Origin of the sequence: Xanthomonas arboricola (genome assembly GCF_003353015.1) — a bacterium.
Lineage (GTDB): Bacteria > Pseudomonadota > Gammaproteobacteria > Xanthomonadales > Xanthomonadaceae > Xanthomonas > Xanthomonas arboricola_E.
Window position 1 is genome coordinate 1 of sequence record NZ_QREM01000004.1, and the last position, 55,370, is coordinate 55,370.

Here is a 55,370-nt window from a genome sequence, read left to right on the forward strand (position 1 = left end):
GTGCGCATCATTCCGGCGGATGCCATTCGTCGGCGGGCACCGGCCAGTGCGGGGAGGCACCCGCGCTGTAGCGCAGCACCACGCGTAGGGGCGCACCCGGGCGCGACGGGCGTTACCGGTGAAGCCTCGTCGCGCCCGGGTGCGCTCCTACGCTGTTGGGCGTTGGGGATTGATGGTGCGCATCATTCCGGCTGACGCCATCCTGGGGGTGCGGCCTCCGGTGCCGCCAGCGCCCGCAGGCGTTTGAACAGCACGGTGGTTTCGGCCACGTTCCAGACCCGTAGCGCGACCTCGAAGGTGTCCAGCGGCTTGGTCAGGAAATCCTTGGCACCCAGGCCCAGGGCGCGGTGGCGCGCGCTGCGACTGGGGTCGGCGGTGAGCACGATCACCGGCAGGAAGTGGCCGGGATCGGACAGCCGCGCCAGTTGCTCCAGCAGCGCATACCCGTCCAGCTCCGGCATCTTCAGGTCCAGCAGGATCAGGTCCGGCGCGAAGGCCGACACCAGCCCCATCACCCGCAGCGGGTCGGTGGTGGCGATCACCTGCTGGAAGCCTTCGCGCTGCAGCAGGTCTTCGAGCAGCCGCACATTGGCCGGCTCGTCGTCGACGATGAGGATGCGCGAGCCGAGGATTTCGTCGCGTGTCATGCCAGCAGCCCGTCGATCACAGTGAAGAATTCCGCCACGTCGAGCGGCTTGGTCAGATACGCGCGCACGCCCTGGTTGCCGACCCGCGCCAGGGTGGCGGTGGTGGCATCGGCACTGATCACCACCACCGGCACGCCGGCCGTGGCCGGCTGCGCCTGCAGCTCGCGCAGCAGGTCTTCGCCGCTGCCGTCGCTCAGGTGCAGGTCCAGCAGGATCAGGTCCGGGGCACCATGCTGCAGCAGTTCGCGCGCCTGCGCCAGGCTGGCCGCTTCCAGCAGCTGCCATTGCGGGCGACGTTCGCTGAGGGTGCGGATCAGGGCCTGGTTGGACGGGTTGTCCTCAATGCTCAGCAGCCGGCATACGCCGCTGCCGGTGCGACTCGGCGGCACGGTGGTGCGTGTCGGCTCGCTCTGCTGCGGTTCGCCCTGCGGCAGCGCGATCCAGAAGCGTGCGCCATCGCGGCCACTGTCCACGCCGATGCGCCCACCCATCGCCTCGATCAGCCGCTTGCTCAGCGCCAGGCCCAACCCGGTGCCTTCCACCGCCGAGCGCTCTGCACCCAGCCGCTCGAACGGCGTGAACAGGCGCTCGATCTGCGCCGGCGTCAGGCCCGCGCCCTGGTCTGCGACCGTGATGCGCACCTGCTCGCCATCCGGCTGCGCGCTCACCTGCACCTGGCCGCCGGTGCGGTTGAACTTGACCGCGTTCGACAGCAGGTTGAGCAGCACCTGGCGCAGCCGCTGCGCATCGGCGCGCACCGTCCACGGCCCGTCGATGGCCGCCGGTTGCAGCGCGATGCCGTGCTTGTCCGCGTCCGGCGCGATCAGGCCCAGGGCCTCGTGGACGGCCGCACGCACCGAGATCGGCTCCGGGCTCAGGTCCAGTTGATCGGCCTCGATGCGCGCGATGTCCAGCAGCTCGGTGATCAGCCCCAGCAGGTGCCGGCCGGCGCCGAGGATATGCTGCAGATGACGGCGATGTCCGGGTTCGGGCAGGTCCATTTCCAGCACCTGCGCATAGCCCAGGATCGCATTGAGCGGCGTGCGCAGTTCGTGGCTGCTGCGCGAGAGGAATTCGGTCTTTGCGCGGTTGGCGGTTTCCGCCTCGCGCCGCGCCAGTTGTGCTTCGGCCGCACGTGCGGCGAGCAGCTCGCTGGCCTGCGCCAGGCGCTGGCCGACCTGGCCCAGCTCATCGCCGGCACGTGGCTGTGGCGCCAGCGGCAGGCCTTCGCCCAGTCGGTCGGCATTGGCGGCCAGGGTGCGCAGGCGCCCGGAGAGCGCCGAGGCGAACCACGCCACCGCAAACACCGCGCCCAGGCCGCCGAGCATGGCCGCACTCAGGGTGATGATCAGGTTGCGCTGGCGCAGCCCCTGCGCCTTGGCGGTACGTACCTGCAGTTGCGCGGTTTCGTAGTTGCGCAGTTCGCGCAGTTCGGCACGCAGGATGTCGAGCTTGTACTTGCCGTCCCACAGCTGGCGGATCTCTTCCTCGCGGCTCAGATCCGGCGCCAGCAAGCGGCGCCAACCCTGCATCTTTTCCGCAAACAACGGCTTGATGCGCGCGAACCGCTGCGCCTGCCCCGGGTCGGTGATGCGTTGCGACAACCGCTCGGCCACCCGTTGCAGGCGCGGTTCGGCATCGCGGTACGGGGTGAGGAATTCATCGCGGCGCACCAGCCGATAGCCGCGCACGCCGGCCGCGGTTTCGGCCAATAGCGCATGCGCTTCGTACAGGTCACTCAGCACTTCCAGCGTCTGCCGCACATCGTTTTCGGCAGCGATGTTCTGCCGCTCCACGCTGTAGATCGCCATCAGGGCGACCGCCAGCAGCAGCAGCGGCAGGGTCACCACCGCCAGGCTCTTGCGGGTGATCGGCCAATCGTTCCAACGCACCGCCACTGCATTCATAGCGCGAGTCCGGCTTGGACCGCGTACACCGCGGCCTGGGTGCGATCTTTTACCTCAAGTTTCTGCAGGATTCGCTCCACATGCACTTTGACCGTGCCGGGAGAAATCCCCAGTTCAGCTGCCAGCGTCGCATTGGTGAGGCCGCGCGGCAGCAGGGACAACACCTGTTTCTCGCGTTTGCTGAGCGCGCCGAGGCGGTCGTCCTGCACCGGCTTGCGCCGACGCGTGGCGATCGGCCTGGCCGGTTCGGCCACCATTGCCGGCAGCAGCAGTGCGAAGGCCTGCAATGCCTGCACATCGTCGTTGCCGGGGGCGGGGCGGTTGTCGTTCCAGGCCACGCACAGCATGCCCAGGGTGCTGCCCAGCGCATGGATCGGCACCTTGGCCTCGCGGAAATCGGCCGGGCGCGGTGGCATCAGCCAGGCCGCTTCATGGCTGTCGCCGGCGGCGCTGGCGCCGGGCGGCAACGCGCGGCCACGGCTGGCCAGCACCTGCGCGCGCGGCCCGCGCTGTGCCAGCACCGCGCCATGTTCCAGGCCCAGCAACAGCAGCACCCGGCCCAGCACCGCGTCGCAGGCCTGCTCCGGCGTCTGCGCCTGGCGCAGCATCACCGCGGTCTCCCAGAGCGCCTGCCAGCGTGCGCTGTCGGACGCCTCGCGTCGCAATGTCAGACGCCAATCGCCAGCACTGGTAGGGGTTTCCATGAATACGCTCTAGGCCGATCAGCATATTTGAGTATATGCCATTCGGCAGAATTGTTGGGGTCGCTTGATTTCGATACTGAGCTCGCCCGATGAGGCACCCCCATCCACTACACGGAGATTTCCCATGCGTCGCACTCTGTTCTCTCTGGTTCTGGCTCTGGCTGCCACCCCGGCGCTGGCTGGCGGCGTGATGCATTACACCGACAAGGCCACGCTGCCGGCAGGCGGCGAAGAGCGCGAAGTCGCTGCACTGTTCGACACCTGGAACGCGGCCCTGGCCACCGGCAATCCGGACAAGGTGGCCGACCTGTACGCCCCGGACGGTGTGCTGTTGCCGACCGTGTCCAACGAGGTGCGCGCCTCGCGCGCGCAGATCGAACAGTACTTCGAGATGTTCCTGGCCAAGAAGCCGCGGGGCGTCGTCAACTACCGCACCGTCCGCGTGCTCGACGACGACAGCGCGGTGGATGCCGGCGTCTACACCTTCACGTTGACCGACAAGGACGGCAAGAAGAGCGACGTGCAGGCGCGCTACACCTTCGTGTACGAAAAGCGCGACGGCAAGTGGCTGATCATCAATCACCACAGCTCGGCGATGCCGGAAGTGAACACCGCCACCGCCTCGTTGGGCAGGAAGTAATGCCGCAGTGGCCGTAGTGGCTTGAAAGCCGCTACGGCCGGCGCCATCCAGCAGGCAATCCTCACGATTGCGGAGTTGCACCATGCTGGGAATCGGCGCTTTCAAACAACGCATGCCACGTCCGGGCGAGGCGTTGCCCGGACGCGAGCAGGCACTACCGCTCCACAACAGCCACCTGATCAACGGCCATCCGTTGCGCGGGGAGTTCACCGGCCTGGCCCAGGTGCAGTTCGGGCTAGGCTGCTTCTGGGGCGCAGAACGCAAGTTCTGGAACCTGCCAGGGGTGTACACCACGGCGGTGGGTTATGCCGGCGGCGAAACACCCAACGCCACCTACGGCGAAGTGTGCTCCGGGCAGACCGGCCACACCGAGGCGGTGCTGGTGGTCTATGACGCCGAGAAGGTGTCGTTCGCGCAATTGCTGCGCACGTTCTGGGAAAGCCACGACCCCACCCAGGGCATGCAGCAGGGCAACGATGTCGGCACGCAGTACCGCTCGGCGATCTATTGCACGACACAGGCGCAATACGACGCCGCGCTAGCCAGCCGCGATGCGTACCAGCAGCAGCTGGACGCAGCCGGGTATGGCGCGATCACCACGGAGATCCGTTTCCCGGCGCCCACGTTCTACTACGCCGAAGACGATCACCAGCAGTATCTCGCCAAACACCCCAATGGTTATTGCGGGCTTGGCGGAACGGGAGTGAGCTGCCCGATCGGGCTGGATGCCTGACGGAAAGGCGGGCCGGATTGAAGCGCTGTCATCCACGTGACCGTGGCGGCGTGCCGATGGCCAACAGTGACCGGCAGCGTTCTCACGATCAGGCAGCGCATGGGAGTGCATGCCAGGCAACTTGAATGGCTACGTCGGAGACGACGTGGCCATCTTTTTCTGCGGTGCGCGCACCACGTGCCGGCACCGCCGCGGGTGGCTGAGGGGCGAACCGGCCGGCGCATCAGTGCGGTCGATCGCCATGGTCGATCGCGGCGATGAATCGGCGGCGACTCACCGCATCCGGTCAGTGCAGCCAGTACGCCAGGGGTGACTGAATCTGCCGGGTCACACGAACTCGCCGGCAAACATGCCGCGCAGCTGGGCCAGCATGTCGGTGCGTTCCGGATGCAGCAGTCGCATGCAGGCAAGCGCGAAGCCGACCGGGCTGGTGCCGGGTGCGGTGATCACGCCGTCGGCGGTCACCACCTTTTCGTGGCGGTATTGCGCAGCACCGGCGTATGGCACCACATGGTCCTGCAGGAAGGCCAGCGCGTTGCTGGTATGCGCGCGTTCGTCGAGCAGGCCGGCATAGGCCAGGGCGATGGTGGCGCCGCAGATCGCGGCGACCGGGCGCTGATGCTGCACGCGCTCGACCAACAAGCCGCTCAGGCCGGGGATTTCGCCGGCTTGCCAACGCTCGCTGCCGGGCAGGATCCAGAGATCGGCATCCAGCGGCGCCAGATCGGAGAGGGCGAAGTCCGGGGTGATGCGCAGCCCGCCGATCGACTGCACCGGCTGGCCATCGATGCTGGCGATGACGACCTGGTCGCCGAACCATTCGCGCGCCGCCGGCAGCACGACGCCAATTTCCCAGTCGGCCACGCCGTCGACCATCACCACTGCAATGTTTGCCATTGTCCGCTACGCCAGTTGAGGAACCCGGATTCTAGGCAGTGCGGGTTGCGCAGGTGTAAGCGACGTGTGGAGAGCGACGTCGATGCGCGCACCGATCAACCAGAACAAACGCGTGGCAGCCCGGCGGCGGCGGCGCAGGCATCACCGTACCCACATGCTCACCGGTGCCCGGCAAGGCCAGCCTTGGCCAGCCGCAGTTCCCGCGCCGGCCTCGCACGCCGAGCTGGGCGAAAATGGCCGCGGTGGAGCGGGTTCGAGAAAGCCATCGATCGGCCGGCATCGCCACGCGTCGTGGCGGCAGCATGTCACGCAGCCAGGCGATGCAAACCAAAACGCCCGCAGCCAGGAAGCTGCAGGCATCGTTGGCGCGAACCGTGGCGCTGCAATCAGCCGGCGAGCTTGTCGGTGATGGTCTTGCGCAGTGCCTGCAGATCCTTGGCGAAGGCATCGATGCCGCTGGCCAGCTTTTCGGTGGCCATCGGATCGGCCGCCAGGTCGGTGGCGAAGCGGTCGCTGTCGATCGGGGTGACCTGCGCGTTGTCGGCCTGCGCGGGCGAGAGCTTGCGCGGCAGCTGGCCGTGCTCGGCGTCGAGCTTTTCCAGCAGCTCCGGCGAGATGGTCAGGCGATCGCAACCGGCCAGCGCTTCGATCTGCGCGGTGGAGCGGAACGAGGCGCCCATCACCACGGTGGACGAGCCACGCTGCTTGAATTCGTTGTAGACCGTGCGCACGAACACCACGCCCGGGTCTTCGTCGATGCTGGCCGGGGTCTGCCCCTGGGCGACGTAGTAATCCAGGATCCGGCCCACGAACGGCGAGATCAGGAACACGCCGGCCTCTGCGCACGCCAGCGCCTGCGAGCGGTTGAAGATCAGCGTCAGGTTGCAGTCGATGCCCTCGCGCTGCAGCTGGCGGGCCGCCTCGATGCCTTCCCAGGTGGCCGCGATCTTGATCAGGATCTTGTCCTTGGACACGCCACGCTCGGCATACATCGCGATGAACTTGCGCGCCTTGGCGATGGTGGCCTCGGTGTCGTGTGCCAGGTCGGCATCGACCTCGGTGGAGACGCGGCCAGGCACCAGTTCGGCCAGCTTGACGCCGACGCCGATGGTGAGGCGATCGGCCACTTCGTTGACGGTGACGGTGCGGTCTTCGCCGCCGTGTTCGCGGCCCCAGGCCAGTTCGCGTTCGATCAGATCGGCATAGACCGGCAGGTCCAGGGCCTTTTTGACCAGGGTGGGATTGGTGGTGCAGTCGACCGGCTTCAGACGCTTGATGGCGTCGTAGTCGCCGGTATCGGCAACCACGACGGACAGGTCACGCAGCTGGGCGAGCTTGGAGGGAGATGCAGTCATGCGGGTTCTCTCGAATCGTGGAACGGGTCGTGGATAGGACGCAGCGCGCTACGGTAGCGCGCCTGGCGTGGGAAGTCAGGCGCCGGCCAGCGCATGTTGATCGTGCACGGCGCTCACGCGCAGACGCAGGTCGCGCCCGTCGGGCGTGCGCCAGTCGATGCTCTGCCCGACCGACAGGCCGAGCAACGCGCTGCCCACCGGTGCCAGCACCGAGATGCGGCCGTGCTGCACATCGGCCTCGTGCGGGTACACGAGGGTGAGCGTATGCCGTTCGCCATGCAGCTCATCTTCGCAATCGATGCGGGAGTGCATGGTGACGACATCGCCGGGAATCTGGTCGGGCGGCACGACGCGTGCACGGCCCAGTTCGTCACTCAGCGCGGTGGCGGCCGGGTGCTTGTTGAACGCGGGGGAATCGAGCAGGGCCTCAAGCCGGGCGAGGTCATGGCTGGAAACCAGGATGGACGGCGGCAAGCCGCTGTGGTGCTGCGAGGTCATGGCAATCTCCTTGACGACGACCGCTCGCCGACATGGCAAGCGTCACTGACCAGATGAGGGCGCCGTTGCCCGATCGCAATGCGGGGCGAGATGAGGCAGCGTATGGCAGGGGTCGGCACCGGCGCGGCACTTTGCGCTGAGGCCTGGCCAGCAGTCAGGCGAGCGCGGCAATGCACCGGCACAGTGCCGCGCCCATCAGCGCCCAGTCACAAGCGACGGGGGTGGAATCCGCCGTGCGCATGACGCCGCAGCCGCCAAGGATTCCCTGAAACGCGGCGTCGTCACCCGCAACCCAACAAAAAACGACGCTTGCGCGTCGCTTATGTCCGAGAGCAAATGGGAAAAACGGTACGCCAAGCAACCGCAGCCGTGACACGCTTTCCCGATTCCCGATTCCCGATTCCCGATTCCCGATTCCCGATTCCCGATTCCTAGGCCGCAACCGCCTTGGGACCCGTCGCCGGCTGGTCCAGCGTGAACAGGCTCTCCGGCAGCTCCCTGAACAACTGCGCCAGCTGCTCCAGAAATGCGGTCATGGCCGAACTGCGGCGCCAGGCCATGGCGATGCGCCGGCTGGGCTGCTTGTCCTCGCGGAAGCGGATCAGGCGGATGTTCTCCGAGCGTGCGACCGGTGGCTTGACCGCCAGCAGCGGCAGCAAGGTCACACCGACGTTGGCGGCCACCATCTGGCGCAGCGTCTCCAGGCTGGTGGCCTGGAACTCGGATTTTTCCAGGGCGCCGGCAAGATGGCAGACATCCAGCGCCTGCTCGCGCAGGCAGTGGCCATCTTCCAGCAGCAACAGCCGCTGCTCGGACAGGTCGTCCAGCGTCATGCTGTCATGGCGCGACAGCGGATGGCCTTCCGGCACTGCCAGCACGAAGGGTTCCTCGAACAGGAATTCGGCATGCAGCTGCTCGTCCTGCAACGGCAGTGCAAGCAGCGCCGCATCCAGGCGGCCTTCGCGCAGCTGGTGCACCAGCTGGTCGCTCTTTTCCTCGATCAGCAGCAGTTCCAGGCGCGGGAAGCGCTCGCGGATCCGCGGCACCACATGCGGCAGCAGGTACGGCGCCAGGGTGGGAAAGATGCCCAGCCGCACCGTGCCCGCTTCCGGATCCTGGCTGCGCCGCGCGGCTTCCTTCATCTGCTCCACTTCGGCCACGATGCCGCGTGCGCGCATCGCTGCCTCGCGGCCGGCGGGGGTCAGCATCACCTTGCGCGGCGCACGTTCCACCAGCGGCACGCCGAGCTCGTCCTCGAGTTTCTTGATCTGTGTGGACAGCGTCGGTTGACTGACGAAGCAGGCGGTCGCAGCACGGCCGAAATGCTTGTGGTCGGCCAGGGCGACCAGGTATTTCAGGTCACGCAGATTCATGTGCAGCAGCCCTCATTGCGGTAACGGGGTACGCCTGGAGCTTAGCGCCCGGCCTGGCCGGGCGCTGGCTTGAGTGCGCTTATGCAGCCTGGGCAACGCTATCGACGCCGGCCGGTGCGCTGGACCGGATCAGGTGATCGAAGGCGCTCAACGCAGCCTTGGAACCTTCGCCCATCGCGATCACGATCTGCTTGTACGGCACCGTGGTGGCGTCGCCGGCAGCGAACACACCGGGAACATTGGTCTGGCCGCGGTCGTCGACGATGATCTCGCCGCGCGGCGACAGGGCGACGGTGCCCTTGAGGAATTCGGTGTTGGGCAGCAGGCCGATCTGCACGAACACGCCCTCCAGATCGACGTGCTGGATGTCGCCGCCGGTGCGGTCCTTGTAGACCAGGCCGGTGACCTTCTGCCCATCACCGAGCACCTCGGTGGTCTGCGCGCTGGTGATGATGCGCACGTTGTGCAGGCTGCGCAGCTTGCGCTGCAGCACTTCGTCGGCGCGCAGCTTGTCGTCGAATTCCACCAGCGTGACATGCGCCACGATACCGGCCAGATCGATCGCGGCCTCGACGCCGGAATTGCCGCCGCCGATCACCGCCACGCGCTTGCCCTTGAACAGCGGGCCATCGCAGTGCGGGCAATAGGCCACGCCCTTGTTCTTGTACTGGTTTTCGCCCGGCACGTTCATCTGCCTCCAGCGGGCGCCGGTGGACAGGATCACGGTCTTGCTCCTGAGCGAGGCGCCGTTGGCCAGCTTGACCTCGATCAGGCCATCGGCACCGGCCGGGATCAGCTGCTCGGCGCGCTGCAGGTTCATGATGTCCACGTCGTACTGGCGCACATGCTGCTCGAGCGCGGCAGCCATCTTCGGGCCTTCGGTTTCCGGCACCGAGATGAAGTTTTCGATCGACATGGTGTCCAGCACCTGGCCACCGAAACGCTCGGCGGCCACGCCGGTGCGGATGCCCTTGCGTGCGGCATAGACGGCCGCTGCCGAGCCGGCCGGGCCACCGCCAACCACCAGCACGTCGAAGGCGTCCTTGGCGGCGATCCTGGCGGCATCGCGCTTGGCGGCATTGGTGTCGAGCTTGGCGACGATCTGCTCCAGCGTCATGCGGCCCTGGTCGAACAGCTCGCCGTTCAGGTACACGGTGGGCACCGACATGATCTGGCGGGCTTCCACTTCGTCCTGGAACCAGGCGCCGTCGATGGCCACGTGCTTGATGCGCGGGTTGAGCACGGCGGCAAGATTCAGCGCCTGCACCACGTCCGGGCAGTTCTGGCACGACAGCGAGAAATAGGTTTCGAACTGGTAGTCGCCATCCAGGTGCTGCACCTGCTCGATCACCTCGGCGGCAGCCTTGGACGGGTGCCCGCCCACCTGCAGCAGCGCCAGCACCAGCGAGGTGAACTCGTGGCCCATCGGCAGGCCGGCAAAGCGCAGCGAGATGTCCTGGCCGGGCGTGGTCAGCGCGAACGAAGGCTTGCGCTGGTTGTCGTCGCGGTGGATGTCCAGGCTGATCTTGTCCGACAGCAGCACCAGGTCCTCGAGCAGGTCGAGCATTTCGCGCGAGCCGGCGCTGTCGTCGATCGAGGCATTGATCTGGATCGGCCGCGTGACCCGTTCCAGGTAGGCGGTCAGCTGGGTCTTGAGGTTGGCATCCAACATGGAGAACTCCTGGGAATGGGCAAGGGGAGGGCGTGGCGTCGCTGCGGTGAGGCAGGTCGCCGGGGAGGAGGGGATGAACCGCAGCCGGCGCGATGTCGGGAATGCGTGCTGGCGATGGCTGGCGGGCAGCCCGGCACCGGCTCCGGTTCACCCCCGGCCCAGTGCTGGGCCGGAGATGGCCTTGCGGCCTGGGGACAGGCCGCAAGGGAGGGTCGATTTAGATCTTGCCGACCAGGTCCAGCGACGGAGCCAGGGTCTTTGCGCCTTCCTTCCACTTGGCCGGGCAGACCTGGCCAGGGTTGTTGGCGACGAACTGGGCAGCGGTCAGCTTGCGCAGCGTCTCGGTGACGTCGCGGGCGATGGAGTTGTCGTGGATTTCCAGGGTCTTGATGACGCCTTCCGGGTTGATGATGAAGGTGCCGCGCAGGGCCAGGCCTTCTTCTTCAATGTGCACGCCGAACGCACGGGTCAGCTTGTGGGTCGGGTCGCCGATCAGCGGGAACTGCGCCTTGCCCACGGCCGGCGAAGTTTCGTGCCACACCTTGTGCGAGAAGTGCGTGTCGGTGGTGACGATGTAGACCTCGGCGCCTGCCTTCTGGAACGCGGCATAGTTGTCGGCGGCGTCTTCCACTTCGGTCGGGCAGTTGAAGGTGAAGGCGGCCGGCATGAAGATCAGCACCGACCACTTGCCCTTCAGGCTGGCCTCGGTGACTTCGATGAAGTTGCCGTTGTGGTACGCATTCGCCTTGAACGGCTGGACCTGGGTGTTGATGAGAGACATTGAGTTTCCTCGTGCGGTGAAGGGGACGGGGGATGGAACAGTCGCCATGGTAGGCAGGATCGATAGATTTCTCAAATCGATTGATGGAATTGTATAGATAGTCTTTGGCTATCGATTCGGCAGACAGGATCTGCCGATGCGGCAGGCGGTTCCATCTTCGATAATGGTCAGCCGATGTTGCGCACGAGTGAACGATCCGTATGAGCGATGAGTCCGCCGCTTCCGCCGAACACCTGCTGCGGCAGGCGTGCCAGCGGATAGACCGCCGCGACGCCGAACCCTTGCTGCTGCATGCGCTGGGCCGCGACCGCGCCTGGTTGTTCGCGCATGGCCGCGATCGCGTGGACGCGGCTGTCGCGCAGGCGTTCGAGGAGCTGGTGCTGCGGCGCCAGGCCGGCGAGCCGGTTGCGTACCTGACCGGCACGCGTGGGTTCTGGACGCTGGAGCTGGCGGTCTCCACCGCCACCCTGATCCCGCGCGCCGACACCGAGCGGCTGGTCGAACTGGCACTCGAACGCCTGGATGCCCTGCCTGGCCGCCGCGTCGCCGATCTGGGCACCGGCAGCGGCGCGATCGCGCTGGCGATCGCCAGCGAGCGGCCGCAGGCACAGGTGATCGCCACCGACGCCAGCGCAGCGGCGCTGGCGGTTGCCCAGCGCAATGCCGACAGCCATCGGTTGGGCAATGTGGACTGCCGGCAGGGCAGCTGGTTCGCGCCACTGGCTGGCGAACGCGTCGACCTGATCGTCAGCAACCCGCCGTATATCGCCGCGCAGGATCCGCATCTGCGCCAGGGCGACCTGCGCTACGAGCCGGCCAGCGCGCTGGCGTCCGGCCCCGACGGCCTGGACGACATCCGCCTGATCGCCGCCGAGGCGCCGGCGCATCTGCTGCCGGGCGGCTGGCTGCTGCTCGAACACGGCTGGGACCAGGGCGCGGCGGTGGCCGCGCTGCTGCAGGCGCGCGGCTTCGATGCGGTGGCGACCCATCAGGATCTGGAACAGCGCGACCGGGTGACGTCGGGGCGCTGGTCGCGCACTGCGGACTAGGTGCGGCCGGCGACGCCCGGAAAGCAGGCGGCGGGTGGATGCGGACGGTGCGCCCTGCCTAGTCCACGTGCGTGGGACAGTCCGGTTCCGGGCCGCCGCGGCGCCTGCCTGGCGGCGCAGGCGGGCGTCTTGAATCAGCTGCACCAGGCCGTCGTGTACCGCAGTGCGCCTGGCCCTGGCCAATCGTGTGGGTGCGCGCCGCGTCGATGCGCCGGCTGCCGATACACTAGCGGTTTCCCGCAGGACCGACGCATGCGCACGCTCTATCCCGAGATCACGCCGTACGACCACGGCACCCTCCAGGTCGACGACCGCCACACCCTGTATTTCGAGCAGTGCGGCAATCCGCAGGGCAAGCCGGTGGTGATGCTGCACGGCGGCCCCGGTGGCGGTTGCAACGACAAGATGCGGCGCTTCCACGATCCGGCCAAGTACCGCATCGTGCTGTTCGATCAGCGTGGCGCAGGCCGCTCCACCCCGCATGCCGATCTGGTGAACAACACCACCTGGGACCTGGTCGCCGATATCGAACGCTTGCGCGAGCACCTGGGCATCGGGCGCTGGCAGGTGTTCGGCGGCAGCTGGGGCTCGACGCTGGCGCTGGCCTATGCGCAGACCCATCCGCAGCAGGTCACCGAGCTGGTGTTGCGCGGCATCTTCCTGCTGCGCCGCTTCGAGCTGGAATGGTTCTACCAGCAGGGCGCCAGCCGGCTGTTCCCGGATGCCTGGGAGCATTACCTCAACGCGATTCCGCTGGTGGAACGCGCCGATCTGATCTCCGCCTTCCACCGCCGCCTCACCAGCGATGACGAAGCCACGCGGCTGGCCGCGGCCAAGGCGTGGAGCGTGTGGGAAGGTGCCACCAGCTTCCTGCATGTGGACGATGATTTCGTCACCGGGCATGAGGACGCACACTTCGCACTGGCGTTCGCGCGCATCGAGAACCACTACTTCGTCAACGGCGGTTTCTTCGAGGTCGAAGACCAGCTGTTGCGCGACGCGCACCGCATCGCCGATATCCCCGGCGTGATCGTGCAGGGACGTTACGACGTGGTGTGCCCGATGCAAAGCGCCTGGGATCTGCACAAGGCCTGGCCGAAGGCGCAGCTGCAGGTCAGCCCGGCCGCCGGTCATTCGGCATTCGAGCCGGAAAACGTCGACGCGCTGGTGCGTGCAACCGACGGCTTTGCCTGAGCGCAACCGGGAGCGTGCACGGGAAGCTGCAGCAGCGCTCGCGCGCCAGCGGCAGGAGCGCACCCGGGCGCGACGCAGGGTAACGGGACGGCCGGTCGCGCCCGGGTGCGCTCCTACGAGGCAGCAGCAGGTTTCACCGAGGCGCGGATCAGCGCGGCCGCCGCATGCCCTGTAGGAGCGCGCTTGCGCGCGATGAGGCCTTACCGATGACGCCCCATCGCGCGCAAGCGCGCGCCTACCGTGATTGTCGGTTTCAGTGCGGCAGCAATGCCTGTGCCAGTGGCGGCAGGAGGCGTGCCAGTCGCCGTGCCCAGGCCTGCTGGCCGGTCGCGTCGGCGATCAGGTCCTGGCGGATCTCCAGCTCCACATGCAGCAGCCCGCGGCCTTCGCCGTAAACCGGTATCGCATAGTCGCTGGTGTCGCTGACCGCATAGGGCTGGTTGTCGCCGACCACCAGATCCGGCTCTTCGCGCAATGCGTGCAGCAGCCGGTGCGCCAGCCGCGTATCGCGGTGGTACAGCACGCCGGCATGCCAGGGCCGCGCGTTGCCGGCCATGAGTGGCGTGAAGCTGTGCATCGACACCAGCATGGTCGGTTGGCTGCGCTGCGCACGTGCATCCAGTTCCGCCGCGATGCGTGCGTGATACGGCGCGAAGATCTCGTCGATGCGCTGCTGCCGCGCGTCGGCCGACAGTTGCTGGTTGCCGGGAATCGAGGTGCCGTCGCTGACCTCGGGCATCAGCGTGGCCGAACCGTGCGGGCGATTGCAGTCGATCACCAGGCGTGAATAGGTCTGCGCAATGGCAACGGCATCCAGCGCATCGGCCAGCGCATGGGTGACCCCGGCAATGCCGATATCCCAGCCGATATGGCGATCCAGTTCGTGTTGCGGCAGACCCAGGTTGGCCAGCCGCGCCGGCACGCGCTGACCGGCGTGGTCGGCGATCAACAGCCACGGCGCGGCGGCCTGCGGGTTGTGCACGCTGAAGGGGAACGGATCGTCGGCGCCCAGCAGGCGGCCAGCGGTCGCTTCAGCCACGCGGGGTGCCGTCCAGTGCGTGATCGACCAGATACAGCCCCGCCCACAGCTTGGGATCCATCTGGTAGCCCTCGGCCATCTTCTGCACCAGCCAGGCGCCAACCTGCGCGCGCGGGATCTCGTGCACGGTGATGTCCTCGCTGGCGTCGCCGCCGCCTGCGCCGACCTTGCGCAGGCCGGTGGCGCGCACGAAGGCGATCTTCTCGCTGCTGGCACCGGCCGAGGTGGGGCCGATCATCAGCACTTCGGCGTGCCCGGCGGTCCAGCCGGTTTCTTCTTCCAGCTCGCGAATGGCCGACAGCTCGATCGACTCGTCGGCATGCACGTCGCCGACCAGGCCGGCCGGCATTTCGATGGTGCGCGCCTGCAGCGGCACGCGGAACTGTTCGACGAACAACATCGCATCGTCCGGGGTCACCGCCACGATGATCGCGGCCAGGCCGCCGGCATGCACGCGCTCGGAATACTCCCAGGTGCCGCGCACGACCATGCGCTGGTACTTGCCTTCGTAGACCACGGTGGGCGGGGTGTCGTGTCGGTTCATGGATGCAGGCCTTGTTGCAGGGAAACGGGAGTGCGCGGTGCCGACGCGCCGCCGCAGGCGGCCAGCAAGCGGCGCCGCGTGAGCGGGCCGAAGCGCAGGCTCTCGCACAGGCCGCCCAGCATGTCCGTGTCGGCCTGCGCGCGCGTGAAACCGGCATCGGTCAGCGCCAATGGCGCGTCGAGCGCGATGGTGGTGAGCTGCCGCCACAGCAATGCGTGTTCGCGTTGCTCGCGCAGGCGCGCGGCCATCTGCGCCGCGCCGCGCAGGCGCAGGAACGGGATCTCGTCGATGCGTTCCAGCAAGGCATCCAGGCTGCCGAAATGCGACAGCAGCACCGCTGCCGATTTGGCGCCGATGCCGGTGACGCCGGGGATGTTGTCGATCGCATCGCCGCACAGCGCCAGGTAGTCGGCGATCTGATGCGCATGCACGCCGTGGCGCGCCTTGACCCCGTCCACGCCCCAGCGCAGGTTGCGTGCGTAATCCCACTGCTCGTCGTGCTCGAGCAGCAGCTGCGACAGATCCTTGTCGGCCGACACGATCACCCCGCGCAGGCCGTGCGCACGCACGCTGTGCAGGGCACTGCCGATCAGGTCGTCGGCCTCGTAGTCGCGGTGCGCCAGCACGTTCAGGCCCAGCGCGGCGCACAGCGCCTTGCAGTGCGCGAACTGGCGCCGCAACGCATCCGGGGCCGGGGTGCGATTGCCCTTGTAGGCCGGGTAGATCGCATGCCGAAAGCAGCTGTCCAGCGCCTCGTCGAAGGCGACGGTGATGTGCGCGGGGTCCTCGCGCTCGAGCAGGTCGAGCAGGAAGCGCGCAAAGCCGTGCACGGCATTGGTCGGCCAGCCCTGCGCATCCTGGAACTCGTCCGGGATCGAATGCCAGGCGCGGAACACGTACAGGCTGGCATCGACCAGATACAGCGGGGTCGGGCGACCGACCGCCAGGGGCGTGCCCGCAAGCGTGGGGATGTGCGAGGTCACGGGGTCCAGTCGCGCAGCAGCGCACGCGGGTCCGGGCGCTCGCGCTCGGGCACCTGCATGCGCGGGGTGCCGATATGGATGAAGCCGGCGATGCGCTCGTCCTGCTCCAGGCCCAGGTAGCCGGTCACCGCCGGGTCGTAGGCCATCCACGCGGTCAGCCACTGCGCACCGAAGCCATGCGCCTGCGCGGCCTGCAGCAGCGCGAAACACACGCAGCCGGCGGTGAGCAGCTGTTCCTGCTCGGGCACCTTGTGCCCGGGGCGCAGCGCGGCGATCACCACGATCACCAGCGGCGCATCGTTGAAACGGTTGCGGTCCTTTTCGACCGCTGCCGGCGGCGCCAGCGGGTCGGCGGCCTGGGTGCGCTCGGCCAGGAAGTCGCCCAGTGCCTGGCGTGCGTCACCGCTGATGCGCAGGAAGCGGAACGGCACCAGCTTGCCGTGGTCGGGCACGCGCACTGCCGAGGCGAGCATGCGCAGCAGGGTGTCTTCATCCGGGCCGGGTTCGCCCAGCTGTTTGGAGGGGACCGAGCGGCGCGCGTCCAGCGCCTGGAGCGAATAAGGTGCGTGCATGAGTCCGGGTCGAGGCGAGAATGCGGGCGATTATAGACGGGCCCTTCCCAACGCCCGCCGCATCATGGCAGGGCGTCGATGCCGGCCTGGCGATGCGCAGACCGGCCGTACATGCTGAAGGCTTAACCCCCGCAGGCGGGTGATGCCGGTTGGCAAGCGCCACTGCAGCGAGGCAAGCTAGGATGTCCGCCTGACACGCAAACCCTGGGCGGTCACGACTAAAGTGCCAATTGCGTCACACTTAACAAACGAGCGAAACGCCTACCATGCGGTGGCGGAATGTGGGGCCGCGTCCGTTTCCTCTCGTTTGAATATTTTCACGCCTGCAGGGGCGGGGAGCCTTTGCGCATGACTTTTCAGCCCAGTCCGTCGGGACATCCGGGCCGTGACCAACGCTTGCTCGAACAGGCGTATGCCGTGTTCGTGCCCGCGCTTGCGCAGGTATTTGCAGCTGCAGTGGCCCATTTCGACGATGTGCTGTTCGACCGTGCCGAGTCCGCGGGCGTGTCGCAGTTGCTGTTTCTCGATGGCATGCGTGAATTGCGGCGCAAGCGCGAGGATGTGGCCACGCAGTTCCGCCAGCAGCTGGACGACGGCTGGCAGGCGCTGCTGCTGGGCGAGCCGTTGTCGGCCGAGGTGGTGCTGGCAGGCGACATCGGCACCGGCCCGCTGAGTCTGGTGCCCGAACACGTGCTCGAATCGCGGCTGGCGGTGCGCAATCTGGCCACCGTGCTGCTGCGCGACTTCAAGCAGGTGCTGGCGCGGGTGGACCGCCGCCTGGGCTGGATCGCCGGCGGCCTGGAGCTGGTGGCCGATACCAATCCGCTCGGTCCGGAACACCTGGGCGTGGCGATCCACGAAGCCTTCGCCATCTGCGACCTGGCGCCGGAAGTGCGCCTGGTGCTGATCAAGCTGTGCGAGCGCGACCTGGCCGAGCCGATCGGCAAGTTGTACGCGCGTCTGGACGAGACCCTGGCCAAGGCCGGCGTCATGCCGGAAATCTCCCAGCCCAAGCGCCCCCCGCCGCGCGTGCAGCCCCGTGGCGACACCCCCGAAGAGCGTGCGCAGGCCGAGGCGCAGGGCGGGTTTGCCGAGCTCGGCGGCGACGATCAGAACGACCAGTACGCACCGGCCTGGGCCAACCGCTTCCTGGACCGCTGGGCGCATAGCCGCGGCCGCATGCAGGCCGCCACCCAGCGTGGCCAGGCCGGCGGCGGCGCTGCCGGCGGCATGGACGGTGGCGAGGCCGATCACCCCGGCGGCAGCCAGGGCATGTTGCTGGAAGCGCTGCACGAACTGCTGCAGCAGACCCGCAACGTGCGTGACAACACCGCCTCGGCCGCCTCGGTGGCGGTGGGCCAGCAACGCCCGCTGAGCCAGCGCGAGATGATGTCGGTGCTGTCGCTGCTGCAGGCCACGCCGAGCGCGACGCTGCAGGCGGCGATCGGCGACGACACCGAGTCGCTGGCGCAGCGGCTGAAGAACGAAGTGCTGTCCAGCGCCACCCGGCTGGGCGTGGACCCGGCGACCGCGCGTCTGGACCCGATGGACGAGGATGCGATCGACCTGGTCGGCATGCTGTTCGACGTGATGCTGGACGAACGTGACCTGGAAAACCGCTCGCGCGAAATGATCGGCCGCCTGGTGGTGCCGTTCGTCAAGGTCGCGCTGCTGGATCGCAAGATGTTCGTGCAGAAGGCCCACCCTGCGCGGCGCCTGCTCAATTCGCTGGCCGAGGCCTGCGAAGGCAACAACGGCGACAGCGCTGCCGAGCGCGTGCTGATGGGCAAGGTCGAGGAAATCGTCGACCGCCTGGTGGCCGAATTCAACGAGAACCTGGCGATCTTCCTGACCCTGGAAGAGGAATTCCGCGATTTCCTGTCGCAGCACCGGCGCCGGGTGGAGATCGCCGAACGGCGCGCCACCGAAACCCAGCGCGGCCAGGAAAAACTCGAACTGGCACGCAGTCGCGCGCTATCGGAGCTGGAACAGCGCACCCAGGCCGGCGTACCGCTGCCCAGGGCGGTGGAGGATTTCCTGCGTCAACCGTGGCTGCACCATCTGACCATGGCGATCCTGCGCGACGGCGACGAAGGCCCGGGCACCGTCGAGGCCCTGGCCCTGGCCGATGGCGTGCTGGAGGAACTGGCCGAGGCGCGCCGCCACATCGTCGGCAAGCCGTGGCTGCAGGTCTGGCAGCCGGCGCTGCACCGTGCGTTCGCCAGCGTCGGCCTGCATGGCGATGCGGTGGTGGTGGCGATCACTGCACTGCACGACACCTTGCAGGCCATTGCCGAGGCGCGCCCGGAGCTGGAAAAGGCCCTGCCGGAGCTGCCGCAGGTCAACCTGCCGCCGCCGGCTGCCGAAAGCGTCAGCGTGGTGCTGGGTGCCGAGGCGGTGGCGCAGAGCATCGACAGTGCCGATGCCGAGCGCTTTCGCGCGATGGACATCGGCACCTGGCTGGATTTCGTCGACAAGGACGGCAAGGTGCAGGCGGGCAAGCTGTCGTGGGTGAGCCCGATCTCGCAGCGGTTGCTGTTCGTCAATCGCCGCGGCGTGCGCTTCTGCGTCGCCTCGCCGGAGGAACTGGCGGTGATGGTGCGGCTGGGCCGGCTGCGCGAGCACATCAACGACGGTGCCTTCGACAGCGCCATGCAGGGCGTGATCGACCGCCTGGATCCGTTGCACAACAGCACCGTGCACTAGCGGGGGGCTGCGATGCCCCCGACGCCGTGCCGTGCGCTCAGGTCCGCGCCGGGCCGATGAAGCGCAGTGTCGCCTCGATGACCGAGGCATGGTCGAGCATGCGGTTGTGCCCCAGGCCTTCGGTGGTCATCAGTTGCGCCTGCGGCCACAGCGCCGCAAAGCGTGCGCCTTCCTCCCAGGGCGTCTCGCGGTCGCGACGGTCGTGGATGACCAGCGCCGGGCGATCGAACCGCGGCAGGTGCGGGGCGGCATCGAAGTCGGCAAAACAGGCACCGGTCAGCCGGACCAGCCAGTGTTCGAACGGGACGAAGGTCGCGGGCGCAATCCCGGCAGCCTGGAACTGGCGCTTCGCGCTGCCTGCCGGCTCCACCAGCGGGGCAATCAGCACATAGCGCGCCGGACGCCATGCCGGATCGTCGGCAAACACCGCCGCGGCGGTGCCCAATGAGTGACCGATAAAGACGGCGGGACGCCCGAAGCGGCTGCCGATCTCGCGCAGGATCTTCACGAAGTGCGGCAGGTTGCTGATCTGCCCCCCGCTCAGGCCGTGCGCGGCCTGATCGAAGGCCACCACCGCATAGCCCAGTGCGCGGAGCTGCGGTACCCAGGCGGCAAAGCGCAGGCCGTAGCTGGCCCAGCCATGCGACAGCAGCACGTATGGCTGCCGGGCAGGGTCGCCCCACTGGTACACGGCGATGTCGACACCGTCGATGCGCAGCGTCTGGCGCTGCACCTCTTCCAGCGTGGCGGCGAGGGCCGCAGCCTGGCGGCGGCCGGCCGGGCCGGGGGTCACGAACCGACGCGCCAGGTAACGGCCGGTCGGGCCGGGGGCCAGGCGGCTGGCGCCGGCCAGCAGGCCACGCAGCAGCCGCGCGCGCAGTTTGGTAAGGGACGAGCTCATGGGCATTCCTCGTGGGAGCGAGCGCGATCTTGTCGGTGACAAGATGCCTGCCGAGTCTGGTACCTGAATCTTGTCAGCGTCAAGATTATCTGCTGCACTGGGGCCCCGCCAGGCGAGCCGCCATGCCGCGACCACACGTCCCTGCCGCCTATCACCATGGCGACCTGCATGCCGCGCTGCGCCGCGCTGGTTGGGAGGTGCTGGGCGACTCCGGCCTGCGTGGACTCACCCTGCGCGAGTGCGCGCGCCGTGCCGGCGTCTCGCACGCCGCACCGGCGCATCACTTCGGCTCGCTGGACGGGCTGCGGGCGGAGCTGGCGGCCGATGGCTACGAGCGCATGCTCGCGCATATCCGCGCCACCCAGCAGGCGCTGGGCGATCCGTTGCTGGGCTGCGGGCTGGGCTATATCCGTTTCGCCGTTGCGTTTCCGCAGCAGTTTCGGTTGATGCTGGGGCTGGACGTGCGTGCCAGCGGCCTGCCACGGCTGGTGCAGGTCAGCGAAGCGGCGATGGCCTATCTGCGCGAAACGGTGCGCGCGCAGTGGATCGCCCGCCACGGCAGCGACCCGGATGCGACGCTGCTGGAGCAGCGCACCTTGCTGGGCTGGAGCGCGGTGCACGGCTATGCCTCGCTGGTGATCGACGGCAGGCACGAGCGGTTGCGAGCCTTCGCGCCGGAGGCCGTGATGGCGCCCCTGCTGAAAGGCCTGCTGGAGCCGTAGCGCGGTTGCAGGCGCTGCGGACGCCACCGCCCGGCGATCGCGCCGGCTGCTCGCCCGTGCTCTGCCCATCAATGCTGCACGCAGGCATCGCCGCCGGCGCGGCCGCTGCGCTCTGCTAGCATCGCGGCGACTGGAGCGCGAGACCGGAGCAACGCATGGCAGTGCAGGTGCTGGTGCTGAAAGAACGGGCGGCGGGCGAACGCCGGGTGGCGGCGACGCCGGAAACGGTCAAGAAGCTGGTCGCGCTCGGTGCCAGCGTTTGGATCGAGCCGGCTGCCGGCCACGCCAGCAGCATGGACGATGCGGCATATATCGCGGCCGGTGCGCAGCTTGCCGACCCGCAGACGCTGACCCAGGCCGACGTCGTGCTGTGCGTGCAGGCGCCGCCGACCGAGGTGCTGCTGCACTGCAAGGCGCAGGCGGTGGTGATCGGCATGCTCGCCCCCGATGCCGACCCGGCGCGTGCGCAGGCATTTGCCACGCGCGAGCTGGTTGCGTTTCCGCTGGAGCGCCTGCCGCGCACCACACGCGCGCAGGCGATGGACGTGCTGAGTTCGCAGGCCGGCATGGCCGGCTACAAGGCCGTGCTGATCGCCGCGCAACTGGCGCCGCGGTTCTTCCCGATGCTGACCACCGCGGCCGGCACGATGCGCCCGTGCAAGGTGCTGGTGATCGGGGCCGGCGTGGCGGGCCTGCAGGCAATCGCCACCGCCAAGCGGCTGGGCGCACAGGTGGAAGGCTTCGATGTGCGGCCGGAAACGCGCGAACAGATCGCTTCATTGGGCGCACGGTTCCTGGATCTGGGCGTCAGTGCCGCCGGCGAGGGCGGCTATGCGCGCCAGCTCACCGACGACGAGCGCGCCGAACAGCAGCGCCGCCTGGCCGAGCACCTCAAGGGCGTGGACGTGGTGGTGTGCACGGCAGCGGTGCCCGGGCGGCCCGCACCGAAGATCGTGACCACCGGGATGGTGCAGGGCATGCGTCCCGGCAGCGTCATCGTGGACCTGGCCGCGGAAACCGGCGGCAACTGCGCGGCCACCCGCCCGGGCGAGACCTACGACCTGGACGGCGTGACCATCGCCGGCCCGCTCAATCTGGCCAGCCAGGGCGCGGTGCACGCCAGCGAGATGTTTGCGCGCAATGTCTACGCCTTCGCCGCATTGCTGATCAAGGATGGCGCGCTGTCGTTCGACTGGGACGACGACCTGCTGGCCAAGACACGCTGGTCGGCGGCATCGACTGCATAGCCCCGCCGGGCCCATGCGCCTTGCGCATTGGCATTTCCGGGTAGGAGCGCGCTGGCGCGCGATGGAGCGTTACCGGTGAGGCTCCATCGCGCGCAAGCGCGCTCCTACGGTGGCTGCGCGCGGATGCACGGCGCGATGGTGTGCCGCGCTCGCCGCGGCGGCGCGGCCGTCAATCGTCGGTTGGCGGATGCTCGCGCAACCAGGTGCTGCGCTCGGCCGGACTCATCTTCTGCCAGCGTTGCTGCAGCTCGTTGCGTTGCTGCTGGTTGAGCGTGCGCATGCGGTCGAACAAGGCCTTGGCCTCGCGACGCTGCTCCGGGCTCATGTTGCGGAAGCGGTCCATGCCGGCCTTGGCCTGCTTGCGCTGCTCCGGGGTCATGTCCAGCCAGCGGCGCGCGTGGCGATACATGCGCGGGCGTTCTTCCGGCACATCGTCCCAGCGCTCGCGCAGCGCATCGATCAGCACCTGACGCTGCTGCGGGGTGAGCTTGTCCCACTCGGGCATCGGCGTGTCTGCCGCGCGCGGGCCGGGACCTCGCGGTCCGGGGCCATCGGGCGGCGGCGATCCCGGGGGAGGGGCCTGGGCCAGCAAGGAGGCGCACGGCGCCGCGCACAGCAGCAGGGTCAACAACAGGCGGGGGGTGCGGGTCATCGTGCTCATTCCATGGCCAGGGCGGTGTCGGACGCCAGCCAGACGTACAGGTCCGGATTCTGGGTCAGCATGTCGTCGGTATCGGTGGTGGTGCCGGTGACCAGCTGGGTCGGGGCGGGCGTCGGCGTGGCGGTCTCGCCTGGACGCAGCTGCAGGCCGATGCCGACCGCCAGCAGCCCGGAACACGCGGTCGCCAGCAACCAGTAGCCGCGTCGGGCGCGCGAGGAAGCGGTCGCATGCCGAGCCTGGCGCAGGCGCGCCAGGGTCTGCGGCGGCAGGCTGGTGAGGGCGGTGGCATGCAGCTGGCGCAGCTGCGCATCCAGCTGTGCCGGGTCGGGGGAGCGGTTCACAGGAAATCCTCGAACTGTTTTTGCAACGCGTCGCGCGCGCGCGACAGGTGGGTTTTGACCGAGCCTTCCGAGCAGCCCATCGCCTTGGCGGTGGTGGCCACGTCCAGGTCTTCCAGCACGCGCAGCGTGAACGCTTCGCGCTGGCGCGCCGGCAGGCTGCGCAAGGCTTCGACCAGCCGTTGGTAGGCCTGTTGATGCTGTCGTTCGTCCACCGGCCCGCTGCCGGGGTCGGCCCAGTCGATGCTGCCTTCGTCGTCGGCACGCTCGGCTGGCGCCCAGAATTTCAGGCGGAAGCTGCGCCGACGCTGCAGGTCGATGATGCGGCTGCGCAGGATGCTCCAGAACAGCGGCGTCCATTCGGCGGCCGGGCGCTCGCGGTAGCCGAGCAGCTTCACCATGGCGTCCTGCACCGCGTCCAGCGCATCTTCGCGGTGACGCAGGCCGGCCTCGGCAAACCGGAACGCACGCGGGCCGATGCCGGCCAGGAAGGCGTCCAGCGAAACGGGCGCGGTGGCGGCCGGTGCGGCAGGTTGCGGATCGAAAGGGGTTCCCACCAGCACAGCGTAGCTTCCGCGGAAACGATACGACGTCAACGGGCGAGCGCCGAATCGGTTGACACGCGCCCGCGCGCGCCTGGCGTGGGTATGATCGGCGGGCCGAACCGGCCAGTGGAGCGACACACGATGAGCGACGGATTCGTAGCGCTGTACATCTTCATGCTGGCGGCCATCGCCGGCCACGTGATCATCTCGCGGGTGCCGGTGATCCTGCACACCCCGTTGATGTCCGGCTCCAACTTCATCCACGGCATCGTGCTGATCGGTGCCATGGTGGTGCTGGGGCATGCCGATACCCCGCTGGAAAAGGCGCTGGGATTTGTCGCGGTGATGCTGGGCGCGGGCAATGCGGCCGGTGGTTACGTGGTGACCGAGCGGATGCTGGACATGTTCAAGTCCAGCAAGAAGCCGCCGGGCGGGGACGCGGCATGAACGTCTCCACCGCCGCGTTGCTGGCGTGGCTGGTGAAGTCCAGCTATCTGGTCGCAGCGACCTTGTTCCTGCTCGGGCTGCAGCGCATGGCCTCGCCGTTGACCGCGCGCAGCGGCATCCGCTGGGCCGGGCTGGGCATGCTGATCGCCACGGTGGCCACATTCTTCCTGCCGGAACTGCATAACGTGCCGCTGATCCTGGCCGCACTGGCGATCGGCACCGGGGTGGCGTGGTGGTCGGCCAGGAAGGTCGCCATCACCGACATGCCGCAGATGGTGGCCTTGTACAACGGCATGGGCGGCGGCTCGGCGGCGGCGATCGGGGCGGTGGAGCTGCTGCGCTTTGCCTTCTTCGCCAACCGCGACACCACCCACTGGAGCGCACAGGCGATCGCCGAGCTGGCCGCGCGGCGGCCGGATACCACCACCGTGGTGCTGGCGGTGGTCGGCTCGGCGATCGGCGCGGTGTCGCTGTCCGGGTCGATCGTGGCCTGGGCCAAGCTGGATGGCCGGCTCGACCGCCGGGTGACCTTCCCGGGCCAGCAGGCGGTCAATCTGCTGGTGGCGCTGGCGGTGCTGGCGCTCGGCATCTGGGCGGCCAGCAGCCTGCAGCCGCTGGCGATCGTCGGCTTCTTCGTGGTGGCGCTGGCGCTGGGCGTGCTGATGACGCTGCCGATCGGCGGTGCCGACATGCCGGTGGTGATCTCGCTGTACAACGCGTTCACCGGGCTCGCAGTGGCGTTCGAAGGCTATGTGTTGGGCAACGAAGCGCTGATCATCGCCGGCATGATGGTCGGCGCGGCCGGCATCCTGCTGACCCGGCTGATGGCCAAGGCGATGAACCGGCCGATCAGCGGCGTGCTGTTCTCCAACTTCGGCGGCGGCGGGCAGGCACAGGAGATCGCCGGGGCGCAGAAGCCGATCGAGGCCGGCGACGTGGCAGCGATGATGGCCTTTGCCGAGCGGGTGGTGATCGTGCCCGGCTACGGCATGGCGGTGGCGCAGGCGCAGCACAAGATCTGGGAGCTGGCGCAGCGGCTGATCGCGCGCGGGGTCAAGGTGAAGTTCGCGATCCACCCGGTCGCCGGACGCATGCCCGGGCACATGAACGTGCTGCTGGCCGAAGCCGGCGTGCCCTACGACCTGATTGCCGACATGGACGACATCAACCCCGAGTTCGCCAGCACCGATGTGTCGCTGGTGATCGGCGCCAACGACGTGGTCAACCCGGTGGCCAAAACCGACCCGGCCAGCCCGATCTACGGCATGCCGATCCTGGACGTGGTCAATTCGAAGAACACGGTGGTGATCAAGCGCGGCAAGGGGACCGGTTTTGCCGGCATCGAGAACGCGCTGTTTTATGCCGACAACACCCGCATGCTGTACGGCGATGGCGCGGAAGCGGCCAGTGCGCTGGTCAGCGAGCTGAAGGCGCTGGACGGGGGCGGGCACTGAGGCGTCGTGCGACGGATCTGGTGGATGCGTCTGTGAAGCCATGCGTGGAAGCGGCGCCGTCCTCAGCACCTGGGCCCTTGTAGTGGCGTTGCAGGACAGCCGCGCCAGGTCGATCTCTTCGCAATGTCCAGCCAGTCCCGCCCAGGACGCGGAGCTTCAAGAAAAACACCGGGCTTTCAAGTCGCAGCGGTGTTTTTGCAGATAGTCAAAAGCCTGGCTGGTCGAGGGCGCGGCGCCCTCACCGCTTGCGGGACACGCCGGGAACCCGTCCCTGGGAGCTCGGTGGCGGCATCCATGCCGCCGCACGGTCCCGCAACCGGCAAGGACATCGCACCAGACAGTTGGCCGGCCCTCATCTGAAAAGCTGTCTGCCGTGCGGTGTGCATCAGACCTGGAGCCGATGCTTCACGATCGAACAAGGTGCATCCGGATCCGGCACTGCTCTTCCATGCGCACCGCCCCTCTCGACGGGTCCTTGCCCGCTCACCGTCGCGGGACCCTGAGCGGCATGGATGCCGCGCCGGAGCCTACATGGACGTACTTGCGGCNTGCCCGCTCACCGTCGCGGGACCCTGAGCGGCATGGATGCCGCGCCGGAGCCTACATGGACGTACTTGCGGCGTGTCCCGCGATGGTGGCCGGGCAAGGGCCCTGCAGCCAAGCCAAAGCGCCCTGCAGCCAAGCCAAAGCGCCCTGCAGCCAAGCCAAAGCGCCCTGCAGCCAAATCGCACAGCTCTCCATGCATCGCTGGGTCAGCGCAACCAAGCGCACAGCACCCCGTGGCAGTAGCGTTGCCTGAAGCTGCGCGGACGCCGGCTTCAACGCATCTGTGCGCCGGCGATTGCAACAAAACGCGCGTGGCTCAGCGCGCCGCCCACCACGCCAGGACCAGTGCGGCGACGTAGCACAGCAGGTCGAAGCCGTTGTTGGCCAATTGCAGCAGGGTCCAGGCCAGCCCGGTGCCCATCTTCTGCGCCGAGGTCCACGGATCCAGGCCCAGTGCGCCACCCAGGTGCGCCGAGGCGATGCCCCAGTTGGCGCCGACGATGATCAGCGCGGTCGCCACGATCGCAATGCCGGTGCGCAACGGGCCGGCGCCCAGTGTGCCCAGGCGCAGCATCCAGACGATTTCCAGGGCCGTCAGTACCGCCATCCAGCCGGCCTGGTTGCCGACCGCGAGCGCGATCAGCATCCAGGCGATCAGGGCGGTGACGCATCCCAGCAGCAGGAGCGGGGGCCAGAGCCAGTGGACGGTTCTGGCGGACGCGGTGGTGGGCGGCATTGGAGCTCCTGACAGTGCGCACATGATAAGGCGCGCGGCGTGCTTTGCGCGGTGATGGGCGCGCCGATGGAATGCAGCGTCGTCGCTGGCTCCATCCCGCAACCGGCAGCGGCCCTGCCGTGGTCGGCTAGAATGGCGGACTTGCGCGCACCCGCCGCGGCCCCATATCCAGCCCATGTATTCCCGTAGCAGCGAACCCGTCCAGTTCGAACGCGATTGCGATGCCGTCATGGTGCCGCAGGGCGATTCGGTGACCCTGCCCGCAGGCAGTTACGGCTATATCACCCAGGCGCTGGGTGGCAGCTATACCGTCTTTGTCGAAGGCAACCTGTTCCGCATTGCCGGCAAGGATGGCGATGCGATCGGCAAGGAGGCCCCGCCGGGGCTGGAGCTGCCCGACAACGCCAGCGACGAAGAGGTGGAAGCCCTGGTGTGGCAGCAGTTGCGCACCTGCTTCGACCCCGAGATCCCGTTCAACATCGTCGACCTGGGCCTGGTCTACGAGGCGGTGGTCAGCCACCGCGAAGAGGACGACCAGCGCCGGGTGGACGTCAAGATGACCCTCACCGCGCCCGGTTGCGGCATGGGCGAGATCCTGGTCGACGATGTGCGCAGCAAGGTGGAGATGATCCCGACCATTGCCGAGGCCGACGTCGAGCTGGTCTTCGACCCGCCGTGGGGCCGGCATATGATGTCCGAAGCGGCCCGTCTCGAGACCGGCATGCTCTGATCGTCAGGCGCCATGTCCAAGAGATGGCGCCGCGTCCTTTCGCCCGCCATACAGGAATCTTCCGGTGTCCGTGTCCTTCGCTTCCACCCGTTCCCCGTCGCCGCGCAGTGCCGACGAACTGTCCGTGATCCTGGCCGCGCCCGGCTTCGGGCTGCATTTCACCGACCACATGGTCGCCATTTCCTGGACCAACGAGCTCGGTTGGCACGACGCGCAGGTGCGCGCGTACGGCCCGCTGCAGCTGGACCCGGCCGCCTCGGTGCTGCATTACGGCCAGGAGATCTTCGAAGGCATCAAGGCCTACCGGCATGCCGACGGTTCGATCTGGACCTTCCGCCCGCAGGCCAACGGCGAGCGCCTGCAGCGCTCGGCGCGCCGGCTGGCGTTGCCGGAACTGCCGGTCGACCTGTTCGTCGAATCGCTGCGCCAGCTGGTGGCGGTGGATGCCGGCTGGGTCCCGTCGGCACCGGAAACCAGCCTGTATTTCCGCCCGTTCATGATCGCCGACGAGGCCTTCCTGGGCGTGCGTGCCGCGCACAAGGCCTCCTACTACGTCATCGCCAGTCCCGCCGGTCCGTATTTCGCCAAGGGCGTGGCGCCGGTGTCGATCTGGTTGTCCACCGAGTATGCACGTGCGGCCAAGGGCGGCACCGGTGCGGCCAAGTGTGGCGGCAACTATGCCGCCTCGCTGCTGCCGCAGCAGAAGGCCTATGCACAGGGCTGCTCGCAGGTGCTGTTCCTGGACCCGGTCGAAGGCAGGTACATCGAAGAGCTGGGCGGCATGAACGTGTTCCTGGTCTACAAGGACGGCACGCTGGTGACGCCGGAACTGTCCGGCAGCATCCTGGAAGGCATCACCCGCGACAGCATCCTGCAGCTGGCGCGCGACCGCGGCATGCAGGTGATCGAGCGCAAGGTCGCCATCGACGAGTGGAAGCAGGGCGTGGCGTCGGGCGAGATCACCGAGGTGTTCGCCTGCGGCACCGCGGCCGTGGTCACCCCGATCGGCGAGCTGAAGGGCGATGGCTTTGCGGTGGGCGATCTGTCCGCCCCGGCCGGCGAGGTGACCATGTCGCTGCGCCAGGAACTGACCGACATCCAGTACGGGCGCGTCCCGGACCGCCATGGTTGGCTGGTGCGTCTGTCCTGAGTCGGTATATCGCGTCAAAAAAGGCCCCTGCGCAGTCGCGCAGGGGCCTTTTTTTTTGCGCGCAGTGCAGCACAGGCATGGCAACGCGTGTCCGGAGATGTCGTCAATTGACTGAACGGTGCCGCACGGTGTCACAAATCTGATATTCAACTTATCGAAAGTGCGAAATCCTTATTGTCCAGTTTGGTTGTAGTGGGGTAGGTTCGCTGAACGGATCGGTAACAGGGGATCGATCCAGGGACCTCGGTGCTGACCTATGGAAGGCGGCACCGGCTATCACCGCTACGGCGGTTCTCTTTGATCTAGAAGGGAATTCGATGTCGAACGAGTCTTTCCGCAAGTGCCCCCGTGCACTCACCGTCCTGAGCGCAGCTGCGCTGACCTCGTTGCTGCTGGCAACCCCGGCCTTTGCCGGCGAGGTGTATCTGGACGGCCTGGCCACCGCCCAGACCCATCAGAAATTCATCGTGACCTACAAGGACGGCAGCACCGCGCTGGCCAGCCCAACCGCGTTGAGTACCTCGCTGCGCACCGCCGCGCGCGCCGTTCCGGCCAAGGCCGGCAAGGCGCTGGGCCTGAACCCGGTGCGCCGCCTGGCGCTGGGGCCGGAGCTGGTCAGGACCGACCGCGCACTCGACCGCGCCGAAGCCGAAACCCTGATGCGCCAGCTGGCGTCCGACCCCAACGTGCAGAGCGTGGAGGTCGACCAGATCCTGCATGCCACGTTGACCCCGAACGATGCCCGCCTGTCCGAGCAGTGGGCCTTCGGCACCACCAATGCCGGGCTCAATATCCGCCCGGCCTGGGACAAGGCCACCGGCGCCAACGTGGTGGTGGCCGTGATCGATACCGGCATCACTTCCCATGCCGATCTCAACGCCAACCTCCTGCCGGGCTATGACTTCATCAGCGATGCCGACACGGCGCGCGATGGCAACGGACGCGACAGCAATCCCGCCGACGAGGGCGACTGGTACGCGGCCAACGAATGCGGCACCGGCATTCCCGCCGCCACTTCCAGCTGGCACGGCACCCATGTGGCCGGCACGGTGGCCGCAGTGACCAACAACACCACCGGCGTGGCGGGCACTGCCTACAACGCCAAGGTCGTGCCGCTGCGCGTCCTCGGCAAGTGCGGCGGCTCGCTGTCGGACATCTCCGATGCCATCGTCTGGGCCTCCGGCGGCAGCGTCAGCGGCGTGCCGGCCAATGCCAACCCGGCCGAAGTGATCAACATGTCGCTCGGTGGCGGCGGCACCTGCTCGGCCACCATGCAGAACGCGATCAGCGGTGCGGTCTCGCGCGGCACCACGGTGGTGGTGGCGGCGGGCAACGATTCCGCCAACGTGTCCGGTTCGCTGCCGGCCAACTGCGCCAACGTGATCGCCGTGGCAGCCACCACCTCGTCCGGCGCCAAGGCCAGCTATTCCAACTTCGGCACCGGGATCGATGTGTCGGCACCGGGCTCGGCGATCCTGTCCACGCTCAACAGCGGCACCACCACCCCGGGCAGTGCCAGCTACGCGTCCTACAACGGCACCTCGATGGCGGCGCCGCATGTGGCCGGCGTGGTCGCGCTGGTGCAGTCGGTCGCGCCGAGCGCACTCACCCCGGCAGCCGTGGAAACCCTGTTGAAGAACACCGCGCGTGCCCTGCCGGGCGCCTGCTCGGGCGGCTGCGGCGCCGGCATCGTCAATGCCGATGCGGCGGTGACCGCCGCCATCAGTGGTAGCAATGGCGGCGGCGGTGGCGGCACCGGCAACACCCTGAGCAACGGCACGCCGGTCACCGGGCTGGGCGCGGCCACCGGTGCGGAACTGAACTACACCATCGCGGTGCCGGCCGGGAGCGGCACGCTGACCGTGGCGATCAGCGGCGGCAGCGGCGATGCAGACCTGTACGTGCGTGCCGGCAGTGCGCCGACCGACACCACCTACACCTGCCGCCCGTACCGCAGCGGCAATGCCGAGACCTGCAGCATCAGTGCGCCGTCGGGCACGTACTACGTGCGGGTCAAGGCGTACAGCACCTTCTCCGGCGTGACCTTGCGCGCCAGCTACTGAGGCACGTCGGCACTGCCTGGCCATGGCCGGGCAGTGCCGATCCGCCGCAGCACAACGGCTTCACCCCATCAGCGACGTATTGCCCAGGCCTGCCGCATCGGCAGGCGGCGGTGATGCGTTGCCGCTCGACCGGAATGGACATCGGTCAGTCGTCTCGCCGGGCGCATGCGCCCGTGCACTGCCCGACCCGATCCGCAGCACGCGGGGACGGTTCGGCCATCTCGCCGCAACTGCGGTATCTCTCAAATAAGGAACGATCGATGTCCAATGTGTCGCAACGTCGTGCGCCCACGCGCGCGCTGGTGGTCCTGGGTGTGTCCGCGCTGACCTCGCTGCTGGCGGTGCCGGCGTTTGCCGGTCAGGTCAATCTTTCCGGGCTGGATTCGCAGCCCAGCCTGGATCGCTTCATCGTCAAGTACAGGGACGGTTCCAGCGCCGCGGTGAGCCCCACCTCGATGCGCGCGTCGCTCAAGTCGGTTGCCACCGCCGTGCCGGCCCGCGCCGGCCGTGCGCTGGGGCTGAATCACGTGCGTCGCACCGCGCTGGGGTCGGAAGTGCTCAAGACCGACCGTGGCCTGGACCGTGCCGAGGCCGAGACGCTGATGCGCCGGATCGCCGCCGACCCGAGCGTGGAGTACGTGGAAGTCGACCAGATCATGTACCCGACGCTGACCCCCAATGACACCCGTCTGTCCGAGCAGTGGGGCTTCGGCACCACCGCCTCGAGCATCAACGTGCGGCCGGCCTGGGATACCGCCACCGGCACCGGCGTGGTCGTGGCGGTGATCGATACCGGCATCACCAGCCATCCGGACCTCAATGCCAACGTGCTGCCGGGCTACGACTTCATCAGCGATGCGGCGCGTGCGCGTGACAACAACGGTCGCGACAACAATCCGGCCGACCAGGGCGACTGGCGCGCTGCCAACCAATGCGGCTCCGGTGTGCCAGCGGCCAACTCCAGCTGGCACGGCACCCACGTGGCCGGCACCATCGCCGCGGTCACCAACAACAGCACCGGCGTGGCCGGCACCGCATTCAATGCGCGCATCGTGCCGATCCGCGCGCTGGGCCTGTGCGGCGGGGCCACCTCCGACATCGCCGATGCGATCGTCTGGGCGTCCGGCGGTACCGTGTCCGGGGTGCCGGCCAACGCCAACCCGGCCGAGGTGATCAACATGTCGCTGGGTGGCAACGGCACCTGTTCCAGCACCTACCAGAACGCCATCAACGGCGCGGTGTCGCGCGGCACCACGGTGGTGGTGGCAGCCGGCAACAGCAATGCCAACGTGGCCAACTTCACCCCGGCCAGCTGCGCCAACGTGATCTCGGTGGCGTCGATCACCTCGGCCGGTGCGCGTTCGAGCTTCTCCAACTTCGGCAGCACCATCGACATCTCCGGCCCCGGTTCGGCGATCCTGTCCACGCTCAACAGCGGTACCACCACACCGGGCAGCGCCAGCTACGCTTCCTTCAACGGTACCTCGATGGCGGCCCCGCACGTGGCCGGCGTGGTGGCGCTGGTGCAGTCGGCGGCCAGCCGTCCGTTGACCCCGGCGGCGGTGGAAACCCTGTTGAAGAACACCGCGCGTCCGCTGCCGGGCGCCTGCTCGGGCGGTTGCGGTGCCGGCATCGTCAATGCGGCCGGTGCGGTCAGCCAGACCCCGTAAGGCCCGCGCGGTGCCGTCGGCCGGGCCGTCGGCACCGTCTCGGTCTGCGTGATGCGGTGTGGCTGCAGCACGCTCGATCCCCCATTGCCCCGCCGAAACGCGGGGCAATGGCGTTTGTGGGGCGGTGCGCGGAGGGCCGATGGGCGCAAGTCCGGTCGCCGCCGGCATCTGCCGTTCACGCGCCGCCTTAACCAATCCCGTGGTTCGCCACGCCTGGCCGGCGATCCCGGCTCAGGTCCGCCGGTACCGGGTCGATAGCGTGGGCAGGTGGGCAGCGACGCCAGTCGGCGCGCCTCACCACGATGCGAAGCGGCACAGCTGTGCCTGCGTCTGCACCACGACATCCTGGGGAGGGGGCGATCCATGCACCATCTATCATTTAAGGGCTTGCGCCATGTCGCGCTGGCTTGCGCACTGCTGTGCGGCACGGCGCCTGCGTTCGCCGGCGATGTCAGCCTGCAGGGGCTGGGGTCGGCGTCGGCCCATCAGCGTTTCATCGTCAGCTACAAGGACAGCAGCGCCGGCAACCGGGGCGGGCGTCCGAGCGGCTCGCTGCGCGAGATCGCCAGCGCGGTGCCGGCGCGGCGCGGACGTGCCCTGGGCCTGTCGTCGTCGCGCTGGCTGGGCGTCGGACCGCAACTGCTGGTGGCCGACCGCGCGCTGGATCGGGTCGATGCGGAAACACTGATGCGGCGTCTGGCGGCCGACCCGTCGGTCAAGCGCGTGGAAGTGGACATGCTGCTGCGTCCGATGCTGGTGCCCAACGACACCCGCCTGTCCGAACAATGGGCGCTGGGCACCACGAACGCCGGGATCAACGTGCGGCCGGCCTGGGACAAGACGACCGGCAAGGGCGCGGTGGTGGCGGTGATCGATACCGGCGTCACCACGCATCCGGAGCTGTCGGCCACTGTACTGGCCGGCTACGACTTCATCAGCGACGCCTTCATCGCCCGTGACGGCAACGCCCGCGACGCCAACGCCGCCGATGTGGGCGACTGGGCCGCGGCCAACGACTGCGGCAGCGGTGCCAGCGCGTCCAGCTCCAGCTGGCATGGCACCCATGTGGCCGGCATCGTCGCGGCCGCCGCCAACAATGCAGCCGGCACCGCGGGCGTGGCATTCAATGCCAAGGTGCTGCCGGTGCGCGTGCTGGGCCGTTGCGGCGGCTATTTGTCCGATATCGCCGATGCGATCGTGTGGGCGTCCGGCGGCACGGTGTCCGGTGTGCCGGCCAATCCGACCCCGGCCAGGGTGATCAACCTGTCGCTGGGCGGCATCGGCAGCTGTTCGACCACCTTGAGCACTGCGATCGCCAGCGCGGTGTCACGCGGTACCAGCGTGGTGGTGGCCGCCGGCAACAGCAATGTCGATGTCTCCAACAGCGTGCCGGCCAATTGCCCGAACGTGATCGTGGTGGCGGCGACCACCTCGGCCGGGGCCAGGGCCAGTTTTTCCAACTTCGGCCAGGGCGTGGATATCGCCGCTCCCGGCCAGGCGATTCTGTCCACGCTCAACAGCGGCACCAGCGCGGCGGGCACTCCCGGCTACGCGGTCTACAGCGGCACCTCGATGGCGGCACCGCACGTGGCCGGCGTGGTGGCGTTGATGCAGTCGGTGGCGCTCAATCCGCTCAGTGCGGCCAGCGTCGAAGCCATGCTCAAGAGCACTGCGCGTGCAGTGCCGGTGGCCTGTCCGCAGGGTTGCGGGGCAGGGCTGGTCAATGCCGATGGTGCGGTGGCTGCGGTGATCGCCTCGACCACCCTGGCCAGCAATGCCGCGCGCAGCGGCCTGGCTGCGACGACCGGTGGTTCGCTGTATTACCAGGTCAATGTGCCCGCGGGCACGCGCAGCCTGCGGGTGGCACTCAGCGGGGGCAGCGGCAATGCCGATCTGTCGCTGCGCGCCGGCGCAGTGCCCAGCGATACCGCCTACAGCTGCCGTACCGCGGTGGTGGGCAACGCCGACAGCTGCACGCTGACCGCGCCTGCGGCAGGGGTGTATTACGTGCGGCTCAAGGCCACGCTGGCATTTTCGGCGGTCACGCTGATAGCCGCGTACTGAGCGCGCACGTAGTCCTGTGCCGATGGGTGCAGGGCTGCGCCCGGCCTTTGTGCGCGATCTCGCGTCGGCACGCAGCGCCGGCGAAGGCGAACCACCCATGTTTCCCGGGACGTGCGTGATCTCTGCCGCAAGCGAAAGGTACTTCGTGCATGTGCAAGGGCTGGCCGGCGCCAGCCGGCACGCACGCGGCGCAGGGATCGCTGCGTCTAGTCGCAGACGCTGCAGGGCCGCGCCTGCAGGGCGGCGACGATGCCGTCGCCCGGCAATTCCAGCAGCAAGCCGCGTTGCCCGGCGTTGACCCACAGCGACGGGGCATCCAGTGCGCTGGCTTCGATCAGCACCGGCGCCTGGCGTTGTTGCCCGAGCGGGCTGATGCCGCCGACCTTGTAGCCGGTGCGACGCTCGGCATCGGCCACCTCCATCAGGCGCGCCGACTTGCCGTGGCAGGCACTGGCCAGTTTCTTCAGCGACACCCGGCGATCGCACGGGATCACCACGCACACGGCCTGCTCGTCGACCCAGGCCATCAGCGTCTTCAGCACCGTGTGCGGCGCCAGCCCCAGGGCAGTTGCCGCCTGCACGCCCTTGGCGTCCGCATCGGCCTGGTACACGTAGGGGTGCAACACATAGGCCACACCGGCGGCATCCAGGGCCCTGGTTGCGCGGGTGGCCCTGCTCATGGCCTCAGAGCGACTCGAAGCGGTTGGCGGCGACGTTCTTGCGCACCTTTTCCGGATTCCAGATGCGCCCGTTCATGGCGATGTACACGCCGGCCGGCAGCGACTGCACCGCGCCGACCGCGCAGCCGATGTTGAACTCGGCATCGGAGCCGCGAAAGCGCGCCGGATTGAGCGCGCCGGTCATCACGATGGTCTTGTCGGCGATCGACTGCAGCACCTTGCCGGTTTCCACCATCGAATCGGTGCCGTGGGTGATCAGCACATGGCGCGTCGGCTGGGCGGCGATGGTGGCGCGCACCAGTTCGCGGTCGGCATCGGTGATGTGCAGCGAATCCTTGCGGATGATCGGAATCACCGAGAAGCGGAAGGTCACGCCCAGTTCCTTGAGGATCTGGCCGATCTGCGGGTCGCCGATCTGGTAGTCCGATTTGTCGTCGAAGTAGATCTTGTCGATCGTGCCACCGGTGGTGACGATCAGGAGGTCTTCCATTGCTGCCAGTCCTTCAAACGGGCGCGGTGCAGGCCGCGCGAGGGCCGTCATGATACGACCCCGGCGCGCGCGCTGCCCAAGCCGCTCAGCGGGGAGGGCGAGGGCGGCCGAAGCGCGCCGCCATCCCGGGGCCACCCACCAATGCCACCACCAGCAGGGCCAGCAGCACTTCCAGCCACGCCAGCCCACGCGCCTGCGGCTGGCTCCAGGCGGCCATCACGCCGTGACTGAACCAGCCCAGCGCGAACACGCCAGCCCAGAAACGCGCCCGCGCGCTGCGCAGCGCCAGCGCCGCCATCAGCGCCGGCGGCAGTGCAAACACCAGCAGTGCCGCGGTGCGGTGGCGGTCGTCGTGGAACCAGGCCACGAACAACACCGTCAGCGCGAGCAGCGCGGCAGTCAGCAGCCAATGCGTGGCGCGCAGGCTCATGGGCTGGCCAGGCGACGGGCGATGTCGGCCACCCGGCGGCCCAGCGCACGCGCCAGCAGCGCTTCGTCCTCGCTCGGTTGCGGGTCGCCGCCGGCGCCGGAGACATGGCTGGCGCCGTAGGGGGTACCGCCGCTGGTGGTGTGGCTGAGCGCCGGCTCGGTGAACGGGATGCCGACGATCAGGCAGCCGTGGTGCAGCAGCGGCAGGTGCATCGACAGCAGGGTGGATTCCTGGCCGCCGTGCATCGAGGCGGTGGAGGTGAACACGCCTGCCGGCTTGCCGGCCAGGGTGCCGCTGGCCCACTCGGCGCCCAGGCTGTCGAGAAAATGCTTCATCGGCGCGGCCATGTTGCCGAAGCGGGTCGGGCTGCCCAGCAGCAGCCCGCTGCACTCGGCCAGGTCGGCCTTGTCCACATACGGCGCGCCCTCGTCCGGCACCGGCGGGGCGCTGGCCTGGGTCACCGCCGCCACCGGTGGTACCGTGCGCAGCCGCGCACTCATGCCGGGCACTTCGCCGATGCCGCGCGCGATCTGCCGCGCCAGCCGCGCCACCGAACCGCCACGGCTGTAATACAGCACCAGAATCTCCGCCATCGCGCATCCACCGCCTGTGTGAGTTGCCGCAGTATCGGCCAAGCCACTGCCTGGCTGCACGCTGCGGCTGCGACAAGGCCGCGATGACGGCGCATCGGGTACCCTTGCGCGATGTCGCGTGTGAACAAACTCCACCAATGGAAAGAACGGCTGCGCGACCGCGCGCGGACGGTGAGCTTCGGGCGCTTCCTGTGGCATCGCTTTCTCGATGACCGCCTGTTCCAGGCCGCCGCCTCGCTCGCCTACACCACGGTGTTTGCGCTGGTGCCGCTGGCGATCGTGGTGTTCGGGGTGCTGTCGGCGTTTCCGGCCTTCAACGAATGGAAGGACGCGCTGACCGACTTCATCTTCAACAACTTCGTGCCCGGCGCGGCGCGCTCGGTGCAGAACTACCTCAATCGTTCGCTGGAAGATCTGGGCAAGTTCACCGTGGCCGGCATGATCGCGCTGGTGGCCTCGCTGCTGATCACCCTGCACAGCATCGAGCAGACCTTCAACAGCATCTGGCGGGTGGCCGCCGCACGGCCGAAGGTGACGCGCTTCCTGATCTACTGGACGGTGCTGACCCTGGGCACGATGCTGGCCGCCGCCTCGATGGCGATGGCCGCCTACGTGTTCGCGCTGCCGCTGTTCCGCACCACCGAAGGCCAGTGGCTGGCCGAATTCGCCTGGCGGCTGGCGCCGATGGCGGTGGAATTCGTCTGCATCGTGCTGATCTACCGGGTGGTGCCGCAGCATGCGGTGCGCCTGCGGCATGCGTTGCCGGGCGCGTTGCTGGCGGTGATCCTGATGGAAATCGTCAAATGGGGCTTCGGCTTCTATCTTGGCAACTTCCAGACCTATCAGCGCATCTACGGCGCACTGTCGGCACTGCCGATCCTGCTGTTGTGGATCTACCTGAGCTGGGTATCGGTATTGCTGGGCGCCTCGCTGGCATCCTCGATGGCGGCATTCCGCTACCAGCCCGAAGCGATGCGGCTGCCGCCGGGCTTCGAGATCTACGGCTTGCTGCGCCTGCTCGGCCGTTTCCGCCAGGCGCGCATCCACGGCGACGGGCTGGACGAAGACCGCATCCTGGTCCTGGAGCCGATGCTCACCGACACGCTGATGCAGGAGTTGCTGTGCGAACTCAAACGCATCCGCCTGCTGCGCCGCGACGAGCGCGGCCAATGGCTGCTGGCGCGCGATCTGGACGTGGTGCCGCTGGCCGAACTGTACGAAAGCTGCCAGCTGCGCGTGCCGATCGAAGACCGCCCCCTGCCGTGCCGCGACGATGCCTACGGCCAGGCTGCGGCGGCTGCGCTGGAACAACTGCGTCAACCCTTGCGCAGCGTGCTGGCGCAACCGGTCGGCGACCTCTACACCCATCTTCCCGGAGACCCGTCATGACCGTGCGCCTTGTGCGCGGCGCCTGTGCGCTGCTGTTGCCGCTGTTGTTGCTGACCGCCTGCAAGCCCGCCAGCGAGGGCACGCCCGCCGCTGGCGGTGCGGCGCCTGCGACCACTGCGCAGACGTCGGAAAAACCCGCCGCCGCCGACCCGGCCAGCGCAACCGATACCTCGGTGGTGCAGCAGACCGCCGAGATGCCCAGGCTGTCGCTGCCGACCGTGACCGGTGAGGCCTACGACCTGGCTGCGCATCGCGGCAAGTGGGTGGTGGTCAATTTCTGGGCCACCTGGTGCGCGCCGTGCCTGAAGGAAATGCCCGAGCTGTCGGCGCTGCACACCATGCGCGACACCATCGAAGTGGTGGGCCTGGCCTATGAAGACATCAGCAGCGCCGACATGCAGGCGTTCCTGAAGGACCACCCGGTGTCGTACCCGATCGCCGTCCTCGACCCCTACCAGCCGCCCCAGGACTTCGCCACGCCGCGCGGATTGCCGATGACGTATCTGATCGGGCCGGACGGCAAGGTCGCCAAGCAGTTCCTCGGCCCGGTCACCGCGCGCGACATCGAAACGGCGGTCGGCATCACCGGCAAGGCCGGCTGATGCAGGCGGCGCGCTTCCTCGTCACCGGCGTGGTGCAGGGCGTGTGGTTCCGCGCGGCCACCCGCGAGCGTGCGGTCGCGCTGGGCCTGCGTGGACATGCGCGCAACCTGCCCGACGGCAGTGTGGAGGTGGTCGCTGCCGGGACCGACGCCGCCCTGGACGCACTGGAGACCTGGTTATGGCAAGGCCCGCCGGCGGCCAGGGTCGCAGCGGTGACACGCACGCCTTGCGCGCTGCCGCCGACTGAAGAATGTGTAACTGGCTGAGTCGCCGCCGCCGGCGCAGGCCAACAGACTTGCGCGACATCGCCGATAACCTTGTCAGCGCGATCAGGCGCGCAGGGGGAATGTATGGCCGCTCCATCTCAAGATCACACCGACGGGCACGAACCGCCTGCCCACCATCGCAACCGCCGCCTGGCGCAGCTGGCACCCTGGCTGTACCTGGGCGTCGTGGCGGGCAGCGGCTGGTTGTTGTTCCTGCAGCCGCAGACCCGTGTGCTGCAGCCCGGGCAGGCGGCCACCAGCTGGCTGCTGGGCTGGATCTTCGGCGGCATCGCGATCGGTGCAGTGCTGTGGAGCCTGAAGCTTGCACGTCACGGCCTGGGCCCGTCCGCGGCCAGCTACCCGCTGTCGGCGCGTCTGCCCGATTCCTGGGCCGACGCCTATGCCGCCCTGCTGCGCCCGGCCGCCGCTGCGCCGATGACGGCGTCCCGCCCCGATCCTGCCGACACCCAGCGCGGCGCAGCCTGGCACCGTTTCGGCGGCGGCATGCTCAGCGTGGAGAATTTCGATCCCAACGACGCCACCCGTGCGCCCTGGGACACCCTGGATGCCCAGGCCTGCATCGCGCGTCTGGATGATCTCCGTCCGGCCTGGCAAAACGCCAGCGCCAACCGCGCGCTGCAACAGGAGCGTCGCTACTGGCTGGACGTGGTGCTGTCGCTGCTCGACCACGGCGTGATGCGCCCGCTGCAGGACGGCTACCTGCCCGACACCGCCACGCTGCGCACCGAACGTTTCCTACTCGGCGCCGATGCCGGCCCGATCGTCCTGGCCGAGGTGCCGGCGCTGTTCGCACGCCGCCTGGCGCTGGCGATCGAGACCATGCCGGCCCCGCAGCGCGAGGCTGCCGGCGTGCAGTGGCGTCTGTTGCAGCAGCTGCATGGCCTGGTGGCCGAAAGCCGCATGCTGGACGAGCGCTCGCAGGTCATCCAGGTGCTGGCATGGAACCCGGACGTGGACCTGGATCAGGTCGAAGTGGCCTACATCCTGGCCGCCGAGTACCGCCAGGGCATGCGCGACTGGCTGCGCCGCGCCGCGCTGGTGCGTCTGCCCGACAGCGCGCTGCGCCTGGACGAAGTGCTGCTGTCGTCCTGCAGCCCGCTCGGCCAGCAGGCCGACGACGTCGATTACATCGAAGCGATGCGCCCGCTGCACCGCGGGTTCATGCAGCTGTTCAGTCAGCGCCTGAGCCAGCTGGTGCTGCAGGCCGAGCAGGCCGAACGCCAGGCCGGCCTGTACCCCTTGCCGCGCGCCACCGCCGCCAGCGACGAGGTCTCTCAGGACTGGCCGGCGTAATCGTCGATCGGTTCCAGCACGCCGTAACGTTCCTTGTGCGGCTTGCCGTCCAGTGGCGGCAGCTGCAAGGTGTCATCGGGCACCGCGGTGTCCGGGAGCCGATCCAGCAGGTTGCGGATCAGGCTCAATCGCCCGCGCTTCTGGTCGTTGAAATCCACCAGCGTCCACGGCGCGTGCGGCGTATGCGTCGCCTCGAGCATGCGCTCGCGCGCGGCGGTGTAGTCCTCGTACTTGCTGCGTGACTGCAGGTCCACCGGCGACAGCTTCCAGCCCTTGAGCGGATCTTCCTGGCGTTCGGCAAAGCGCTGTTCCTGCTCGGCCTGATCCACGCACAGCCAGTACTTGAACAGCAGGATGCCGTCGTCGACCAGCAGTTGTTCGAAACGCGGCGCCTGCTCCAGGAACGCGTCGTACTGGGCGTCGGTGCAATAGCCCATCACCCGTTCGACGCCGGCGCGGTTGTACCAGCTGCGATCCATCAGCACCAATTCGCCGGCCGCCGGCAGGTGCGCCACATAGCGCTGGAAATACCATTGCGTGCTTTCGCGATCGTTGGGTGTCGGCAATGCCACCACCCGGCACTGGCGCGGGTTCAGATGGCTGGCAATGGCCTGGATCACGCCACCCTTGCCGGCGGTGTCGCGGCCCTCCACCAGCACCAGCGCGCGCTGGTTGGTGTGGCGCAGCCAGCGCGCCATCGCGACCAGCTCCAGCTGCAGCGGTGCCAGCAGTTTCTTGTAGGCCTTGCGTTTCAGGTGCGACATGCGCGTTCCGTCAGCGATGAAGCGCGCAGGCTATTCGCCCAGACGTGGACGCAATGTCGCCAGATTGCAGGGCCTGGTGCGCGCATCCAGCTGCGCACGCACGATCTTTTCCCAGGCCGTGCGGCAGGCCGAGGTGGAGCCGGGCAGGCAGAACACGAAGCTGTGGTTGGCCAGCCCCGCAAACGCGCGCGACTGCAGCGAGGAGGTGCCGATTTCGTCGACGCTGACTGCGCGGAACAATTCGCCGAAACCGGGCATGGTCTTGTCCAGCAGTGGCGTGATCGCCTCCGGCGTGCTGTCACGGCCGGTGAAGCCGGTGCCGCCGGTGATCAGGATGCCGTCGACCTGCGCATCGGCGATCCACGCAGAGACGATCGCGCGCATGCGGTAACGGTCGTCCGGGCACAGGGCACGTTCGTGCAGCAGGTGACCGTCGTGCGTCAGGGCCTCGACCAGATAGTCGCCGGAGCGGTCATCGGCCAGCGTGCGGCTGTCGGACACCGTCAGTACGCACAGGTGCAAGGGAATGAAGTCGAGAGTGGAGGGCATGCCCCAAGCCTAGCGAGCCGCGACGGCCGGGTACAGCACCACGGCGTGAAGCCGCACGAGGTTGGTTGCAGGCGGGTGGTCCCCAACGCGGGTGAGACATGGCTGACAGCTCGCGCGAAGCCGATACGTCCGAGAGAGGCGAGGGCGGATCCAGCGCCATCTTTCAGTTGCCGGCTTCGGTGAGGGCGGCAGCGCGGCCGGGGATCGGCTCCTCGGCTCGGCAGGCATCCTGTCTGACGCGCCACCGCGGCACATCCGTGTGCCGCTCTCGGCCAATCCCCGGCCACGCTGCCGCTCGGCGCGTTGTTTCCATGGTCTGAAAAGCTTGAGCACGCTAATGAAGCGCTGCTTGAAGCCCCTCTCCCGCCGGGAGAGGGGTTGGGGTGAGGGTACGGCGAAGCAAGACGCCTGTCGGTACTCGCTTCGGTGAGGGCGGCAGCGCGGCCGGAGATCGGCTCCTCGGCTCGGCACATCCCTGTGCCGCTCTCCGCCAATCCCCGGCCACGCTGCCGCTCTGCACGTTGTTTCCATGACCTGAAAAGGTCTCGAAGAAATGCAATGACGCTTTTAAGCACCTCTCCCGCAGCGGCGAGGTGGCACAGCTGGGCGCGCGTGCCTTGGAGCGCCCGCGCCGCAGGCGCGGGCCGGGGCACGGAGCGGGAGTTGTGGGGTACAGCAGAAGACAGCCATCTTCCTTGGAAAGGCAAGCAGACCGCTAGTTACCTGGCCAACCATGTTGGCGCGCGAGTGCCTGCATCAGGTCGGCGAACCCGTCGGCAAACCCATCCATATCGAACACGCCGGACGCTCGCCGACGCGCCGCCACCCGCTCCCGCAACGCACTCGACGCGGCTGGATCACGCGCCAACGCCACCGCCTTGGCCACAAATGCGGCGTCGTCGGCCACGTTCATTTCATCCAGCCCCAGATGATGATTCAGGCTCCCGGCCACTCGCGCGGCAAACGTCTCGCCGGGCGTCGTCAGCACCGGGCAACCGGCCCATAGCGCATCCGAAGCGGTGGTGTGCGCGTTGTACGGATGCGTATCCAGAAACAGGTCGGCATGCCGGTAGCGCGCCAGGTACTGCGCGTGCGGCAGCTTCGGCATGAACACCAGGCGCTGCGCATCCACGCCTTGCGCCTGCGCCACCGCCCGCAGGCGCGCGTCTGCCTCGCCCGGCCCGGACAACAGCCACAGCACGCTGCCCGGCACCGCGCGCAACACCGCCAGCATGCGCGTCATGCTGCGTGGATTGAGCTTGTAGCTGTTGTTGAAGCAGCACAGCACCACGCCATGCTCGGGCAGGCCGCACTGCGCCCGCGACGGTGGTTCGGCAAGCACGCGCGAGGTATCCGAGGGCTGGAACGCACCGTTCAGGCGCAGCACGCGCTCGCGGTAGAACGGCTCCAGCGACGGCGGCAGCGCAAATGCATCGCCCAGCACGTAGTCCATCCACGGCGCACCCGACGTGCCCGGATAGGCCAGCCAGTTGAGCTGCAGCGGCGCCGGCCGCAGTGCGAACACTTCCGGGCGTCCGCCGCCGCCCCAGCCGCGCAGGTCGAACAGCAGGTCGATACCCTGGTCGCGGATGTGCTGCGCGGTGGCCAGGTGCCCGAGCGCGGTGACGTCGTGCAGCGTGGTGGCCTGCGCCAGGCGCGCGCGGATCGCGCTGCGGTCGTCGTGGCTGGTGGCGAACAGATGCAGTTGCAGCGTCGGCTGCCGGCGCTTCAGCGCTTCGAACAACGCCACCGTCAGCAAGCCGGTGGGATGCGCGCCAAACCCGTTGGAAACGAAGCCGAGCCGCAACGTGCCCTGGCCGCGCACGGCGACCGGCGCCAGCGGGCGCAGCATTGCGGCGACGGCCTGCGCACGCGTCCGTGCACAGGCCAGCTGTTCGGCCGCGCTGGCGTCCTCGCTCAGGAAGGCGAACGGTTCCACCGCAGCCTCACCCTGCGCCACGGCACTGCGCACCTGCGCAGCAAGTGCATCCAGCCCGCGCCAATCGCACAACCGGCGTCGCCAGTTGAGCAGTTGCGCGGCGATGTACGGCTCGTCGGGCAACAACTGATGCGCACGCGTATACGCGGTTGCGGCAGCCTCGGCCTGGCCCGCATCTTCCAGTGCATGCCCAAGCCATAATGCGATGCCCGGATGCTGCGGTACCAGGTCCGACGCCTGCTGCAGCAAGGCTGTCGCCTCGGCATGCCGTTGCTGCGTCCAGCGCACCCGGCCCAGCCGGGCCAGCGCTTCCGGGTGGCCCGGTTGCAACGCGAGCGCGCGTTGCACCGCGGCCTCGCCCGCAACGATTGCGCCCATGCCGAGTTCGGCATCGGCCAGCATCAGCCAGGCAATGAAATCGCCCGGCTGGCGCCGCACCGCCTCGCGCAGCTGCAGCAGCTCGCGCGGGACCTGCGCACTCACGGGCTGTCGCTCAACCGTGCCAGTTCGTCGGCCTGATGCTCGTGCAGCAGGCGTGCGATCAGTGCATCCAGATCGCCTTCGATGATGTTGGGCAGGTCGTACAGCGTCAGGCCTTCCACGCGGTGGTCGGTGATACGTCCCTGCGGGAAGCTGTAGGTGCGGATGCGCTGGCTGCGGTCGCCACTGCCGACCTGCAACTTGCGCGTCTGCGCTTCGGCGGCGGCGGCCTTGCTGCGCTCTGCTTCCACCAGTTGCGCCTTCAGCCGCTTCATCGCCTTGTCGCGGTTGGCGTGCTGGCTGCGCTCGGTCTGGCATTCCACCACCACGCCGCTGGGCACGTGGGTGATGCGGATCGCCGATTCGGTCTTGTTGACGTGCTGGCCGCCGGCGCCGGAGGAGCGGAAGGTGTCCACCTTCAGGTCCGCCGGGTTGATCACGATCTCTTCCACGTCGTCGGCTTCGGGAATGATCGCCACCGTGGCCGCCGAGGTGTGGATGCGGCCCTGCGATTCGGTCGCCGGCACGCGCTGCACGCGATGGGTGCCGGATTCGAACTTCAGGCGCGAATACGCACCGCGTCCGACCACCCGTGCCACCACTTCCTTGTAGCCGCCGTGCTCGCCGGGGCTGTCGGATTCGATTTCGACCTTCCAGCCCTGGCGCTCGGCATAGCGCGCGTACATGCGGAACAGGTCGCCGGCAAAGATCGCCGCCTCGTCGCCGCCGGTGCCGGCGCGTACTTCCAGGAACAGGTTGCCGTCGTCGCGCGGGTCGCGCGGCACCAGCAGCAACGCCAGTTGCGCATCCAGTTCTTCCAGGCGTGCCTGTGCGGCGGCGATCTCCTCTTCGGCCAGCTCGCGCATTTCCGGATCGTTGCGCATGGCTTCGGCCGCGCCCAGGTCGGCCTTGGCACGCGCTTCGTCTTCCAGCGCCACCGCCACCGGCTCCAGCTGCGACAGTTCGCGCGACAGCGCGCGGAACCTGTCGTTGTTGTTGACCACATCGGGGTCGGAGAGCAGGTGCTGCAGTTCTTCGCGGCGCTCGGCCAGCGCTTCGAGCTTACGGCGCAGGGTCGGCGTCATCGGTCCTCACGATCGGGGTGGTTACAGGGGGATGTTGGTAACCCGGCTTTTCCGGGAACAGCCGGTCGGCCGCGCTGGTCAATTCCAGGTCGTTGCTGAGCGCGGCCTCGCGCAGCGCGGCAGTGGGCGGATGCAGCAGCCGGTTGGTCAACGCATGTGCCAGCTGCTCCAGCACTTCGTCGGCCGGCTTGCCGTTGTGCAACTGCTGGCGCGCCTTGGCCAGCAGTTCGTCGCGGGTGCTGTCGCCGAACGCGCGCAGGCGCTTGAGCGGCGCCTGGCGCGCATTGGCCTGCACCGTCTCGACATAGCGCGCCACCTGCAGGTCGATGATGGCCTCGGCCTGGTCGGCGGCTTCCCGGCGGCCACGGCGGTTGTCTTCCACCGCCCGTTCCAGATCGTCCACCGTGTACAGGTAGGCATCGCCCAGCTCGGCCACCGAGGCGTCGATATCGCGCGGCACGGCCAGGTCGAACAGCAGCATCGGCTTGCGTTTGCGCGCGCGCAGCGCCTGTTCCACCTGCGCCCGCATCACGATCGGCTCGCGCGCAGCGGTGGCCGAGAACACCACGTCGGCCTCGGCCAGATGGCGGTCCAGATCGGTCAGCGGCAGGGCGTAACCGCCGTGCTGGCTGGCCAGCGTCTGCGCATGCGCCAGCGTGCGATTGGCGATCAACAGCCGGCGCACGCGGCCTTCGCTCAGATGCTTGGCGGCCAGCTCGATGGTTTCGCCCGCGCCGATCAGCAGCACGGTGGATTCGTTGAGCCGCGCGAAGGATTCCTGTGCCAGCCGCACCGCGGTGGAGGCCACCGACACCGGATTGGCGCCGACGCGGGTATCGGTGCGTGCGCGCTTGGCCACCGAGAAGGTCTGCTGGAACAGGCGGTCCAGCCCGCTGCCCAGCGCGCCGTGCGCACGCGCCACCGCCCAGGCATCCTTCACCTGGCCCAGGATCTGCGGCTCGCCCAGCACCATCGAGTCCAGTCCGGTGGCGACGCGGAACAGGTGGCGCACCGCTGCTTCCTCCTGGTGCTGATACAGGTAGCCGCTCAAGCCGGGCGCATGGGCCTCCAGCCAGGTCACCAGGCTGTGCGGGTCGTCGGACATCGCATACAGCTCGGTGCGGTTGCAGGTGGACAGCAGCGCGGCCTCGCGCACCTGCGGCAACGCGCGCAGCGATTCGAGCGCGCGCGGCAGCGCGTCACCTGCGAACGCCGCGCGTTCGCGCAGGTCCACAGGTGCGGTCTGGTGATTCAGTCCGAGCACCCACAACGTCATTGTTCAGTTGCTTGCGATAAGCTGGCGGCCATTCAGGGCCCCATTTTACGGCCCGGTTGCCCCCGATGCCTGTACCGATTCGCATCCTGTGTGTTCTTTTGCTGGTCGCAGTCTCCGCCAGTGCCACTGCAGCACCCAAGAAAGCACCGCCCGCGCCGCCGCCCGGCAGTGCCGGCACCACCTCGCTGGAGCCGGTGCTCGCCGGCGAATTTGCCTTGCAGGCCGGGCAGTTGGACGAGGCCGCGCGCGCCTATCTGGATGCCGCCAGGGCCGAGGCCGGCGATGCCGGGCTGGCCGAGCGCGCCGCCCGCATCGCCATGCTGGCCAACGACGACCCGCGCGCGATCGAGGCGCTGGCGTTGTGGCGGGCCCGCGCACCGTCGTCGATGTCCATGCGCAGTACCGAGGCATCGCTGGCCCTGCGCCGCAACGACTTGCGGACCGCGCGCCGTGACCTGCTCGGCCTGCTCAAGGAGCCCGATCCGCGCGGCTGGCGCTTCGCGCTGATCGCCCTGGCCAATGGCGGACGCGAGCCGGAAGCCTCGGCCGACGTGCTCGAAGACCTGGTCAAGGCCGGCGCCATCCCCAACCAGATCGAGGTCTGGCAGGAATTTGGGCGGCTCGCGCTGCGCATGGAGCGCCCGGCGCTGGCCAAGCGCATCGTCGACGAAGTGGTGCGTCGCTTCCCCGAGGAGCCGCGCGTGGCCTTGTTGCACGCCACCCAGCTGCAACAGGAGGGCAAGAACGAGGAGGCACTGGCGCTGCTGAAGAATGTCGAGCCGCAGGCGGTCAAGGATTCCGAGTTGCGCGGCGCACTGGCCTTCGCCTACGACGCCATGGGCCAGACCGAAGCCGCCGCACGGGTGCTGTCGACCGGGCCGCAGGACACCCAGACCTACGGGCTGCGCGCGTCCATGCTCGCCAAAGAGAAGGACCGCACCGCATTGGAGGCGCTCTATGGCGAGCTCAAGAGCAACGCCACCAAGCCCGACCCGGACCGCCGCCTGCTGCTCGGCAAGATCGCCGAATTCCTCAAGCGCTACGACGAGGCAGTGGAGTGGTACCGCGGCGTGCCCGGCGGCGCGCAGCTGAGCGAGGCACGACTGCGTGCCGCCAGCGCGCTGTACGAGTTGGGTCGCAAGCCCGAGGCGCTGGCCGAGGCCCGTGCATTGCAGGGCGATGCCAGCGCCGACGACGACGCGCGGCGCGACGCCTACGTGCTCGAAGCCGAGCTGCACCAGCGCGCCGACGATGCTCCGGGCGAACTGGACGCCTTCGAACGCGGCCTGGCTGCCTATCCGGACGACGGTGCGCTGCTGTATGCCCGCGGCCTGGCCTGGGAGCGCCGTGACGATGTCGCACGTGCCGAGGCCGATCTGCGCAAGATCCTGGTCGCCGAACCGGAAAACGTGGCGGCGCTGAATGCGCTGGGCTACACCCTGGCCGACCGCACCACCCGCTACAAGGAAGCATTGGCACTGATCGACCGCGCCCGCACCGCCGACCCGGACAACCCGGCCATCGTCGACAGCTACGGCTGGGTGCTGTACCGCATGGGCCGCACCAAGGAGGCCCTGGTGCAGCTGCGCCGCGCCTGGGCGCTGGTCAAGGACCCGGAAATCGCCGCGCACGTGGGCGAGGTACTGTGGGTCAGCGGCAAGCAGGACGAGGCACGGCGCTACTTCGATGAAGCGCGGCGTCTGGACCCGGACAACCGCGCGCTGCAACGCGCCGTGGAAAAATTCGGCCTATGAGCACGGCGATCCGAACACTGGCCCTGAGTGGGCTGGTGCTGGTCGGGCTGTCGGCCTGCGTCAGCGTGCCGCGCGGGCAGGGCGGCGGTGCCGCAGTAGTCGAGCAGGTGTCCGAGCGCGCGCGTCAGGCCGAAGCCGCACGCCAGGCCTGGCTGCAGGCGCATCCGGCCTGGTCGTTCCAGGGCCGGGTGGCGATCAGCAAGGGCAGCAATGGCGGTAGCGGCCGCATCGACTGGCAGCAGGACGGTACGCAGTACCGCGTGCAGCTCAGCGCGCCGGTGACCCGGCAGAGCTGGGTGCTCACCGGCGACACCACCAGCGGCGCCGGACGCCTGGAAGGGCTGGACGGCGGCCCGCGCAGCGGCCCGGATGCCGAGCAGGTGCTGCTGGAAGCGACCGGTTGGACCATCCCGGTCAACCAGATGCCGGACTGGGTTCGCGCGCTGCGCATCGCCGACGCGGGTGCCGAACGCGCGGATCTGGATGCGGCCGGGCGGCCGCGTACCGTGCAGCAGGGTGGCTGGACGATCGATTTCCTCGCCTGGGCGCCGGCCGGCGCCGGCCAGCCCGAGCTGCCGCAGCGCATCGATGCCCGCAACGGCGAGGCCAAGGTGCGCCTGCTGGTCGACCAGTGGACGGTGGCGCCCTGATGTCTGCAGTGGAGACGGGCTGGTCGGCATGGCCGGCGCCGGCCAAGCTCAACCTGTTCCTGCAGATCGTCGGGCGCCGTGCCGACGGCTACCACCTGCTGCAGACCGTGTTCCGGCTGCTGGACTGGGGGGACACCATTCATCTTCGTTTGCGCGATGACGGCCTGATCCGGCGCATCGGCGACAGCCCGCCCGGCGTGGCGGAAGACGATGACCTGGTGATCCGGGCCGCGCGCCTGCTGCAGTCCAGCGTGGGCACGCGGGCCGGCGCCGACATCCGGGTCGACAAGCGCATTCCCGCCGGCGGCGGTTTCGGCGGTGGCTCGTCGGATGCCGCCACCGTGCTGGTCGCGCTGAACGCCTTGTGGGGCCTGGCGTTGCCGGTCGATACGCTGGCCGGGCTGGGCGTGCGGCTGGGTGCCGACGTGCCGGTGTTCGTGCGCGGGCACAATGCCTGGGCCGAGGGTGTCGGCGAGCAGCTGACACCGATCGGTCTCCCGCCAGCGTTCTACCTGCTGGTCGATCCGCGGGTTCACGTCCCCACGCCGGTGCTGTTTCAATCACAGGAATTGACGCGGGATGCTGCGCCCGCGAAAATAGCGGACTTCGCTTCGGGTTCTCTGCTCGACAATGCGTTCGAGCCGGTCCTGCGGCGCCGTGAACCTGCCATCGAGGCAGTGTTCCAGGCGCTGTCCAGGGTCGGGACGCCGCGTTTGACCGGGTCAGGGAGCGGGTGTTTCGTCGAGTTCGCCACGCGCACTGCTGCAGAGCAGGCCATGGCGCAGTTGCCGGGAGGCCTGAGGGCGTGGGTCGTGGAAGGTGCAGCGCACTCGCCACTGCTCGACGCGCTGGATGCGAGACAGGTTTGATGCAGGGGCGTCGCCAAGAGGCCCAAGGCACCAGGTTTTGATCCTGGCATTCGTAGGTTCGAATCCTACCGCCCCTGCCAATCTGCAGATTCCTCTGCAACAGTCGTACATGCAGATCCCCTGCAACAGCCCGCACATCCATGTGCGGGGATTGAAGGAAAAGCCCGGCGTCAGGTCGGCTTTTTCCAGTTCCACCATCGCCCGCACGCTCTTCGCCGCCGCCCGAGAGATCCCATGCAAGACCAACGTAATCTGCTGGTGTTCTCCGGCAATGCCAACAAGCCGCTTGCCCTGAGCATCTGCAAGGAACTCGGCGTTCGCATGGGCAAGGCGTTGGTCACGCGCTTTTCCGATGGCGAGGTGCAGGTCGAAATCGAAGAGAGCGTGCGCCGGCAGGAAGTGTTCGTGATCCAGCCGACCTGCGCGCCGAGCGCGGAAAACCTGATGGAGCTGCTGGTGCTGATCGACGCGCTCAAGCGCGCCAGCGCCGCCTCGGTGACCGCGGTGATCCCGTACTTCGGTTATTCGCGCCAGGACCGCCGCATGCGCTCCTCGCGCGTGCCGATCACCGCCAAGGTCGCCGCCAAGATGATCTGCGCGATGGAGGCCGACCGCGTGCTGACGGTCGACCTGCACGCGGACCAGATCCAGGGCTTCTTCGACGTGCCGGTCGACAACGTCTACGCCTCGCCGCTGCTGCTGGCCGACATCTGGCGCGCCTACGGCACCGACAACCTGATCGTGGTGTCGCCGGACGTGGGTGGCGTGGTGCGCGCGCGCGCCGTCGCCAAGCGCCTGGACGATGCGGATCTGGCCATCATCGACAAGCGCCGCCCGCGCGCCAATGTGGCCACGGTGATGAACATCATCGGCGACGTGCAGGGCAAGACCTGCGTGCTGGTCGACGACCTGGTCGACACCGCCGGTACCTTGTGTGCAGCCGCCGCAGCGCTGAAGCAGCGCGGCGCGCTCAAGGTCGTGGCCTACATCACCCACCCGGTGCTGTCCGGCCCGGCGGTGGACAACATCAACAATTCGCAGCTCGACGAGCTGGTGGTCACCGACACGATTCCGCTGACCGAAGCGGCGCGCACCTGCGCCAAGATCCGTCAGCTGAGCGTGGCCGAGCTGCTGGCCGAGACCATTCGCCGCATCGCCTTCGGCGAATCGGTGAGTTCGCTCTACGTCGACTGAACCCGCATTCGGTGCCCGGAGTTCCGGGTGCCGGTACTACGTCTCTCCTGGTCGCGGGTGAGACGCTTCATCGCCGCGAGGCGGTATTCCAATCTAGGTAGTGAAACAACATGGCAAAGACTCACGAAATCAAGGTCGAGCGCCGCGCAGACGAGGGGAAGGGTGCGAGCCGCCGCCTGCGTCACGCTGGCGTCATTCCGGCCATCGTCTACGGTGGCGAACTCGAGCCGGTCAGCATCCAGCTCAACCACGAGCAGATCTGGCTTGCCCAGCAGAACGAGTGGTTCTACTCGTCGATCCTGGACCTGAACCTCAATGGCGACGTGCAGCAGGTGCTGCTGCGTGACATGCAGCGCCATCCGTTCAAGCAGCTGATCATGCACATCGACTTCCAGCGCGTCAGTGCCAACGAGAAGCTCAGTGCCGCCGTGCCGCTGCACTTCGTCAACGAGGCAACCTCGCCGGCCGGCAAGTCCAGCGAAGTGGTCGTCACCCACGAACTCAACGAAGTCCAGGTGGTCTGCCTGCCGAAGGACCTGCCGGAGTTCATCGAGGTCGACCTCGGTGCCCTGGAAGTGGGCAACGTGATCCACCTGTCCGAGATCAAGCTGCCGGCCGGCGTGGAGATTCCGGAGCTGAAGCTGGGCAAGGAGCACGACGTGGCGGTGGTTGCTGCCAAGCACGTGCGGATCGAGGAAGAAGACGCTGCCGGTGAAGAAGGCAGCGAAGGCGCCGAGACCAAGTAAGCCGTCGGCCGATCCCGCGTACTGCGCGGGATCGGCTGCGGTCACTGGCATGTCTGCACTCCGCCTGATTGTCGGACTCGGGAATCCCGGTCCGGAACACGCGCAAACCCGGCACAACGCCGGGTTTCGTTTCGTCGATGCCCTTGTCGAACGCCATGGTGCGCGCTGGGGGCTGGATGCCAAGCTGTTCGGCGAGACCGCCAAGGTCGAGATCGCCGGCCAGCCGGTCTGGCTGCTCAAGCCGGCCACCTTCATGAATCTCAGCGGCAAATCGATCACCGCCGCGCTGCGGTTCTGGAAGATCGAGCCGGAGCAGTTGCTCGTTGCGCACGACGAACTGGACCTGGCGCCAGGCGTCGCACGGCTCAAGTTCGATGGCGGCCACGGCGGCCAGAACGGCCTGCGCGATACCATCCGCCTGCTGGGGCACGGCAAATTCCACCGCTTGCGGGTCGGCATCGGCCATCCCGGCCACAAGGACCGCGTGGTGTCATGGGTGCTGGGACGGGCAGGGCGCGACGACGACGCGGCAATCAGTGCCGCAGTGGACGCCGCCATCGACGTGCTGCCGCTGGCACTGCAAGGTAATTTCAACGAGGCGATGAAGCGCCTGCATACCAGCAGGGATGCGTGATTGGGGATTGGGGATTTGCAGCCGTGCGGCATTGCGAATCTCCAATCCCGAATCCCAAATCCCGGATGTGACCCATGGGTATCAAATGCGGCATCGTCGGCCTGCCCAACGTCGGCAAGTCGACCCTGTTCAATGCGCTGACCAAGGCGGGCATCGCTGCGGCCAATTTCCCGTTCTGCACCATCGAGCCGAATGTCGGCATCGTGCCGGTGCCGGACCCGCGCCTCAATCAGCTGGCCGAGATCGTCAAGCCGCAGAAGCTGATTCCGACCGCGGTCGAGTTCGTCGATATCGCCGGCCTGGTGGCGGGTGCGGCGAGCGGCGAAGGGCTGGGCAACAAGTTCCTGGCGCACATCCGCGAAGTCGATGCGATCACCCACGTGGTGCGGTGCTTCGAGAACGACGACGTCATCCACGTCAACAACAAGGTCGACCCGATCGCCGATATCGAAACCATCGATACCGAGCTGGCATTGGCCGATCTCGATAGCGTGGAAAAGGCGCTCAACCGTGCCGAGCGCAGCGCCAAGGGCGGCGACAAGGATGCGGCGGTGCGCAAGCCGGTGCTGGCCAAGTTGCAGGCCGCGCTGGCCGATGGCAAGGCGGGGCGTGCAGCCGGCCTGGACGAGGATGAAAAGGCGCTGGTGCGCGACCTGTTCCTGCTGACGCTCAAGCCGGTGATGTATATCGCCAACGTGCTCGAGGACGGCTTCGAGAACAATCCGCACCTGGAGGCGGTGCGCAAGCATGCCTTGGCCGAGGGTGCGGAAGTGGTGCCGGTCTCGGCAGCGATCGAAGAAGAGCTGTCGCAGCTCGACGACGAGGACCGCGACACCTTCCTGGCCGATCTGGGGCTGGAAGAGCCGGGTCTGAATCGCGTCATCCGCGCTGCCTACAAGCTGCTTGGCCTGCAGACCTACTTCACCGCGGGCGTCAAGGAAGTGCGCGCGTGGACGGTCAAGGCTGGCTCGACCGCACCGCAGGCAGCGGCGGTGATCCATACCGATTTCGAGAAGGGCTTCATTCGCGCCGAGACGATCGGCTTCGACGACTTCATCAAGCATCGCGGCGAAGCCGGTGCGCGGGATGCGGGGCGTCTGCGTCTGGAAGGCAAGGAATATCGCGTGCAGGAAGGCGACGTATTGCACTTCCGTTTCAACGTCTGATCCCGTGCGCGCGGCGCTGGTCGTCGCGCGCTGTCGGGAGTGACGAAGAGTTCAAAATTTTTGTTGACACCGGGTGCGTCCCACAACAAAATAACGGGCTGCTTCACCCCGAACCGAATTCGCTTCATCGCGCACCGGTCCGGTAGTAAAAGCTGGAGGGATACCCAAGCGGCCAACGGGGGCAGACTGTAAATCTGCTGGCTTACGCCTTCGGTGGTTCGAATCCACCTCCCTCCACCAGTTTCACGTTGTGGCATGCAGTTCCCGGCGCGGGAGTAGTTCAACGGTAGAACCTCAGCCTTCCAAGCTGATGGTGCGGGTTCGATTCCCGTCTCCCGCTCCATTGAACGCAAATGCATGGCATAATGCAAAACTCGCTCACGTAGCTCAGTCGGTAGAGCACCTCCTTGGTAAGGAGGAGGTCGAAGGTTCGATTCCTTTCGTGAGCACCACTACTCAATCGTCTTCAACTCCAAACGATTACCGAGACACGCACCCATGGCAAAAGCTAAATTTGAGCGCACCAAGCCGCACGTGAACGTCGGCACCATCGGTCACGTCGACCATGGCAAGACCACGTTGACAGCCGNCATGGCAAAAGCTAAATTTGAGCGCACCAAGCCGCACGTGAACGTCGGCACCATCGGTCACGTCGACCATGGCAAGACCACGTTGACAGCCGCGCTGACCAAGATCGGTGCGGAGCGTTTCGGTGGCGAGTTCAAGGCGTATGACGCGATCGACGCGGCGCCGGAAGAGAAGGCGCGCGGCATCACGATTTCGACCGCACACGTTGAATACGAATCCCCGACCCGNGTCGATTGCCCCGGCCACGCCGACTACGTCAAGAACATGATCACCGGTGCAGCGCAGATGGACGGCGCGATCCTGGTGTGTTCGGCGGCCGACGGCCCGATGCCGCAGACCCGCGAGCACATCCTGCTCTCGCGTCAGGTCGGTGTGCCGCACATCGTCGTGTTCCTGAACAAGGCCGACATGGTCGACGACGCCGAGCTGCTCGAGCTGGTCGAGATGGAAGTGCGCGAGCTGCTCAGCAAGTACGACTTCCCGGGCGATGACACGCCGATCATCCACGGTTCGGCGCGTCTGGCGCTGGACGGCGACCAGAGCGACATCGGCGTGCCGGCGATCCTGAAGCTGGTCGAGGCGCTGGATTCGTTCATTCCGGAGCCGACCCGCGACGTCGACCGTCCGTTCCTGATGCCGGTCGAAGACGTGTTCTCGATCTCCGGCCGCGGCACNGTGTGTTATACACATCTAGATGTGTCTATGAGACAGTGGTGATGCCGGGCGACAACGTGAAGATGGTCGTGACCCTGATCAACCCGGTCGCGATGGACGAAGGTCTGCGCTTCGCCATCCGTGAAGGCGGTCGTACCGTCGGCGCCGGCGTGGTTGCCAAGATCGTCAAGTAAGTGCCTGCGTCCGGTCGCCTTGCGGCGGCCGGATTCAAACGAATGGCGGGCCGGCTAAACCGCGGTCCGCCTTCGTTGTCTTAGGGTTTGCGGTAAACGAGTACATACGCCAGTAGCTCAATTGGCAGAGCAGCGGTCTCCAAAACCGCAGGTTGGGGGTTCGAGTCCCTCCTGGCGTGCCACTCCTCTTTCCGGCCCAGCGATTCGGGTCAGATCGGTAACTAGAGCCGGATGAATAGCAAAATCGAGCCTTCCAAAAGCGCGTCTGCTGCCAGCGCTGATATCGTGAAATACGTCATCTCCGCGCTCCTGGTGATCGCGGGGCTGTTTGTGTGGTTCTGGTTTTCTGCGCCTGAGCGCGCCACCCAGCTTGGAGCCTGGACGCCGCAGTTGCGCGCGCTGGCAGTGATCGTGGGACTGGTGGCGGGTGCGTTCGTGTTTCTGGGTACCGGCAAGGGCCGGGAAACCCGTGAGTTCATTTCCGAATCCAGGTTCG

Annotated in this window: 54 protein-coding genes, 5 tRNA genes and 1 pseudogene (1 of these 60 running past the window's edge); 33 read left to right on the forward strand and 27 right to left on the reverse strand. The window is 67.9% G+C overall.

The window, feature by feature from the left end:
- Positions 1-182 precede the first annotated feature (182 nt).
- From C0541_RS03075 to C0541_RS03085, 3 genes are read right to left on the reverse strand one after another with little or no spacing between them, the layout of a single operon-like run.
- The gene (locus C0541_RS03075; protein WP_104614945.1) at positions 183-647 is read right to left on the reverse strand and encodes a response regulator; all 465 of its coding nucleotides are present in this window, start codon (positions 645-647) and stop codon (positions 183-185) included.
- Positions 644-2,554: an ATP-binding protein gene (locus C0541_RS03080; RefSeq protein WP_115045687.1), complete on the reverse strand. Its 1,911-nt coding sequence runs from the start codon at positions 2,552-2,554 to the stop codon at positions 644-646. Before C0541_RS03080 ends, C0541_RS03075 begins: the two co-directional genes overlap by 4 nt.
- Complete coding sequence (locus tag C0541_RS03085) at positions 2,551-3,258, reverse strand: helix-turn-helix transcriptional regulator (RefSeq protein WP_115045688.1); 708 nt, start codon at positions 3,256-3,258, stop codon at positions 2,551-2,553. Before C0541_RS03085 ends, C0541_RS03080 begins: the two co-directional genes overlap by 4 nt.
- Positions 3,259-3,382: 124 nt before the next feature.
- On the opposite strand from C0541_RS03085, the gene C0541_RS03090 reads away from it, so the two are divergent.
- Positions 3,383-3,898 carry an SgcJ/EcaC family oxidoreductase gene (locus tag C0541_RS03090; protein WP_115045689.1) on the forward strand — a complete coding sequence of 172 codons (516 nt, stop codon included), beginning with the start codon at positions 3,383-3,385 and terminating at the stop codon, positions 3,896-3,898.
- A gap of 82 nt (positions 3,899-3,980) precedes the next feature.
- Positions 3,981-4,631: a peptide-methionine (S)-S-oxide reductase MsrA gene (msrA, locus tag C0541_RS03095; protein ID WP_115045690.1), complete on the forward strand. Its 651-nt coding sequence runs from the start codon at positions 3,981-3,983 to the stop codon at positions 4,629-4,631.
- Between the two features lie 327 nt (positions 4,632-4,958).
- Here the strand turns inward: msrA and C0541_RS03100 are convergent, their stop codons facing one another.
- From C0541_RS03100 to ahpC, 6 genes are all read right to left on the reverse strand, one after another.
- Positions 4,959-5,528 (reverse strand): type 1 glutamine amidotransferase family protein, encoded by a 570-nt coding sequence (locus C0541_RS03100; RefSeq protein ID WP_115045691.1) that lies wholly within the window; start codon positions 5,526-5,528, stop codon positions 4,959-4,961.
- A 386-nt stretch (positions 5,529-5,914) separates the two neighbouring features.
- The gene (gene tal, locus C0541_RS03105) at positions 5,915-6,883 is read right to left on the reverse strand and encodes a transaldolase (RefSeq protein ID WP_115045692.1); all 969 of its coding nucleotides are present in this window, start codon (positions 6,881-6,883) and stop codon (positions 5,915-5,917) included.
- A gap of 75 nt (positions 6,884-6,958) precedes the next feature.
- Positions 6,959-7,381, reverse strand: coding sequence for a nucleoside diphosphate kinase regulator (gene rnk / locus C0541_RS03110; RefSeq protein WP_016900728.1), 423 nt, complete (start codon positions 7,379-7,381; stop codon positions 6,959-6,961).
- Positions 7,382-7,812: 431 nt separating this feature from the next.
- Complete coding sequence (locus C0541_RS03115; protein ID WP_115045693.1) at positions 7,813-8,754, reverse strand: LysR substrate-binding domain-containing protein; 942 nt, start codon at positions 8,752-8,754, stop codon at positions 7,813-7,815.
- 79 nt (positions 8,755-8,833) lie between these two features.
- The gene (gene ahpF / locus C0541_RS03120; protein ID WP_115045694.1) at positions 8,834-10,426 is read right to left on the reverse strand and encodes an alkyl hydroperoxide reductase subunit F; all 1,593 of its coding nucleotides are present in this window, start codon (positions 10,424-10,426) and stop codon (positions 8,834-8,836) included.
- A 217-nt stretch (positions 10,427-10,643) separates the two neighbouring features.
- Positions 10,644-11,207, reverse strand: a complete 564-nt coding sequence (ahpC, locus tag C0541_RS03125; RefSeq protein WP_003488826.1) for an alkyl hydroperoxide reductase subunit C — start codon at positions 11,205-11,207, stop codon at positions 10,644-10,646.
- 200 nt (positions 11,208-11,407) lie between these two features.
- Between ahpC and prmC the strand changes: the two genes are divergently transcribed.
- The gene (prmC, locus tag C0541_RS03130; RefSeq protein WP_115045695.1) at positions 11,408-12,256 is read left to right on the forward strand and encodes a peptide chain release factor N(5)-glutamine methyltransferase; all 849 of its coding nucleotides are present in this window, start codon (positions 11,408-11,410) and stop codon (positions 12,254-12,256) included.
- A 252-nt stretch (positions 12,257-12,508) separates the two neighbouring features.
- Positions 12,509-13,450 (forward strand): prolyl aminopeptidase, encoded by a 942-nt coding sequence (gene pip / locus C0541_RS03135; protein ID WP_115045696.1) that lies wholly within the window; start codon positions 12,509-12,511, stop codon positions 13,448-13,450.
- A 253-nt stretch (positions 13,451-13,703) separates the two neighbouring features.
- On the opposite strand, the gene C0541_RS03140 is transcribed toward pip, so the two are convergent.
- Genes C0541_RS03140 through C0541_RS03155 form a run of 4 tightly spaced genes read right to left on the reverse strand, consistent with a single transcriptional unit; the run spans position 13,704 to position 16,588 of the window.
- Positions 13,704-14,489 (reverse strand): N-formylglutamate amidohydrolase, encoded by a 786-nt coding sequence (locus C0541_RS03140; protein WP_115045697.1) that lies wholly within the window; start codon positions 14,487-14,489, stop codon positions 13,704-13,706.
- On the reverse strand, positions 14,482-15,033 hold the full coding sequence (locus C0541_RS03145) for an NUDIX hydrolase (RefSeq protein ID WP_161959860.1): 552 nt from the start codon (positions 15,031-15,033) through the stop codon (positions 14,482-14,484). Before C0541_RS03145 ends, C0541_RS03140 begins: the two co-directional genes overlap by 8 nt.
- Positions 15,030-16,016 carry a 5'-3' exonuclease gene (locus C0541_RS03150; protein ID WP_115045699.1) on the reverse strand — a complete coding sequence of 329 codons (987 nt, stop codon included), beginning with the start codon at positions 16,014-16,016 and terminating at the stop codon, positions 15,030-15,032. The genes C0541_RS03145 and C0541_RS03150 overlap by 4 nt, the downstream gene beginning before the upstream one ends.
- Entirely contained in the window at positions 16,013-16,588 is a 576-nt protein-coding gene (locus C0541_RS03155) for a nitroreductase family protein (protein ID WP_115045700.1), read from the reverse strand. The genes C0541_RS03150 and C0541_RS03155 overlap by 4 nt, the downstream gene beginning before the upstream one ends.
- A gap of 348 nt (positions 16,589-16,936) precedes the next feature.
- Between C0541_RS03155 and C0541_RS03160 the strand changes: the two genes are divergently transcribed.
- Positions 16,937-19,294, forward strand: a complete 2,358-nt coding sequence (locus C0541_RS03160; protein ID WP_115045701.1) for a DUF1631 domain-containing protein — start codon at positions 16,937-16,939, stop codon at positions 19,292-19,294.
- Between the two features lie 37 nt (positions 19,295-19,331).
- Here C0541_RS03160 and C0541_RS03165 read toward each other — a convergent pair whose 3' ends face one another.
- The gene (locus C0541_RS03165; protein ID WP_115045702.1) at positions 19,332-20,195 is read right to left on the reverse strand and encodes an alpha/beta hydrolase; all 864 of its coding nucleotides are present in this window, start codon (positions 20,193-20,195) and stop codon (positions 19,332-19,334) included.
- A gap of 122 nt (positions 20,196-20,317) precedes the next feature.
- Here C0541_RS03165 and C0541_RS03170 point away from each other — a divergent pair, with 122 nt between their 5' ends.
- Complete coding sequence (locus tag C0541_RS03170) at positions 20,318-20,917, forward strand: TetR/AcrR family transcriptional regulator (RefSeq protein WP_115045703.1); 600 nt, start codon at positions 20,318-20,320, stop codon at positions 20,915-20,917.
- Positions 20,918-21,072: 155 nt separating this feature from the next.
- Complete coding sequence (locus tag C0541_RS03175; RefSeq protein WP_115045704.1) at positions 21,073-22,164, forward strand: NAD(P) transhydrogenase subunit alpha; 1,092 nt, start codon at positions 21,073-21,075, stop codon at positions 22,162-22,164.
- Between the two features lie 169 nt (positions 22,165-22,333).
- Here C0541_RS03175 and C0541_RS03180 read toward each other — a convergent pair whose 3' ends face one another.
- From C0541_RS03180 to C0541_RS03190, 3 genes are read right to left on the reverse strand one after another with little or no spacing between them, the layout of a single operon-like run.
- On the reverse strand, positions 22,334-22,816 hold the full coding sequence (locus tag C0541_RS03180) for a DUF3106 domain-containing protein (RefSeq protein WP_115045749.1): 483 nt from the start codon (positions 22,814-22,816) through the stop codon (positions 22,334-22,336).
- Positions 22,817-22,821: 5 nt separating this feature from the next.
- Positions 22,822-23,166, reverse strand: coding sequence for a hypothetical protein (locus tag C0541_RS03185; RefSeq protein ID WP_115045705.1), 345 nt, complete (start codon positions 23,164-23,166; stop codon positions 22,822-22,824).
- Complete coding sequence (locus tag C0541_RS03190) at positions 23,163-23,726, reverse strand: RNA polymerase sigma factor (protein ID WP_115045706.1); 564 nt, start codon at positions 23,724-23,726, stop codon at positions 23,163-23,165. The genes C0541_RS03185 and C0541_RS03190 overlap by 4 nt, the downstream gene beginning before the upstream one ends.
- 123 nt (positions 23,727-23,849) lie before the next feature.
- Here C0541_RS03190 and C0541_RS03195 point away from each other — a divergent pair, with 123 nt between their 5' ends.
- Positions 23,850-24,155, forward strand: a complete 306-nt coding sequence (locus tag C0541_RS03195) for an NAD(P) transhydrogenase subunit alpha (protein WP_115045751.1) — start codon at positions 23,850-23,852, stop codon at positions 24,153-24,155.
- On the forward strand, positions 24,152-25,609 hold the full coding sequence (locus C0541_RS03200; protein ID WP_115045707.1) for an NAD(P)(+) transhydrogenase (Re/Si-specific) subunit beta: 1,458 nt from the start codon (positions 24,152-24,154) through the stop codon (positions 25,607-25,609). The genes C0541_RS03195 and C0541_RS03200 overlap by 4 nt, the downstream gene beginning before the upstream one ends.
- An 862-nt stretch (positions 25,610-26,471) precedes the next feature.
- On the opposite strand, the gene C0541_RS03210 is transcribed toward C0541_RS03200, so the two are convergent.
- Complete coding sequence (locus C0541_RS03210; protein ID WP_115045709.1) at positions 26,472-26,891, reverse strand: hypothetical protein; 420 nt, start codon at positions 26,889-26,891, stop codon at positions 26,472-26,474.
- Between the two features lie 175 nt (positions 26,892-27,066).
- On the opposite strand from C0541_RS03210, the gene sufT reads away from it, so the two are divergent.
- The 5 genes from sufT to C0541_RS03235 all read left to right on the forward strand — a co-directional run bounded on the left by sufT (position 27,067) and on the right by C0541_RS03235 (position 34,568).
- Positions 27,067-27,621 (forward strand): putative Fe-S cluster assembly protein SufT, encoded by a 555-nt coding sequence (gene sufT / locus C0541_RS03215; RefSeq protein WP_029219190.1) that lies wholly within the window; start codon positions 27,067-27,069, stop codon positions 27,619-27,621.
- Between the two features lie 64 nt (positions 27,622-27,685).
- A complete protein-coding gene (locus C0541_RS03220; RefSeq protein ID WP_104582243.1) occupies positions 27,686-28,771 on the forward strand; it encodes a branched-chain amino acid aminotransferase in 1,086 nt (361 codons plus the stop codon).
- 317 nt (positions 28,772-29,088) lie between these two features.
- The gene (locus tag C0541_RS03225) at positions 29,089-30,834 is read left to right on the forward strand and encodes a S8 family peptidase (RefSeq protein WP_115045710.1); all 1,746 of its coding nucleotides are present in this window, start codon (positions 29,089-29,091) and stop codon (positions 30,832-30,834) included.
- Between the two features lie 260 nt (positions 30,835-31,094).
- Complete coding sequence (locus C0541_RS03230) at positions 31,095-32,504, forward strand: S8 family peptidase (protein WP_115045711.1); 1,410 nt, start codon at positions 31,095-31,097, stop codon at positions 32,502-32,504.
- A 363-nt stretch (positions 32,505-32,867) separates the two neighbouring features.
- Positions 32,868-34,568 (forward strand): S8 family peptidase, encoded by a 1,701-nt coding sequence (locus C0541_RS03235; RefSeq protein WP_115045712.1) that lies wholly within the window; start codon positions 32,868-32,870, stop codon positions 34,566-34,568.
- Between the two features lie 206 nt (positions 34,569-34,774).
- On the opposite strand, the gene ybaK is transcribed toward C0541_RS03235, so the two are convergent.
- The 4 genes from ybaK to wrbA form a co-directional block, all read right to left on the reverse strand.
- The gene (gene ybaK, locus C0541_RS03240; protein WP_115045713.1) at positions 34,775-35,248 is read right to left on the reverse strand and encodes a Cys-tRNA(Pro) deacylase; all 474 of its coding nucleotides are present in this window, start codon (positions 35,246-35,248) and stop codon (positions 34,775-34,777) included.
- A 4-nt stretch (positions 35,249-35,252) separates the two neighbouring features.
- On the reverse strand, positions 35,253-35,738 hold the full coding sequence (locus C0541_RS03245; protein WP_016900703.1) for an asparaginase domain-containing protein: 486 nt from the start codon (positions 35,736-35,738) through the stop codon (positions 35,253-35,255).
- 85 nt (positions 35,739-35,823) lie between these two features.
- Positions 35,824-36,168 (reverse strand): DUF2069 domain-containing protein, encoded by a 345-nt coding sequence (locus tag C0541_RS03250; RefSeq protein ID WP_115045714.1) that lies wholly within the window; start codon positions 36,166-36,168, stop codon positions 35,824-35,826.
- Positions 36,165-36,761, reverse strand: a complete 597-nt coding sequence (gene wrbA / locus C0541_RS03255) for an NAD(P)H:quinone oxidoreductase (protein WP_115045715.1) — start codon at positions 36,759-36,761, stop codon at positions 36,165-36,167. The genes C0541_RS03250 and wrbA overlap by 4 nt, the downstream gene beginning before the upstream one ends.
- Positions 36,762-36,872: 111 nt before the next feature.
- On the opposite strand from wrbA, the gene C0541_RS03260 reads away from it, so the two are divergent.
- From C0541_RS03260 to C0541_RS03275, 4 genes are all read left to right on the forward strand, one after another.
- Complete coding sequence (locus tag C0541_RS03260; protein ID WP_115045716.1) at positions 36,873-38,150, forward strand: YihY family inner membrane protein; 1,278 nt, start codon at positions 36,873-36,875, stop codon at positions 38,148-38,150.
- Complete coding sequence (locus tag C0541_RS03265) at positions 38,147-38,752, forward strand: TlpA family protein disulfide reductase (RefSeq protein ID WP_115045717.1); 606 nt, start codon at positions 38,147-38,149, stop codon at positions 38,750-38,752. The genes C0541_RS03260 and C0541_RS03265 overlap by 4 nt, the downstream gene beginning before the upstream one ends.
- Positions 38,752-39,018, forward strand: a complete 267-nt coding sequence (locus tag C0541_RS03270; RefSeq protein ID WP_115045718.1) for an acylphosphatase — start codon at positions 38,752-38,754, stop codon at positions 39,016-39,018. Before C0541_RS03265 ends, C0541_RS03270 begins: the two co-directional genes overlap by 1 nt.
- Positions 39,019-39,102: 84 nt before the next feature.
- Entirely contained in the window at positions 39,103-40,332 is a 1,230-nt protein-coding gene (locus tag C0541_RS03275; RefSeq protein WP_115045719.1) for a hypothetical protein, read from the forward strand.
- On the opposite strand, the gene ppk2 is transcribed toward C0541_RS03275, so the two are convergent.
- The 5 genes from ppk2 to hemA all read right to left on the reverse strand — a co-directional run bounded on the left by ppk2 (position 40,314) and on the right by hemA (position 46,425).
- On the reverse strand, positions 40,314-41,096 hold the full coding sequence (ppk2, locus tag C0541_RS03280; RefSeq protein WP_115045720.1) for a polyphosphate kinase 2: 783 nt from the start codon (positions 41,094-41,096) through the stop codon (positions 40,314-40,316). The two genes, C0541_RS03275 and ppk2, sit on opposite strands and share 19 nt — an antisense overlap.
- Positions 41,097-41,126: 30 nt before the next feature.
- Positions 41,127-41,645, reverse strand: a complete 519-nt coding sequence (gene moaB, locus C0541_RS03285) for a molybdenum cofactor biosynthesis protein B (RefSeq protein WP_115045721.1) — start codon at positions 41,643-41,645, stop codon at positions 41,127-41,129.
- A gap of 715 nt (positions 41,646-42,360) precedes the next feature.
- Positions 42,361-44,067, reverse strand: coding sequence for a tetratricopeptide repeat protein (locus tag C0541_RS03290; RefSeq protein ID WP_115045722.1), 1,707 nt, complete (start codon positions 44,065-44,067; stop codon positions 42,361-42,363).
- The gene (prfA, locus tag C0541_RS03295) at positions 44,064-45,149 is read right to left on the reverse strand and encodes a peptide chain release factor 1 (protein WP_115045723.1); all 1,086 of its coding nucleotides are present in this window, start codon (positions 45,147-45,149) and stop codon (positions 44,064-44,066) included. Before prfA ends, C0541_RS03290 begins: the two co-directional genes overlap by 4 nt.
- On the reverse strand, positions 45,127-46,425 hold the full coding sequence (gene hemA / locus C0541_RS03300) for a glutamyl-tRNA reductase (protein WP_115045724.1): 1,299 nt from the start codon (positions 46,423-46,425) through the stop codon (positions 45,127-45,129). The genes prfA and hemA overlap by 23 nt, the downstream gene beginning before the upstream one ends.
- A 65-nt stretch (positions 46,426-46,490) precedes the next feature.
- On the opposite strand from hemA, the gene C0541_RS03305 reads away from it, so the two are divergent.
- The 15 genes and pseudogenes from C0541_RS03305 to secE form a co-directional block, all read left to right on the forward strand.
- Entirely contained in the window at positions 46,491-48,179 is a 1,689-nt protein-coding gene (locus C0541_RS03305) for a tetratricopeptide repeat protein (RefSeq protein ID WP_115045725.1), read from the forward strand.
- The gene (gene lolB / locus C0541_RS03310) at positions 48,176-48,829 is read left to right on the forward strand and encodes a lipoprotein insertase outer membrane protein LolB (protein WP_115045727.1); all 654 of its coding nucleotides are present in this window, start codon (positions 48,176-48,178) and stop codon (positions 48,827-48,829) included. The genes C0541_RS03305 and lolB overlap by 4 nt, the downstream gene beginning before the upstream one ends.
- Positions 48,811-49,698 carry a 4-(cytidine 5'-diphospho)-2-C-methyl-D-erythritol kinase gene (ispE, locus tag C0541_RS03315; protein WP_429001328.1) on the forward strand — a complete coding sequence of 296 codons (888 nt, stop codon included), beginning with the start codon at positions 48,811-48,813 and terminating at the stop codon, positions 49,696-49,698. Before lolB ends, ispE begins: the two co-directional genes overlap by 19 nt.
- 3 nt (positions 49,699-49,701) lie before the next feature.
- Positions 49,702-49,778, forward strand: a tRNA-Gln gene (locus C0541_RS03320).
- A 154-nt stretch (positions 49,779-49,932) separates the two neighbouring features.
- A complete protein-coding gene (locus C0541_RS03325) occupies positions 49,933-50,892 on the forward strand; it encodes a ribose-phosphate diphosphokinase (RefSeq protein ID WP_104582258.1) in 960 nt (319 codons plus the stop codon).
- Positions 50,893-51,002: 110 nt separating this feature from the next.
- Complete coding sequence (locus tag C0541_RS03330) at positions 51,003-51,638, forward strand: 50S ribosomal protein L25/general stress protein Ctc (RefSeq protein ID WP_115045730.1); 636 nt, start codon at positions 51,003-51,005, stop codon at positions 51,636-51,638.
- Between the two features lie 49 nt (positions 51,639-51,687).
- On the forward strand, positions 51,688-52,272 hold the full coding sequence (gene pth / locus C0541_RS03335; RefSeq protein WP_115045732.1) for an aminoacyl-tRNA hydrolase: 585 nt from the start codon (positions 51,688-51,690) through the stop codon (positions 52,270-52,272).
- A gap of 74 nt (positions 52,273-52,346) precedes the next feature.
- A complete protein-coding gene (gene ychF, locus C0541_RS03340) occupies positions 52,347-53,438 on the forward strand; it encodes a redox-regulated ATPase YchF (protein WP_115045735.1) in 1,092 nt (363 codons plus the stop codon).
- A gap of 154 nt (positions 53,439-53,592) precedes the next feature.
- A tRNA-Tyr gene (locus C0541_RS03345) sits at positions 53,593-53,678 on the forward strand.
- Positions 53,679-53,707: 29 nt separating this feature from the next.
- A tRNA-Gly gene (locus tag C0541_RS03350) sits at positions 53,708-53,781 on the forward strand.
- Between the two features lie 33 nt (positions 53,782-53,814).
- Positions 53,815-53,890: transfer RNA gene (locus C0541_RS03355), tRNA-Thr, on the forward strand.
- Positions 53,891-53,972: 82 nt separating this feature from the next.
- A pseudogene (locus C0541_RS03360) lies at positions 53,973-54,704 on the forward strand (GTP-binding protein); the annotation flags it as partial.
- A 38-nt stretch (positions 54,705-54,742) separates the two neighbouring features.
- Positions 54,743-54,874: a hypothetical protein gene (locus tag C0541_RS21635; RefSeq protein WP_238692012.1), complete on the forward strand. Its 132-nt coding sequence runs from the start codon at positions 54,743-54,745 to the stop codon at positions 54,872-54,874.
- A 106-nt stretch (positions 54,875-54,980) separates the two neighbouring features.
- Positions 54,981-55,056, forward strand: a tRNA-Trp gene (locus C0541_RS03365).
- Between the two features lie 49 nt (positions 55,057-55,105).
- A protein-coding gene (gene secE, locus C0541_RS03370; RefSeq protein WP_115045737.1) for a preprotein translocase subunit SecE crosses the window boundary here: on the forward strand, positions 55,106-55,370 show its 5' portion. The gene runs 146 nt beyond the window's last position; the window shows 265 of its 411 coding nt (coding positions 1-265); its start codon is at positions 55,106-55,108; the stop codon falls past the right edge of the window.

Bases quoted from the DNA above. Each gene is read 5' to 3' on its own strand.
- prmC (WP_115045695.1), top strand. From the start codon at position 11,408: ATGAGCGATGAGTCCGCCGCTTCCGCCGAACACCTGCTGCGGCAGGCG.
- C0541_RS03325 (WP_104582258.1), top strand. From the start codon at position 49,933: ATGCAAGACCAACGTAATCTGCTGGTGTTCTCCGGCAATGCCAACAAG.
- C0541_RS03085 (WP_115045688.1), bottom strand. From the start codon at position 3,258: ATGGAAACCCCTACCAGTGCTGGCGATTGGCGTCTGACATTGCGACGC.
- pip (WP_115045696.1), top strand. From the start codon at position 12,509: ATGCGCACGCTCTATCCCGAGATCACGCCGTACGACCACGGCACCCTC.
- C0541_RS03250 (WP_115045714.1), bottom strand. From the start codon at position 36,168: ATGAGCCTGCGCGCCACGCATTGGCTGCTGACTGCCGCGCTGCTCGCG.
- C0541_RS03165 (WP_115045702.1), bottom strand. From the start codon at position 20,195: ATGAGCTCGTCCCTTACCAAACTGCGCGCGCGGCTGCTGCGTGGCCTG.
- C0541_RS03155 (WP_115045700.1), bottom strand. From the start codon at position 16,588: ATGCACGCACCTTATTCGCTCCAGGCGCTGGACGCGCGCCGCTCGGTC.
- hemA (WP_115045724.1), bottom strand. From the start codon at position 46,425: ATGACGTTGTGGGTGCTCGGACTGAATCACCAGACCGCACCTGTGGAC.
- C0541_RS03305 (WP_115045725.1), top strand. From the start codon at position 46,491: ATGCCTGTACCGATTCGCATCCTGTGTGTTCTTTTGCTGGTCGCAGTC.
- C0541_RS03270 (WP_115045718.1), top strand. From the start codon at position 38,752: ATGCAGGCGGCGCGCTTCCTCGTCACCGGCGTGGTGCAGGGCGTGTGG.
- C0541_RS03235 (WP_115045712.1), top strand. From the start codon at position 32,868: ATGCACCATCTATCATTTAAGGGCTTGCGCCATGTCGCGCTGGCTTGC.
- C0541_RS03145 (WP_161959860.1), bottom strand. From the start codon at position 15,033: ATGAACCGACACGACACCCCGCCCACCGTGGTCTACGAAGGCAAGTAC.
- ppk2 (WP_115045720.1), bottom strand. From the start codon at position 41,096: ATGTCGCACCTGAAACGCAAGGCCTACAAGAAACTGCTGGCACCGCTG.
- C0541_RS21635 (WP_238692012.1), top strand. From the start codon at position 54,743: ATGCCGGGCGACAACGTGAAGATGGTCGTGACCCTGATCAACCCGGTC.
- ybaK (WP_115045713.1), bottom strand. From the start codon at position 35,248: ATGAGCAGGGCCACCCGCGCAACCAGGGCCCTGGATGCCGCCGGTGTG.
- C0541_RS03330 (WP_115045730.1), top strand. From the start codon at position 51,003: ATGGCAAAGACTCACGAAATCAAGGTCGAGCGCCGCGCAGACGAGGGG.
- C0541_RS03275 (WP_115045719.1), top strand. From the start codon at position 39,103: ATGGCCGCTCCATCTCAAGATCACACCGACGGGCACGAACCGCCTGCC.
- C0541_RS03195 (WP_115045751.1), top strand. From the start codon at position 23,850: ATGAGCGACGGATTCGTAGCGCTGTACATCTTCATGCTGGCGGCCATC.
- C0541_RS03265 (WP_115045717.1), top strand. From the start codon at position 38,147: ATGACCGTGCGCCTTGTGCGCGGCGCCTGTGCGCTGCTGTTGCCGCTG.
- ahpC (WP_003488826.1), bottom strand. From the start codon at position 11,207: ATGTCTCTCATCAACACCCAGGTCCAGCCGTTCAAGGCGAATGCGTAC.
- C0541_RS03160 (WP_115045701.1), top strand. From the start codon at position 16,937: ATGACTTTTCAGCCCAGTCCGTCGGGACATCCGGGCCGTGACCAACGC.
- moaB (WP_115045721.1), bottom strand. From the start codon at position 41,645: ATGCCCTCCACTCTCGACTTCATTCCCTTGCACCTGTGCGTACTGACG.
- tal (WP_115045692.1), bottom strand. From the start codon at position 6,883: ATGACTGCATCTCCCTCCAAGCTCGCCCAGCTGCGTGACCTGTCCGTC.
- C0541_RS03080 (WP_115045687.1), bottom strand. From the start codon at position 2,554: ATGAATGCAGTGGCGGTGCGTTGGAACGATTGGCCGATCACCCGCAAG.
- wrbA (WP_115045715.1), bottom strand. From the start codon at position 36,761: ATGGCGGAGATTCTGGTGCTGTATTACAGCCGTGGCGGTTCGGTGGCG.
- lolB (WP_115045727.1), top strand. From the start codon at position 48,176: ATGAGCACGGCGATCCGAACACTGGCCCTGAGTGGGCTGGTGCTGGTC.
- C0541_RS03180 (WP_115045749.1), bottom strand. From the start codon at position 22,816: ATGACCCGCACCCCCCGCCTGTTGTTGACCCTGCTGCTGTGCGCGGCG.
- C0541_RS03175 (WP_115045704.1), top strand. From the start codon at position 21,073: ATGGCAGTGCAGGTGCTGGTGCTGAAAGAACGGGCGGCGGGCGAACGC.
- msrA (WP_115045690.1), top strand. From the start codon at position 3,981: ATGCTGGGAATCGGCGCTTTCAAACAACGCATGCCACGTCCGGGCGAG.
- C0541_RS03245 (WP_016900703.1), bottom strand. From the start codon at position 35,738: ATGGAAGACCTCCTGATCGTCACCACCGGTGGCACGATCGACAAGATC.
- C0541_RS03260 (WP_115045716.1), top strand. From the start codon at position 36,873: ATGTCGCGTGTGAACAAACTCCACCAATGGAAAGAACGGCTGCGCGAC.
- pth (WP_115045732.1), top strand. From the start codon at position 51,688: ATGTCTGCACTCCGCCTGATTGTCGGACTCGGGAATCCCGGTCCGGAA.
- C0541_RS03075 (WP_104614945.1), bottom strand. From the start codon at position 647: ATGACACGCGACGAAATCCTCGGCTCGCGCATCCTCATCGTCGACGAC.
- C0541_RS03100 (WP_115045691.1), bottom strand. From the start codon at position 5,528: ATGGCAAACATTGCAGTGGTGATGGTCGACGGCGTGGCCGACTGGGAA.
- C0541_RS03200 (WP_115045707.1), top strand. From the start codon at position 24,152: ATGAACGTCTCCACCGCCGCGTTGCTGGCGTGGCTGGTGAAGTCCAGC.
- prfA (WP_115045723.1), bottom strand. From the start codon at position 45,149: ATGACGCCGACCCTGCGCCGTAAGCTCGAAGCGCTGGCCGAGCGCCGC.
- ahpF (WP_115045694.1), bottom strand. From the start codon at position 10,426: ATGTTGGATGCCAACCTCAAGACCCAGCTGACCGCCTACCTGGAACGG.
- ychF (WP_115045735.1), top strand. From the start codon at position 52,347: ATGGGTATCAAATGCGGCATCGTCGGCCTGCCCAACGTCGGCAAGTCG.
- C0541_RS03170 (WP_115045703.1), top strand. From the start codon at position 20,318: ATGCCGCGACCACACGTCCCTGCCGCCTATCACCATGGCGACCTGCAT.
- C0541_RS03115 (WP_115045693.1), bottom strand. From the start codon at position 8,754: ATGAATCTGCGTGACCTGAAATACCTGGTCGCCCTGGCCGACCACAAG.
- rnk (WP_016900728.1), bottom strand. From the start codon at position 7,381: ATGACCTCGCAGCACCACAGCGGCTTGCCGCCGTCCATCCTGGTTTCC.
- C0541_RS03225 (WP_115045710.1), top strand. From the start codon at position 29,089: ATGTCGAACGAGTCTTTCCGCAAGTGCCCCCGTGCACTCACCGTCCTG.
- sufT (WP_029219190.1), top strand. From the start codon at position 27,067: ATGTATTCCCGTAGCAGCGAACCCGTCCAGTTCGAACGCGATTGCGAT.
- C0541_RS03230 (WP_115045711.1), top strand. From the start codon at position 31,095: ATGTCCAATGTGTCGCAACGTCGTGCGCCCACGCGCGCGCTGGTGGTC.
- C0541_RS03210 (WP_115045709.1), bottom strand. From the start codon at position 26,891: ATGCCGCCCACCACCGCGTCCGCCAGAACCGTCCACTGGCTCTGGCCC.
- C0541_RS03090 (WP_115045689.1), top strand. From the start codon at position 3,383: ATGCGTCGCACTCTGTTCTCTCTGGTTCTGGCTCTGGCTGCCACCCCG.